The organism is Clostridium sp. UBA5712, assembly GCF_002419845.1.
GTDB classification, from domain to species: domain Bacteria; phylum Bacillota; class Clostridia; order Clostridiales; family Clostridiaceae; genus Clostridium_J; species Clostridium_J sulfidigenes.
Map to the genome: position 1 here is coordinate 115,344 of NZ_DIGW01000011.1, position 57,671 is coordinate 173,014.

Genomic DNA, 57,671 nt, shown 5'->3' on the forward strand with positions numbered 1-57,671 from the left:
CCGTCATCACTTAATCTTTTGAGTTCTTTCCATAATCTAAATTCATCTTTAGATTTTATAAAAAGTTCAGTAATTGTTAGAGAATTCTCAAGTAGATATTTTGAAGTATAAATAATATTGCGTATTGATTGGCCTTCTACTTTTATTTTTCTATCTAATTTTTTCCATTCTCCAATCTCAAATCTGTAGTATATTTCTTCTGATAATTTTGGTATATCCGTTATTTCAGATCGTTTAAGAATCTTTATTTCATTAATTTTCCCATAATAATACACTCCAGCTTCATGTCCAAATTCTTTCTTTGATTGAACTAATGCTACATATTCTATACTATGAATTCCTAAGTTAATGCTTTTCTTAGGAATATGATAGAATTTTTTATTTAGATTTACTTCAAGTTGTTCTTTACTTTTTAGGCTTCCAACCAATACATTTCTATTGTTAAAATATTCTTCTTTTAAGTACTCTTCTCTACCTATAGATTCAATAGCTCTTTCAAAGTTTGAGTAAGCCGATTCATTTATTAATTCATCTAAGAATCTTTCCATTAGTTTTGTTGATGAAGGTAGAAATGGTATTGCTCCTATGTTTACTTCTTCTATGCTTTTATAAAAATCATTTTTTTTAAATTCCTCTTCATTATTGTACGGAAATAATACGAATGCTCCAAATATACAATTTTTATTTGTTACTAGCCTATAGTTTTCTTTACTATTAAACACAATAGCATCCCTATATCTGTGCATTGTATTAATATCTTCTTCTTTCGGTCCAGTTGTACCATGAATTTTTTTATAGATTTCTGTATCATCTACTTTATATTTTGCATCGAAAATAAATTCATAAGCCTTTGATGATCCATCTTTATACATAGATAATATATTGTCTGGCTTTTGAGATACAGTTTTTGAACTTCTAGAAGAATTATAATAGATAGTAAACTGTTCCTTTGTTTTAGCATTTTCATAAGTAATTGAAGATTGAATACCCTTTTTTAAAGAGACAATAATTCCATTTCTATTTATTTTTAGAAGGTCAGAAGTTATTAGTTTGTATTTTTTCTGTAGTATACTTCCTATTTTAATAAAACACCAATACTCATATAAAAGTGAAATTTCTTTAATAGAAATAGAAAATATATTACTTTTTAAACATAACCCCTTTTGAAGCATTAAATAATATTTATATATTTCTTTATATCCACTCCCCATAGTAAATACTAATGAAAGATATGCTTCATTATATTTAGCAGTTATATTTCTAAACAAAGGTGTATTAAGCCTTATAGTAATCTCTTTATTAAATTTATGTAATTGATCTATCAATAATAAATTCTGACTCTTTTCTCCTCTTAAACTACTAACATTGATATTTTTATAAGACTTAATAAATTCTCCCACTTGAAATTTTATTCTTATTAAAATATACTTTAAAAGCCTATTTTCTTTAGTATTTAAAGTGATATGTTTCTCAATTTGAAGAGCTTCTGTAGGTATGTATCTTCCATGAACTTTTCTTATAATATCAGGTCTTTTTTCTAGCCATTTTATAGTTTCATTAGTTACCTTCTTAATTGCATGGTATTTAACTATATTACTTTTTTTCTGTAATTCATGATGTGGATTGCAAAGAACTATATCTACAGCTTTAATTAATTTGTCAAATACATAATTCAAAATACTATAAAACTCAGTACCACAACTATTAGTTCTATTATTTATTTCAGCTCCTAAATAAGTTCGTGCTAAAAACCCATAAGCTAAATTATAGATTTCATCATTAACATCTTTTAATATAGATTCATAATCTTCTTTATAACTTATTTTACTTGGATATACCTCTAGTCTACAACTTATTTTACATTCATTATTAACTTTAACATGTATATCTGTGAATCCTATGTCACCTCTAAAATTTATTATTCCACTTAGATCTTTTGATTTTTTAGTTATAGGAGTTATCTTATTTCTGATATTAATATTTTCATGATAAAACTCCACATTAGCATTATTTTTATTCTTTATAATTACTTCATAGTTAGAATATTCCTTAAGATAAAGTCTTTTATTATAACTAATTTCAGCTGCTTTATCATAAGTATCTATAATTATAGTATCTAAATCTGCTATACCAAAGTTCTGTCCTTTTATTACAAGCAATACATCCTTAGTTTCTACTGTTATAAGCTCATTATCAAATTTTATTTCTTCTATACTCTTAGTGATTTCTTTTATACTATCCCTAACATTATTGCCAGAAGGTTGTAAATCCATCACGATTAAACCTCCTAATCATGTAGATAACCTTTTTATTTGTATTACCATAAATAGATAATCCTTTAGTTTCCATTGATCTTATATCCTCTTCTTCCAAATACTCCTTGTTTGGAAATTTAACTTTATTAAATTCTTCAAACAATTTTATAAGAATTTCTAAGATCTCACTGCTACTACCACTAATCTTAGGTAAAATTTTTTGAAGTATAGCTAAATCAAAAGCTTCATCAAAACTCATTAACTCCTCATTCGTTGAATAAATCATATAGAATATAATCTCATCTCTTACCCTATATCCAAAATGAGCGTTATATTGCTCGAGAACCTTATTTATACTAATTAATTTCTGAATAACTTTTTCTACAATATCTTTATGTTCCTTACACTCTGATATTTTTAAAAAATCTGATTTCAAAAAATCATTATTATATATTGTAATTGAATTTTCTTCACCATTCATATTTAAATTTTCATTATCAAAATTGTAATTTAAATCAATAGTATTAAACTCAATAGTATTAGCTCTATCTAAAACTTTTTTGCTAAATGGAAAGGTTGTCTCATCCATATTAACAGTTCCTATAATATATAAATTCTCTGGTAAATATACATCCCCATAAGAAGTTTCGGCATTTGCATCTCTTCCGATTTGTTCCTTGCTTAATAGACTATTAGTTATAATTTCGCCATCTTCATTTTTTCTCCTAGTTTCCATCAGCGATAATACATCGCTAAAATAATACTCCACTCTAGCCAGATTCATCTCATCTAAACATACAAAATATGATAATGAAGGTTTTTTCATGGCTTCATAAGCAACTCTAGTAATTATTCCTGGGGTAAATTTGCTTTCTATGTTTCTATATCCCAATAGATCAGTAGCATCAGACCAATCTGGCTTTATTGGTACCAATTTAAATCTTTCATTTTCAGTAGTAGCTCCGATAGAATTAGCAAATAGCTCTACGAGCTTACTCTTTCCTGTTCCTGAGATTCCAGATAATATTACAAAAGGTTTGGTTTTTAATGATAAATAAAAATTTTTAATAAGTTTTGCATCATAAGTAAATCCTTGACTTGATATATAAGAATTTATTCTATTAATTGCTTCTGATATATTTTCGCATTTTATTATCTCTTCATCCTTATTTAACTCATCGCTATTTTCTATATCATCATCATTATTTTCATAAGTATCTTCATCTGATTTACTAACTAGTTTAATATTAAAAGTATCTATGGAATCTCCTTTATAAAATTCTATGTATTCACTATATTCCTCTGGAATTTTACTAGGTTTTTTTCCTGTTTCATCAATATACTTCATTATATAATCATAACTTATCTCTAATCTATTTCTTAATAAATCTAATAATAATTTATTACTATATAGCAGTTGTATTGTAACTCCATTTCTAGCCTTTGAATTTGGCCATCTTACCGTAGCTTTGTACTTTTTATCCTCTAATACAAGTTCTATCTTAACTTGCATTCCTTTATTTAATTTCTTCGATAAATTATTTAAAAAGCCTTGATGATATCTTTGAGGTATTGTAGTTCCTTTAGTAAACCCACTGTAATCTGTCCTTTTTCTGCCAATAAAGTTTTTATCATTAGTTTCCTTATTACTCCATGAATCTGACTTAATTTTACTCATAGTTCTCTATACTCCATTTACTAAATATTATTTTAATTCATTTTAGATACTTTATTTTTATGTTAATATTTCTAATTATCTCACTTAATCTTCTTTAAGTTAAATCTTTATAATTATGTTGAGAGTTAGTCTAAGTAATCAATAATAGTTTGTCTACCCTTAGTTAATTCTTTATTGTTATATCTATCTTTATTTTACCACCCTAAACTCCACTGCTCAATAAAGATATACCATTTCCGCAATATTTTACCTCAGTTTTACTTATAACTGCATAAAAAAACAGCAGAATTCTTAAATTCTACTGCTTTTTCTCTGTATTTTCTCTTCTTATATTCATACCTTATTAATATCCTTAATATTACACATATAATTATAATCAAGTTTATTATATTAAGTAAAATATTCCTTTGTATTATCTCTTAATTAATTATCTAAGTTCAATAATTTTCCTGTTTTCTTCTCATAGTTTTTTATAACTTTTTCTGGAATCAATCCTAGAAAGTAATCTTCTATAAGCTCCCAAATCTTTTCGTTCGTGAATCCACCTTCAAATATATAAGTTAACATTTGTACTGAAATTTCATGTCTTTCTCCTACAATTTCTAACAATCTATTTTTATATCTTCTTGGTTTTTCAATTATTTCTTTCAAGGTTTTGGTTTGGTTAATATAAATATATATTCGGCTATTTTTACCTCCAAGTGCTTTAAATACTAATATATCTAGAGTTTCAAGGATACCAAGTATAAGTAAAGTTTCCTTAAATCCTTTATTAGTACCATCATCAATTAGATAGAGATTTCCTTTATTAGTATTTTTAACAACATTATTAAATATACCTTCTATCCATCTAAAGAATCCAATTGACCCTCTATCAAATTTATAGTTATATTCTCCACTCCTTAATTCTTTTCTAATTAATACTTTACCTTGAGTACTTTTACTGAAATCTCTTTGATATACAGTCATTGCTGAAATCGTTGTTTCAACTATGCTCTTTGCCTTATATATTTATTTTCATTTTGATTTAAGCCAATCTATATTCAAATGAATTACTCTGTATTTTAATATTTCCAGTTCTTAAATTTCTATTTAAGAACTCTCTTGCATACGGTTGTAAGTTATATGCAAATGCACAGTAATCATACCTATTAGTATTACTCATGTTTGAAGCTAAATATATTATCCATTTATTTTCTAATGGTGTCTTTCGTCCATCTGAATATTCTATATACCCTGATGATTTAAAAGTATTATTGTTTTTATCATAGAAAACTTCGATAAGCAATTCCATCTCATCTGCACTCATTTCATTCTTCATATATTTAATACCTATTCTTTTTTCATTAATTATTCTTCTAACAATAAATTTACCCACAAATCCTAGAATACTGGACATATAATATGCTGATGTTATTATCAAGCATAAACTAATATACATTTGATACTTATCTCTAATTTCTGACAGTTTTAAGTATGTTAATACATCTTGAGGTAACGCAGTAATAATTAAAGTTGCACAAAATAGAATTCCTACTACTTCTTTTATTTTTAACTTTTCTACTATTGATTTAATTAAATCCATTTCTCCCCCTATGTTTATAATTAAAATAACTCTCCATTAAACGCCCTTTGCATTAATGAATTAAAGTTATTCTCTAATTCTTTTAAACTATTCTCCATTTCAAATTTCAATTTACCGACTTCTTTAACAAAGTCCTCGAATTGATTTTGTATCTGTATTGGTGGTACAACAACCTTTATTTCTGATATTCCTGTTTGATTTACCGTATATTGACCAGCTGATGTTTTTAACTTATCCTTCATTTGTAATTTTCCATATGGACTATTTAACATTGTACTTACAAAACAATTATTTATAATACTATTATCAAATCTAACCCTTATTATATGGTCGTTATGAAAAACCTTTTCTCCAATATCTTTGTAATAGGCACATCTTCCAACATTATAAGGATTACCATTTACTCTAGCAAATAAAAAATCTCCATTTTTTAGCCAATATCGTTTTTCTTCACTTTCTGTTAATTTAATTCTATTTACAGAAGTATAATCTAAATATCCATCTTGTAATTCAACTAATCTTAATACAATATTTCCGTCTAAATCATTTCCTCTACGAGCTAATCCATTATTGGCTAATAAAATTACCTCTTTTAATTCTTTTATTTGCCATCCTTTAGGATTTAAAAATGGGTCCCCAAACATCTCGATAAATTTTGATTTAACTAATTCATCTAATAACTTAATAGCTTTTTTTCTTTTTTCTATGGTATTTTCAACCTTTTCTAAAACTTCAACTATTTTTATTTGTATTTCTAGTGTTGGTAACATCATCTTAAAATCAATAAACTTCTTAGATACACCTCCAACTGTAGCTCCTCTAAAATCGTTCATTATCTTATTTTGTCCTAAAGAACTTCTTAGGTAATAAGAAAGGTACCTGCTATTCAGTTCTGTTTTAGTTCTTAATAAGAATACATGTTCATTTATACAGGCCTCTTTCAATGGGAATTCATCATTTACATATGCTACTTTTCCTGTAGTAGCCCCATCTTTTACAATTAATACATCTCCTAGTTTTATAATCCCATTTTTCATTTTCTCATAAAACTCTCTTGGAACATACTTTAACTTTTCACACTTTATATTAAATCCACCATTACTATCAATATGCTCTCCTCCTAAACTTGGAACACCTTCCGATATTGCTCCTCCTTTAGGGCGTTTACCAGATTCAATTTCGACAATATAATCTTTAAGATTAACTTCAATCCAATAATTATTATAATTCTTTAACTTCATACTACTCCACCATTTCCTTTAACTTAGCTATACCACCTAAAATTGATTTTTCTAAAGCTTCAATCTTGTCTAAAATAACCTTTGGTTTTTCATATACTACTTCTTCATATTCAACTTCTTTATACTTATTTATAGAAAGATCATAACCATTGCTAGCTATCTCTTCTTTTTCAACCCAGAACCACATATCTTCTTTAGTTGGTTCAATTGTACTATCTTCCTTAATAGCTTTCCATTTTTCAATAATATCTGGAATATCTCCATTATCATCTAATTTATTTCTCTTATCATCTAGAGAGAAACCATCACTTTGCATATCATAGAACCATACCTTATTTGTCTCTCCACCTTTAGTGAATATAAGAACAGCTGTGCTTACTCCTGCATATGGCTTAAATACTCCTGATGGCATTGATATTACACCTTCTAGTGCATTTTCTTCTACTAAGTTTTTTCTAATATCCTTATGGGCTTTACTAGAACCAAATAGTACTCCATCTGGAACTATAACTGCACACCTTCCACCTAAATCTAATATTCTATTTATAAGCTTCATAAATAAAAGTTCAGTTTTAGTTGTCTTAGCTCCTTTTGCTAGAGTAGGATTTATATCACCTTCATCTATACTACCTTTAAAAGGTGGATTTGCTAGTACCAATGTATATTTATTTTCTTCTTCATATCTCTTTGACATTGTATCCATTTGTCTAACATCAGGGTTATCAATACTATGAAGCATTAGATTCATTGAAGCTATTCTAACCATTGAAGGATCAAAATCAAATCCATAGAACATCTCATTTCTAAAATGTTCCCAATCCTCATTACTCATCATATCTCCAATTCTGTTATGAAGAATTCCTTCTTCATCTTTAAATATACTTTCTGGTCTTGTATATTTTTCAAGTATATATTCTAAGGAGTTTACAAGAAATCCAGCTGTCCCACATGCAGGATCACATATCTTATCTTCTGATGTTGGATCCATTAACTCTACCATCATTCTTATTATGTGTCTTGGTGTTCTAAACTGACCATTCACACCTGATGTTGCTAATTTTGATAATAAGTATTCATATAAATCGCCCTTAGTATCTGCATCATCCATATTAATTCCATCTATAATTCTAACTGATTCTTGCAATAATGATGGCTTTGGTATCAAAAAAACAGCATCCTTCATTTCAGCTGTAAAGCTTGATTCTTCGCCACCCATTAACTTTATTGCTGGAAATACTTTTTGAGATACTACTTCAAACATCTTCTCTACTTCTAAATGCTTAAATTGACTCCACTTTAATAATTCCCAATTAAAATTAGAATTCTCTTCATTATTTTTTTCGTTTAGCTTATAATTTAATTCTTTAAAAATTGAGTTATGAGATCTACCTATTCTATTTGCTCTTTTTTCATTAGCATTATCTATATCATCTAATCTTTTTATAAATAATAAATATGAAATTTGTTCAATTACAGTCAGAGGATTAGAAATTCCTCCTGACCAAAATCCATTCCACAATTTATCTATTTTACTCTTTATTTCCGAATTTAACATTTTAAGTCCTCCCTAAATTTAAGATATATATGTTGCTTTAAATGGAGCAATTAAATCAAATACTTCATCAGCCATTCTTCCAAAAATTCCATCTACCCCATTAGGATTAAATGATGTATACGGTGGTGCAAATAAGGCTGCAAAAGATATCCCTTTATTTTTAGCAATATCATTTTTAATTAACTCCAAAGTTTTAATTTGTGTAGAATTCATCTTATTATGATGCTTTTGTATAAATTCTTCAAATATTTTATTTAACTCAATCTCATCTATACCAACAAACTTTCTAATAATACCAACAATATCTTCTTTATCTATATCTGTTTTACTTGAAAGCTCATCTATACTATAAACAAAATCTTCTCCAAAAATCGAATAAATTCCATCTATTTCAACTTCTGATAGTTTATCACCTTTTCTAATTTTATGAATTATAATTTGATCCTTTAATTTATCTTCTATGGCAGACTTTACTCTTTTCTCATACGGCTCCATATTAGCACCATACAATACTGACCCTGCACTAACCTCTTTAATCATACTTCCAGTATCTTTTATATCAAATACTACAAAACTACTAGCTGTTGCCCCTTTATGTTTCATAAGATCTCTTAAATCAATCCTAATTTTTTCAAGTTTTTCATAACTTAATTCTTCCCATCCTGATGGATCTAATAATGATTTTACTAGTTCTCTCTTTCCATCAAATTGATTAATATTAAGTTTTAGCATTGCTAATTTCTCCATTGTAGTATTAATCTCTCTTATTAATCCATCCTTATCATTAGATTCAAAATATTGAAGTATTCTATAAATAGAATTATCAAAGGCAATTGCATCAGAGTTATCCCTAGCTTCTATCCATTGAATTAATGGCGCTATTTCTAACTTTAACTTTTTAATAAAATCCTCACTTAAGTGACTCCAATATTCTTCTTTTTTAACTTGCTCTATCTTCTTTCTATTTTTCTTTATTTCTATACTTTCAGTTGGTAGTTCTGAAATATCTTTTTTTATTTTCTCTACAAACTCATCACAAATATCACTTTCTCGCTTCGTCTTATATGTTTCTAACAATTTACACATAAACTCAAATCTTACTTGCATAGATGTTTTTTGAGGTTTTGGTATAAATCCTTTAGGATTCATTTCGAAGAACTCAAAGTTTTTATAACAATCAAAAATCGCAAATTCACTTTTCTCTAATCCATCACCAAATAAGTTATCACATCTTCTTGTTCCTCTACCTATCATTTGCCAGAACTTAACCTTTGAATAAATAGGCTTAGCAAATACCAAGTTAACAATTTCTGGTACATCTATTCCTGTATCTAATAAATCAACAGAAATTGCTATTCTAGGAAACTCTTCATTTTTGAAATCCTCTATAAGTCTTTCCTTATCTTTAACTCCAGAATATATTACTGCTGTAAGCTTCCCCTTGTATTGTGGGTACATTTCATTAAATAAAGAATCTAATAAATTAGCATGTCCTTTAGATTTCGCAAATATTATTGTTTTCCCTATGTGGTCTCCAACTTTTATACCATTATCCATTAAGGTTTTTAAAATGTATCTATTTGTATCTTTATTGGTAACCTTTTTCTCAAGTTCCTCTTTAGTGAACTCTATTTCATCACCATCATAACCTTCTTCATCAACTTGTTGCTTCTGTTCCTCTGTCATTTGACTATATTTAATTCCTTTTCTTAAGAAATCAGTTGTTGCATCAATTACTCTAGGCTCAATAAGATATGGTGGTATATGACTCCATGCTTGATCTACTGAAAAATTAAAAGTAGGATCTTCTGTATCACAATTGAATAAATCGAAAGTATTACGTTCTATAAAATCTACTGGTGTAGCTGTAAGTCCTATTATATTTGAGTCAAAATACTCTAAGATATCTCTATAAGTCTTATATATACTTCTATGAGATTCATCACATATTACCAGGTCAAAGAATCCTACACTAAATTTGCTATAATAGTTGATCATAGTTTGATATGTTGAAAAGTATAATGTAGCTTCTCTATTATCAGCATTTTTACCAGTAAATCTACATGATATTTGCTCAGGCATAAACGTCTTGAAACTATTTTTATCTTCTTTAGCTTGTTTTACAAGTTCATCTCTATCAGCTAAAAATAAAACTCTTTTAACAAAATTAGCTTCCATTAAACCTTTAGTTAATGCTATAACAGTTCTTGTTTTCCCTGTTCCAGTTGCCATTACTAAAAGTGCTTTTCTATATCCATTGGAGTATTTTTCATAAACTCTTTTTATTCCTTCTATTTGATATGGTCTACCAGCAATATTCTTATCTATTTCAATTTTATTTAAATCTTTTTTGTATTTATTTTTGAAATATAATTCCTCTAAATCATCTAATGTATAGAACCCCCAAATTTGTCTTGGTTCACTATGTCTATCATCCCACATATAGATTTCATATCCATTAGTATAAAAAACTACTGGTCTTATACTATAATCTCTTTCTATTGTATTGGCATACTCTACAGCTTGTTGTCTCCCTATAATTGGGTCAACAGAAGATTTCTTTGCCTCTACAACTGCTACAGGCTTTCCTTTCTTATTAAATAATACATAGTCAGCAAAACCTTTTTTACCTTGGTCTTTATGATTTTCTAACGGTAGTTCTAATTTTACTAGCTCTTTATTATTAATATCCCACCCTGCATCCTTTAGCATTATATCAATAAGTTTCTTTCTAGTTTCAGCTTCATTTAGATTTAGCGTTTCTTCTACTTCTCTTTCAATCTTCTTATCTTCTTGAGTTTCAGTAATTCCTTTTCGTTCTTCTTTAACAGAGTTGACTTCTTTTGTATGATTCTCTTTAATTTCTTCTTTTTCACTAGCATAATCCTCAATGTTATATACTGGAGCCTTAGTGCTTTTAGGCTTTGGCACTTTAAAAGTTAATGGCTTTATAGATGTATCTTTCGTAACTTTTATATAAAACCATGCTGCAACCTTATACATTGAAACTAAGCATTCTAGAGCATCCTTTTTATTTTCATATCCTTGATGATTAGCCTTATTTCCATAACGTCTTACTATGTCAAATAAATCTGGAATAGCTCCATTAATTTTTGTATTTCTCAAAAGTTTAATTTTATCATCCTGAGTTGCAAATCTATCTACATCTATCCTTAGAGCTACCAGTATATAATCTATTATTTGTTCCCCAAACATACGAATCTTAAGCATAGACGCATTATTATCTTTATGAATATAACTCTCAGCTTGTACACCTAACTTAGCTAAAGAAGGCCATTTCTTACTTAAAAAATTAAAATTAGACATCGCAATTTCCCCCACCAAATTCTATTACTATAAAACATATATAGTAAATTAATATTTTAACTTACTAGCTAATCTTACATATTAAAACACTTTATAATATGATTTTACAGTATTTATTTATATTTAGCTATATAAATAAACTGTCATCTGATGAATATGATGTTTATTGTTAGATACATTAAAGAGGTTTTATTTCAGAAATAAAAAATCCCTACAGCACTTAAATGTGTTGTAGGGGAATAATGAACATGAATATTATTTTTCATCATTCATTATCCATATTAAAAAAATTGTATTGAATTATTCGTAATCCATTTAAGTTAAATTTTATAATATATCTAGAATTCCTTTATTGTGTAATTTATATATTTAAAATTTATATTACATCCAAATATTTTTGGCAAATAACTAAAATTATGTGAAATAGATGCCTTAACAAAAAATATATATTCTTTATCTTCTGCTTTCAAAATTATTTCTCCTTTATCTATGTCATCAATATTATAATATAAATTAATTAATGATTCTTTATCGGAATATAAATCAAATCTTACAAAAATAAATGGTGATTTGATTTTAATATCATTTTCATTATATTCATTTCGTATACAATAGTCTGAAAAAAACTTATGTAAAATCACATTTTGAGTTGCATTTATGAACAATTCTGCTATTTCGATAGCTTCCCTTGCTTCATTTTCTTTTGATATTATATACTCATGTTCTAGTTTATTTCTAAATCTTCTTATTTTAGATATCAAAAATGCTGGTGCTATCTCTAATGCCTGTATAAATCGTAATTTAAACGAAAGTTCACTATTGTATATCAAGCTTCCTTCAAAGTTATTAATTATCACCTTTACACTTGGATATCTTAATTCATTAAAATTTAAATAATCAAATCCCAAATATGATATAATCCAATCTACCTGACAATCTATAGCGCGCTTTGAATTACTTAATACTCCTACTAGTCCCCTATTATCTAAATTTTCATAATCAGCCTTCGCAAACCTAAAAAAATCTTCTGGCTTTAGATCGAAATCTATACCATCACTATAACAGGTTCCATCTTTTCATATATAAAAATTACTCCAATTAATTTTGATTTTTAATCTATCCAAGCTCATATTCTTCTCCATATTTATATCATTGACTAAATAATTTTCTTTCCTAAAATTTCTACATAATATAATTTAGCCATTTGTTTAGCCCTGTCTTTTATTATTTGTTCATCCCAAACTTTAATATGATTATAATCTTGTCTAAAGTTTGAAACATATTTATAAGATGACTCCCCATATATATTTATTTTTTCAATAATATCCTTGTCTTCAGCTTTATTATTTATATTTTCCTCTAATAATATAAGGTTCCCAATATTTAAAGTACATGTTCTATTAGTATCTTCACCTAATATATGTTCAATTGATCCATTTATATGACATACATCTAAATTTGAATAATGCTTCTCTATATTATTTAAAACATATTTAGATAGCATATTAGATTGATTTTTGTGTTTAGAGTATTCTAACTTGATAAACTCCTGCTCAAACTCTTCATAACTCGGAAATGTAGCATCTAAGTTTTCTTTTAACTCATCTATAATTTTATTAGCAACTTGTTTATCTTTAGCTTTATTTAATTTAATTGCAAATTTTGAATACTTTCCTTCTAATGCATTTGATCTCTTTGTACATAAGGCATTATATGTGAAGTGAAACCCATGTAAATATATTAATATTTCCTTAAACTTTTTATTTGTTAATATATCTCTGTTTATTCTTGCATCAAACAATGCTAATAGCAATACTCTTATCTGCTTTATATTAAAATAATCATTTAAGTATTTTAGATTTTCAATAATATACATATATTGCTTTTTATTTTCATAATCATCAGTTAATGGACAAATTATCTTTACATATAAATCAGCCATTTTTTCTAGTTCTTCTAAAAACTCTTTATACTTTTCTTCTTTTATTGTCTTTATGAATTCCTTATATAGCTGATCATCTTTAACTTTTTTATATTTTGATATCCAGTAATGTCTAAAAAATGTTGAAAACTCAACTCGTTCTTTTCTTGATACTAATTTATTTTTAATATTTTTCCAAATGTTATTTGCATGATCAGTTGGCTCTACTGTATCTAAATAATTAAAAATACTATTCTTTATTAAATCTATAGATTCTAGTTTTTTCCCTTTGGCATTTAATATTTCAAAAATAGAGTTAGCACTTTTTTTATCTTTTGTAGATATACATATAATGTTACTATTTAACAATTGATCTCTAATTACTTTTAATATATTTAAATACTCTATATTATCTAACTTAACATTTTTATTTACTTCTTTTAATTTCTTTATTAATTTATCTTCTTTTAATATATCAATAAAGTATTCATATGCTTCTTTTATTTTTTCTTGTTCTTCATCTATAGGTGCATTATTACATATTTCTTTCATTTGAATTAAATATTCAAAATAGTAATTAGTTGTGTCATTTTTTAATATCTTATAATCCTCTCCATTATCATCCTCTTTCATAATATATGTCCAAACTAAATTTCCTAACTTTTCATTACCTATATTGAAAAAACTCTTAGCTAATGCAGATAAAAATATAGTCATAGTTGTAATTCTTTGTTGTCCATCAATTACTTCAATATTTCTACCACTTTCATTAAAACTTCCAGCTAACAAAATAGTTCCAAAAAAATATTCACTACTAACTAATTCTTTTTCATTATTTGTACTAATTTCAGATAATATATCGTTCACAAACTCTGCTATTTCTTCCTTTCCCCATGAATAATCTCTCTGGTATCTAGGAATATATAATTGTTTGTTATTATATCCTAATACAGTTCTTATTTGCATATTATTATATTCAAAATTCATAAAAATCCCCCTAATTATTTCAACTCAGATGTAATTTACTCTTCATCATCTTCTTCATCATAAATATCAGTAATAGAATTATCATATACCTCATCTGAAGATAGAGATTGCCTATACTCTTCAGCAATCATTGTCTTTGTAACTCTGCTATAGGTTCTATATTTGTAACTAAAGCTTCTAATTCTTCAATTGAAATATAAAAAACTCTTTTCATAAATTAAGAACATTCTAGACATAACATGTTCAGTTTTATGGATAATACTAAGTTCATATTTCAAATATCAATCTATTAAAACATTCTTAATTCTATAGTATTTTGTTAGATTACATCAAATTCTTTCATCAAATCATATTTAAATTTAGATAAAGGTTTATTTAAAAAGCCTTCCTCTTCATAATCAAATAAAATTTTGATTATTTCTTTTTCGTTTAATATATCAGAATATAGATTAGCAAAATCTTTAAGATATCCATTATTATAAATATAAGCTTTTCTAATTGTTTGTTGTGCTAAGGAAATCATATTTTTATACTTATCTTCTAAATGGAATGTTTCTACTGATTCTTTTATACTATCTGCATTAATTTCATCTATATAATCAAATACTTCAATATTAAATTTCTCTGACAATCCATATAAATAATCAATGGTAATCACATCCTCATCTAAGTCAAAGTTTGTCTTGAATCTATATATTCTATGACTATCCATATAAGGATGAAAGTGTATTTTCTCTTGGATGTTTCTTCCCTTTTCTTGATTACAAGTTTTACATGAAGGTATAAGATTATAAATACTTAAGGCTAAATACTCATATCTTGATTTAGCAAAATAATGATCTATATCGCCATTAAATTTATTTGGTTTTAACCCATCTCCTTTATAATACACATCTATAAAGTTTCGATTACAATATGGACATGAATGAACGTCTAATGCATGAATAATTTTGGGCATTTGTGAGTTTCTGAGATTTTCATATCTATCCAGAAAAAATTTTTTTGATTTACTATTAACTTGTAACCCCTTCATTTTTTCACAGTACTCAAAATGCTTTTGAGGTACTGAAAAGAAAAAATCTTTTAACAACTTATAATCAGCTTTTTTATATTTAGAAATATCATTTTTCCAAAACAAGTATTTTTCTTCATCTTCAAATATAAGCTTTTGTAAAATAGCATCATTACTTATTACCTCTAAAAATTCCTTCAAATGATACTTGTAAAACCAATCCCAAAATATTTTTTCAATACTTTCTTTCTTATTTTCAAAATCAATCTTAATCATACTTTATCACCATTTAAAATTTCTTTTATCTTATTTAGTTTGGCTTCATTAGTTTCTGACTTTATTTGCTCTAACAAACTATTCTTCAACTTATAATTATTTTCTCTTTTTTTTCTATACATATCTTCAAGTTTTTTTCTTAATGGTAGCTCACCAATTGAATTTATTAAAAACCTTTCGTACCCTATATCATTTTCATCTTTGTTAAATCCTTTAATTAGCTGAACTATTTTATTATAAGAAAATTCACCTACTGTTTTTTCTAATATAAAGCTATCTTTTAAAATTTCATAAATATTTGCTGCAAAAGTATTATGAATTCTATCATTTTTTTTATTCATAGAATATATATTGATTTTACTCCCTTCTATACTTTTCATATTTTCTAAGCAATATATGTGTTCTGACATAACATCTGTTGCCATAAATGGAGAGTGTGTGGATAATACTATTTGAATATTTTGATTTTTGTATGGAGATATTTCATCACATAAAAATTTTATAAATCGTCTACTCCATTCAGGATGTAAACTTTTATCAGGTTCATCTAATAAAAGTATTAATAATTTATTTTTTTTGGATTTTGTTATTATATCAAATATTTTTGATAACAAATCTAAAAAATTATTTTCTCCTTCAGATAAATTAGAAATCTCAATTTGAAATCTCATACCTATATCACTATATTTTGTATTCAAATAATTATCATATATTCTAAAGACATTCATAACCTCCTCATCTATCTCTGAATTGCAACTAATAGATATATTTCTTTTATGAAAATATTGGTCTTTTAATAAATTTAAAGCGTTTATAAAATCTTCAATAGCTATTTGATATCTACTTTCTGAACCTAGTGCAATTTCACTTTCCATTCTTGAATACAGATATCTACTTGTAAACATTAACTTATCATAGTTTTTTAATGTTATATCTTCCTTATAATAATTTATTACCTTAATTAAATTTTCATATTCCCTCGTCTTATTTAATAAAGCTCCGAAAAGAGATTTAGAATTAGACTGTATATATTCTCTCTTCTTTAAATTATTTAGAAATTCAACGTGTTTATAATTAGAAAGATCAATATTAATTCCTTTACTATTTCTCTTTTTTGTAGGATTACTATCTATCATGTTGCAAATACCATTTACAAATTGATGAATAATATAACTTGATAATGTATCTAAAATGAATGATTCCTTGTATATCTTTTTACTATTTTCAAGTTTGGCTTTGTCATCTATTGAATTATCATTTGATAATTTTATAATATTTCTTCTATCTGCTTTATCCATATATAATGTTTTTTCTAAATATTTAATCCAATTTTCCATGTCTTTATTATTTTTTTCATATAGTAAACTATATTCAAAATTTGTAGTAATTTTTATAGCTGCTGATGCTCCACAAAAATATAAGTCATTACAACTATTTAAATAATTAATAAACTTATATTGCATCTCTTTACTGGCGCTTAAATAATACCTTCTTTTGCATAAGTAATCATCATATTCATAGTTTTCTTCATCTTTTCCGATATAGGAGTTTCTTATATCTAATCTTTTACTATAACTATTTGATATATAATTTACCCCTATTTCTTCGCCTATTCTATATCCAAGCGGCGAATATTGACGAAAAAAGTGTTCTACAACTTGAAAATTACTATTCTCCTTTTTAACTATCAATCCCATAGGAACTTTGTAAAAAGGATTATTAATTTTATCGAAATTGAAATTTGTTAAATTATTCTTAAATAACTTCGTTATTTTATCCTCTGAACCTATATTGTCCATAACTTCAATTCCAAAATAATCTCCTCGTATGTGATAAAGTATAAAATAGCTGTCAACAATTTCACTTCTGGATTTACCTTTTCTTTTTATTGATTCATTACATCTATCATGTCTATTCATTCCTAGTATATCTAATATTGTTGATTTTCCAGAGCCATTCTTACCAAGTAACATAGTGATATTTTTAATATTATTAGGATATAATTCATTCATATAAGATACTTTATTCTCAATAATTAATTTTTTATTCATAATTTTCACATGAAAATTAGGTGAAAAATTAATTTCTTGATTTTTCAATATATTATTATACTTTTCTATATATAAATATATAAGTTCCATTCATTCTCACACCAATCATTAATTTTCCATTATATATATTGTCGACATATTAAAATAAAAATAATTAGTAAATATATAAATTAAATATCATACAATTATAATATACTTTCAAAAGAATACTCTTTATTATGATACATTATTTTTACCTATTAAAACAATTTCTCACAATTTATTTCAATATCTAAGGATATTTTTGTGAATGATATCTTACTATATTCTTCCTACTTCAACTTACGCTTTTTTTATCATAGAAATTAAGGTCAAATACTTCAATGAAACATCATTACTTTTAAGAAACTTATTTATTTTCCATATTTAGATCATAGCTTTTTAAACAGTCACCTTGCCGGTTTATACACCATTGATCTTAATATATTCTACCTTCTTCATCAGCGTAAATATCCATAAGGAATTTCATTAATGTATTTTTATTACTAACTAACATATAATTTTCTCTCGTTAACTATAGTCCACGTTTACCTTCAAGTACCTTCAATCCAAAGTGATTAGGCATAATTTATCCTCCTTCAAATTCTTATTTTTATATTATACTTTAATCCTATTACCTCTCCCAAATCCCATATCCCTGGTTGTAAGCTATCTGATATAGAGGCTCTATATTTGCTTTTAATCTTTTATTGAACTCTTCTTTTTCAATTTTTCTTTCATTGTTTGCAGCTATATTTATGGATAAGTATCCTTCTAAGTGGTTTTTATATCTTTTAGGATTTCTTTGCATTGTATCAAAACTTTTATATTGAATTTCACAGAACTTGTCCATGTATAAGCTAAGGTCAGGTAGTTTATTACTCTTTTGACTATTCACATTTTTAAAGGTAGGTGCTAAATTCCATAGTTCATCATGTAGTACAAAGCTCCATGGAATAAAGTGATCTATGCTTAGATTCCCATAATTAGAGAAGTTCTCTTCTGTTAGTTCCTTTCCTGTATAAATATCACTTACAGTTTTATCCCTATTTATCTCTGTCCAAAACTTAGTTGCCTTACTTAGATCCCTTTTACCTGGTGCTGTGATTTTAAATGGAATTGCTGGTACGTTAGGATTTCTCTTTTGAAGATAACAAACCAGGTTATAATGCATCCATCCACATATAATAGTTTGATTAGCTCTTATGTACTTATACCAAGAATCATTAATCTCTATGACCTTATTGTCAACATCTATTTTATATATAGCTCTCTCATCTAGATTGGTTAGCTCAGCTATAAACTTATTTCTCTTAATACCATTCTTCTTAAAGTCTTCTTTAACTATAGCTAATTCCCTAGTAAAGAAGGGAGTTAAAAGTCTATAAGGTACATAATCATGAAGTGTTTTAATCCTTTTTTCAACTTCAACATCTTCTATATTTTCTATAAGCTCTAATAGCTTATTTTTATTTATTTCACAAGGTATATTATATTTTTCATGGATTAATATTACTAAATCATAGAGCCTATCTTGAATTCCTAAACTAAGTTTGTATTGAGTAACAGGATACCATGCTCCCACTATCATTCTACATACAAGTTTTCTAAAGGATATGTACTTATTTCCCTTAATTATCTCTTCATAGATTCCAAAGAACCAAAATATTTTATAGCTACTGCTTAATTTATCTTCCAATATTCGTGAAAAGCTATTTAAATCTACACCACCATTATAAGGTAAGGTAATAGCACCATAAGGATTAGTAATAATCGAGGATGTAATATCCTTAACATGGAATTGATTTTTCTCTAAGTCGTCTATTAATGAATTATTTTCATTTATAATACCCTTTTTACTCATGCTCTACCCCATTCCTATGGCTACTTTATTTCTTATATCTTAAAGATGCATTAACCCATCCACCAATATATTACACGTTACACATATATTGTACCACCTCCCTGTCCACTGCTCAATAAATTCATACCATATTCAACAAATATTTCCTTTGTTTAACCTGTAACTACATAAAAAAACAGCAGAATTCTTAAATTCTACTGTTTCTAGGTGTTTCTAATTAAATATATTTCTTTAACTTCTCCAAAGATTCTATATCAAACACATCTCCATTAATTTTTCTATCTTTTCTAAAGATAAATTGAGTATAGATTCTATTACATTCTCTGGAATACCTTTAAACTTTTTCCTTGAAAGTTTAGCTATGTTTAATAACAGTGTTGATACTATGTTACTTTTTAAAACTCATTACTCATATGATGGCTGTCACCTTAAGTTGATAATTCATGGCAGCATCACTTTAAAGTTACATATATAATTCTATGATTGGCGATGAATCCGGATTTTTCCAATGTTTTTCTTGATGCTATATTTTTAGGGTTGCAGCAAGCCATGGGCTTTAAATTATTTCTATAGCAATGTTCCTTTAGCTGAGTTATAATATATGCTCCGATACCTTTTTTACGGTATTCCTCTGCGACAACCATTCCTATATCACCATATTGTTCATTTGATTTAAATATTCTAAATTCACCTATTCCTAGTAGAATGTCACCACTGTATAGTACGAATAGTTGATTGTTTTCTATTAAATCTTCATAATAACCTTCAAATGCAGGGTCACATTTTGCTTTTATAGTGACTATATCATTGCTTTTAGCTAATTTGAAGGACACATCTTTAAAATTGGCCAATTCATATTTTATATTTTTGTTATCAGCAAAAAGATAACAATCTATAGATATATTCTTCTGATAATCAAGACACAAAGATAGAAATTCTGTCTCTTTAGTAGAAACAGTAGCATTTTCGGCAATATTATTCGCAATAATATATTCAAAAATCTCTGGTGCATGTATAAAATAATCTGTAAAAGTATAGAATTGTACCAAAGTTTTTTTAGAATCGACGAAAAAATGACCTGCTTTCTTTCCATTATAAATAATTATATAGCACTGGGAATTCCCTATAATTACATTTTCCCAGTAACCATCTATTGGCGATGCTAAAGTCTTAATATACTCTTTATTCAAAATAAATCTTTCTTCTGGTGATGTTACTTTCTCTACTTTTATCATCAAATTCCCCCTTTTAATATCTTTTCTTAATTATATATGCTTAATAAGCTAACTAAATTAATTATTTTTAAGTGCTTTTGTTATCTCATTTTTATATATTCCACCATCTTAAGCTCTATAAAAATGATTTAAGAAAATACAAAGTCAAATCATCGTCATTTTCACATTTTGCATATTGTTCTAATTGATTTCCATTATACCAAACCCCTGTACCATCTGGAATATATCCTCGTTTTACATACATTCTTTGAGCAGAGCCATAACCATAATGTAGTCCTACCGATAGAGAAACAAAATCACTTTTTTCTTTTGCAAGGCTCTCTACTACATCCATGATCTTATTACCTATACCTCTTTTTTGATATTTAATAAGGACATTAAAATCAACAATTTCAGGTATATTTTTATGTGCAAAAGGACCAACTTTGGTACATGGAAGTAATGTAACATATCCAGCAACATCACCCTTTATTTCAGCAATAATCACTAACCTTTCAATATTCTCTTGCTGATTATAATAGTCATTAAATAGTTCATATGGTTTATGCCAATTTTGTTCTGCAAAACCATGAACCAAATTTTCAATATCGCTCTTTATCATAGAGCGTATAAGTAAATTATCATTATTATAATAAATCATTGTAACCCCCCCCTATTTAGTTCATTAATAATTTTTGAATCGCCAGTGCTTCTAATCTCCCCAAGGACACAGATACTAGAATATAATTGGTCATTGTTCCTTTTGTATTTTTCTAATGATTAAATATACTTCCTTAACTCCTCAATGGACTCTATATCAAACAAATCTCCATTAATCTTTTCTATCTTTTCTAAAGATAATTTAAGTATAGACTCTATTATATTCTCTGGAATATCCTTAAATTTTTTCCTTAAAAGTTTTATAGTACTTTTAGCTAAAGCATCTTTTGCTCCTTGCTTTATCCCTTCATCTCTAGCACCTTGAAGTCTACTTTTCTCATCCCTTATAGCTTTATCTCTCATCTCAGCTAGTTGTATTAACTCTTTATCACCACTGATATTGTATAGAACATCCATTGCTTCCTTGATTTCAGTATCTTCTTTTTTCATTATATCTATCTCCTCTCCCTCTGGATTTATTAAAAAGCTTAACCATCTATGCAACTTATTATTATAGTCTTTCTTTGATTTTTCGAACTTCTTAAGCTCTATAAAATGAATTTCAACAATATCACTTAGTAATTTCTTTGTCATATCTTCATATAGATGATAACTACTATGAAACTTCTCATCATTAATATAATCAAAATCTAAGATATTTATAGTTATAGTTTTATTAAGTTGATTATAATTATCTCCTTTAATCAACTGTTTTAATATCATCTTTGATAAGTAAAATATTGTCCTTCTAATCATATTATACTGATTTATCAGCTGTATTTCTACATTGATATGAGTACTATTTTCTGTTGTTACATTAATATCTAAAATACTTAGCTTTTCACTGGCAATCAAAGATAAATTTAGTGCTTTTTCCTCTAAAGAAATATTTTTTGAAATACAACATCATTTTTAGGATTTAATAATTTGTTCATGTCTCAATTCCTCCTTAGTTTATTACTATTTAAATTATCGACACAAACATTTGTTCTTATTCTCATTTGAGAAATATTTTGTATGATTTAACTTAAAATTAGAATATATAAAAAACAGCAGAATTCTGAAATTCTACTGTTTCTAAAAAATACTTCTATCATACTTTATATAATTTATAAAGACTTTTTATATTTCTTAAAGTAGACTAAACTTGAAAAAGTAAAAAAAGCACCAAAAATTATAAAAAATGCTGCAGAAAAATATAGTTTCCCGGTTAAATGCCATATTCCTATTGCCAACCATAGAACCCCTGAAATTGCATCTAATATCCATGAACTTTTATTATCTATTGCTTTACAATTACACGTACCATCTTTTTTTATTTGCTTAATTCTAGAGCTATATGCTAAATAAGGCATAAAATTAAAGACAAATACAAATATATCAATTATCAACAATCCAACAATAATCAAAAATATAGGTTTAATGGCAACTAAAGAAACAACTAACAACCCCATTAGAGCTATAGCTAGTATTAAAGAATATAAAGTCCCTTTTCTTGTTTGATTTCTTATACTTGTATATTTATCTATTTCTGATTCACAATCACTATAAATAGGTTTAGTTCCAGCTTGCGCTGAAAAAATGTGCATATAATTTTCTATAGAAACAATACAATTCCATCCTGCTTCTTTAAATATAGTGAAGTATTCTTCATTTGCCTCTGTTTGGTAATCTAAGTTATATATTATATCTTGAGATTTATCTTTTCTTAGTTTATAGAAAAACCCTCCTACTATATCTTCTAATATCCAACCTTTCCTTGCATATTCTTTTAATTTTTCCATATCACTTTCTTCACTAAATGCAAACCCATTAATCATTACATATTTACTTTTCAAAAATATCCCTCTTTTCTAACCCAAAAAATTTTCAGCGAATTTGATCATCTGCTTTTTACGTTCAATCTCTTTTATAAGCATCTCTCGTCCTTTATTGGTTATTTTATATATTTTTTTATTTTCATCTGTGTCACAATTTAACTCCACTAAATCTGCTGCTAAAAGCTTTTTCAATGTTGTATAAAGTGATGCAGGACCAATAGTAACTTCATTATTAGTAAACTTCTCAATAGTTTTCATAATTAGGTATCCATGCTTTTCATCAACAACACTAGATAAAATATAAAAAGCAGAATCTGTTAATTCCCCTATATCAATAGAATCTTTTCTTGGCATAAAATTCTCCTTCATATTATATTTAATGATATATTATTAAATGATATATCATTAAATATAATATATCCATAAATGATATACTTGTCAAGTTTTTCTTTATTGGTTTCGTTATTTATATATTTTTATTAAAATATATAAATATACTGATAAAAAAGGCTTCTTGCATAAACTAAAGGATATGATTGAATTAATATTTTAGTGTAGATGAATTTTAGATTTCTTCATAATGATTTAGAATTTTTTTGATCTTTTCATAAATAATGGATTTTAACCATTGCGGTTTTACTGATTTAATACAAGTGCCATATCTAAGAAAATAATCAGATATAAAATCTTCTTCACCTACATTACAAAATCCCTTTATAATTGTCTTTGTTCCTGTTTCTATTTTCATAGAAGGATAATGTTCCTTGTAGAAAATATCCGATGCACCATCTAAAATCTCTACTTCAAAATGAATACTTTTATCAGATTGGTAAAATTCTATGGGAGAGTTTATAACATCATCAATTAGAAATTCTTGCTTCTCACTACTAAAATCTAATGAGGTTATTTTATCACATCTAAAAACTTTGTATTTATTACTATTAAGCTCTATTCCACTAGCGTACCACTGTCCAAATTTAGATGTAATTTTTAAAAACTGAATATGGTAATTTATAGTTTTATCATTTTTCAAATACTTAATCGTACAACTAACTTCATTAATAATACTTTCTAAAATCCTATCTAAGAATTTACTGACATTATTATGTTTAGAGGCTTCAAATTGTAAGGACTTTTTCATCTTATTAATTTTTTCTATTTGTTCTTCCGATAGACAGTTTTCAAATTTTTCATTTAGTTTATTTACACTTAAATGAAAGGGTGTAGACTCGTAGGCATTTAGTGTGAGCATTGCAAAATACAGCGCGTATACTTCGTCTATGGTAAATATAATAGGTGACAATAATCTATTTTTCAATATAACATATTTACCGTATCTACCTTGCTCTGTATAAATAGGCATTCCCAATTCTTCTAATGAACTAATATCACGCAAAGCTGTACTTTTTGAAATGTTATATTTATTCATTAAGTCACTTAAATTGAAGCAATCCAGGTCATTTAGGTACATTATCATATGGTTTAATCTTTCTGATTTTTTCATATATCCTCCGTTTTTAAATTATCTTAAGTAAAGGTTTCACATTTTGACACCTTTAAATATTATAATATATTTATATCAATAATATAATCATTGATATATAATTTACTACAAAAAGGAGATTAATATTATGAGTAAAATCTTAGAAACAGCTATTTTCCTTTCAATGAATGGAAAAGCACAAGATGCTATTAATTTTTATAAGAAACACTTTAACGCAGAACAGTTAATGATTGTAACATATGCAGATATGTTAAAGATGGGGGATAAATCACGAGAAATTAATGATGAAAATAAAGATTATATTTCTCACTCTGTTTTAAAAATTGGCAATACTAAGGTTATGGTTGCTGAAGATACAATGGATGCCAATGAAGAGTACAAAGTTGGTAATAATACCTCTCTATGTGTTCAAAGTGCTGATTTGGAGGAAATCCATCAATTCTATGATAGCTTAATCGCAGATAAGAGAGTTAGAATAATTGTACCATTAGCTAGTAATATATTTAGTAAAGCATATGGAATCATTGAAGATCCATTTGGTATTAAAATTCAATTATCTTTCGATGAAAGATTAAAGTGAAAATTACTCTTGTAATAAATAAATTTATGTAATTAGATTAATTCTAAAACATAATCTTTTTATACATTACTTAGGAAACTCGACTCACATTCGCTCACTGAGTAAGTCCTGCTAACTAAATCAAAGATTTAGAGCATCACTTAAAAATTATGATTAAATTTCTTGGTCTTGATATAGAAGTTAAAAGTACTGAAAAAGTGCTACATCCCGTAAAGATTAGCACTTTTTCTAAGAATTCTGTACTTCTCAGCTCGACTGAGTGAGTTTCCTATCTATTTTATATCAAATTTATATGAAAGATAAACATAAATAATATTTTCTATATAAACCTTTTTAACTAATTAAACAAATTGTAGTTTATTTCTTGTTATTTTTCTCCTTTTTATTATTGTTACTAATACTAATAGTAACAATACCGCCTAAATAGCAGTACCTATCGCAATCCAAGGAGCAATGTTCATTTGAAATCTTCCCCACAAATTTCTATCTCTCTATAATCTATATTATTACTTGTAATATATACTATTTTATGTGTATAACATATTAATAATACGAACATTTGATTTTTTACTCTATTATAGCAATATCATTATCTGTAATTATTATGGCTTGACTGTCCATTAATTTAATATTAGGACAATCACTTGTATTTAAATATCCACATTCTGTACCTTCTTCTGCGTGAACATTGAGCGTACAATTGATATAACCTAAATTGTTAGGTAAATTTTGTGATAAAACAACACTCCCTGCACTTACTCCTACATATATCCCTCCGTTATGTAAAAATTTTTTCAATGGAATATTAAAATTAGTTTCGTTCATTTTGTTCAATAAATGTTGTGTAGTTCCACCGCAAACGTATATAACATTAAAATTACAAATTTCATCACAACTCATAATTCTATCTAAATCATATGTAACTATGTTATCTTCTAAAATACCAGCATCTAAAAGGTCGTTTTTACACTCTGGAATCCATACCTTTGCGTCTTCTGTTATTGCAGCAGTTGGAATAAAAATAGCTCTAATTTTATCCTTAGGCATATTTACTAATTCTAAAAACTTTTCTTTAATATTTCTATTAGTAAATCCAGTAGATGTTAATATCAAATTTTGCATAATTAAAAATCTCCTCTACAAAATACTATTTGCCTGTCATTAAAAAATTTCTTACTTATTTAAGTGTAACATATTTTGTAAATATAACATTACTTATAGTAGACATTTTCTGCTTAAAACAGCCTTAGATAAGTTATATAAATGTAATGATTATACTTATTTTTTACATTTTATCAACAAAAACTTCATTGGAGGTTTATCTTTATTATCACTATCTATTTCATCAATTTCAGAAAATTCTACAAGTCCATATTTTTGAAAATCTTTTTTTATTGATTCTGAATCATAAAAAAAGATTTTTACTCCGTCTTTAGTTTCATAATAACTTTCATTAAGTTTTTTTCCTTTTCCAAACATAGGAGCTTTCTTTGAAACAGCTGTAAAAATCATATATCCGTCTTGTTTTAATTGATTATAACAATCACTAATAAATTTTTCCCTCTCACTTTCATTTAATAAATGAATAAGTGCATAGCTAAATATACCTTCATAGAGTTTATTTTCAAAAGGCATATCTCCTACTGAACCATGATAAATATTAATATCAATCCCATGTTGCCTTGCTAAATCAATAGCTGTTTTTGAGATTTCGATTCCTGTAACATTTATATTATTATCAATAAATACCTTTGCATTTCTTCCATAACCAATACCAGGTATTAATATATCTTTTATATTATTTTCAATAAAGCAATCCTTGGCAATAATGGCTGATTCTGATGGTTTAAATCCCCACATTGTTTGTTTTTCTATAAAACTTTTTTCCCAAAACTCCGTCATATTTTCGCTCTCCTTAAAATATATTTTTTGAATCTGTAACAATAATAACCCCTAAAGCAAATGGATAAGTAATGTTAAAGTTTTTATTACTATTCACTTAGATCTCTTATATAATGCATAAATTTAATTTCCCATTGTGAATCTGAACTATATGCTTCATATTTATTATCTAAATAGTGTTTAATAATATAAATCTCTTCCTTTGAAAGTGTTTTAAATAATTCTAAAGCTTCATCTTCCCAAAAACACAGGTTTAGGACTTCCACTAGGTCACTTAAGCTATTAACCTCTTCTTTTACCATTGCAATCTTATCTGAAATAAATCTACAATCATTTATTTCATTGATTAAATTGCGTAACCTTTCATTATCCATAGTATCATTATCTATAAACTCACTTTCTTTTAAATCATCTTCATACTTAAAGGATAAAAATATATTATCAATATTTCCTGTGGATAATCCTACTTCAATTCTAGGATAAATATTCACAGCTGTTTTTTGGATATATTCTTTCTTTTCATTATCAACTATCCCTAAAACATTACAAATGCTCTTTGCTGAGCTCTCTAATTTTACTAAAATTTCAGTTTTGGACAAGTTTCTAAAAATCCCTAACAATGTTTCTCTTTGCAATGCCGAAATCTCTAATGTTAATATATCCACGCCTAAAATATCAAGCCCTATGGCATTTGTTAGTATTGGTTCAAAAATATTAATTAATAGCTCTTTATAATCAGAGCAATAGCTATTTAGAATATAAATAATATTATCCTTATCAAAACATATGCAAAACTCATTTTCTATAAGTAGCGCTTTTAAGTATTCATTTATATATTCAATTCCCTGCAACTTTTCTGATATGGCATTAGAAAGTTGATAATCTATGCTACAGTCTATCTTATGAGCAAAAAATCTATAGTCATATTTATTAAAAAATCTATCTATTTCATTTATTGTATCCTTATATGATATGTTTTCTATATTAGATGAACTTTTTCTAACTTCTTCTAATAATTTCTTTCCGCTCTCCATCAAAGAGGCTATTTTACTCCAAGAAGCTTTTAACAAGTCACTTATATCTTCTTCCATAAATACTTCCTTTGCGTTCATTAATTCTCTTAATTCTAATCCTAATGAAAAACAAATTGAATTAAGTAACTCTTCCGCTATTTCTATTGGAACTGATGTGCTATCACCCATTGTATATCGCTCAGTGTGCTTGCCAAGTAAATTCCATATTTTAAACTCAATAAGCATTTTATCTTCTTCACTTATATTTTTATCTATTTGAATATTATCTGAAAACGCCATTAAACTCTTGTTGCTTTCTTCCATAATACCTCCTAAAATTCATGTCCGTACATATCTATATCATCCACTTCATGTCCGTATCTTGTATTTCTACAAAGCTCTTCTAAAGTAGTTCCTCTTAAATACTCTAAGGAACCTTGACATTTTCCATCAAAATGTCTTTTCATAAACTCAATAAGTTCATCATCAGCTATCTGATCCATGGCTTCATTTTTAAAAAAATAGAACGACTCTTGAATCTCCGTTAATGTCTCTTTATAATTCTGTTGCATTATATAAGGAGAATCACAAAAAACCTCTACTATCTTTTTTAAAATTCCTTCAGAAAACTCAATTCTTCCTGTATCTTTTAATGACCTAAAACGATTCTCCACCAGCTCATTAATTTCTCCATCACATAAAGCTAACCCATATTTTATTGTTATTTCATTACACCCTTTTAACTCAATTGCAGCTTGTTTTTTCTGGAAATCTTGAAATGCTAAAGTCATATTTTTATCCACCATAATCACCTCTAGATACACAGTACTCCTAAGTCTGATCCAATACAAGACTTGAAATTTTAGTAATTTTGTGGTAATATAAACTTAGAAAATACTTCCCAGTTTGAAAATCAATCTGGGAAGTATTTCTTATATTATAATAGATTTTTCTTATATTACTGAGGTATATATTTCGGCTTCTCTTCAAACTGAGCACAATAAAATCAAAACTAATCAAAAAACTTTCCTTTATAAAAATTCTCATTGTCAAGTTTCTTTGCCGTAAGCCTGAACATGACACAGCCATCTGGGCATACAATATCCTTGCTATATTTGCTACTGCCACCAATGTTCTCTAAATCTCCGCCACTTCTCACCGACTCCATGATTGGGAACATAATCATCATAACCTTGGAACAGATACCCTGTCCATCCGAATTTATGGGACAGCCATAGGTGCAGGTATACTTATCACCCACCTCTTCGCCGTTTCTGCAGTACCGCTCTGTATGGTCACTGCGAAGAAACCCAGTTACCTCAATTTCAAATTCGTACTCCTCATCATACCATTTTTTCATAATCAACCTCCAAATTCTTGTTTATCTATATATAATTTTCCAATAGCTTAATAACATAATTATAACACAAGCCAATGACACTTTTAATATCATTGGCTTAATTTAAATACTTTACAAATTCCTTTTAAGTTTGGTTATACACAGATACCCTTCACCGCACCACAAGTAAAAAGTTTAAACTTCTCCACCTACAGATTAACTTATTGCTAAACTCCCTCATATTATAATAATAAAAAAATATAGGAGTAGATAAACATGTCTATTTTTGCTTATGTTGCAAATGACAATAATAAAATTTCAGTTATAGATACAAGTGCAAATACGGTAATAAATACCATTCCAATTTTATCTCCAAGTGATATAACAAAATTTATTGCACTAACACCAGATGGTAGCTTTGCCTATGTTACAAACCTTTCAAACCTGGTAGCAGTTATAAATACTTGCACCAATACGTTAGTAGATACAATAACAGTTGGCACTTCCCCAACAGGCATTGCGGTAACCCCAAATGGTAAATATGTCTATGTAGTAAACTCTGGCCTTGCAACCTCTCCCTCAGGAACAGTATCAATCATAGATACCAATACTAATACAATTGTGAATACTATAACTGTTGGTAGAAATCCCATTGCTGTGGCAATATCACCAAATGGCAACTTTGCTTATGTTACAAACTCAAAATCAGATAATGTATCAGTTATAGATACCACTACAAATACCATAGTAAACACCATAACTGTAGGAGATTTTCCTCAAGGCATAGCAATAACTCCAAATGGTACCCTTGCCTATGTTGCAAATCAAGGACAAAGTGCCTTCTCAAACACTATATCTGTAATAAATCTAACCAATAATACATTGGTAGATACCATAACTGTTGGTACTGGCCCTAGTTATGTTGCAATAACACCAGATGGAAATTATGCTTATGTCACAAATGTCTTTACTAATAATGTCTCTGTAATTAATACCAATACAAATACAGTAGTAAATACTATCCCTGTTGGAAATTGCCCTTTTGATATAGCAATTACACCAGATGGTAGCTTTGCCTATGTTACAAACTCCTGTACTAATGATATTTCTATAATTGATATAAATACAAATACAGTGGTAAATACCATCCCTAATATTCCTTTACCACTTGGTATAGCAATAGCAAATGTTGATTTTCCATGCCCAACCCCTTTAAATAGAATGTGCATTGAAACAACAAGAATATTTGATTCAAATAAGTTTGAAGAAGAACTTAAAGAGACCTTTAAACTTCCACCATTATATAATACTGAACACATCCAATGTGATGTTGGAGAAACTAGATGTAATATATTAAATATAACTACAATAAACAAACAAACTAATTTAGTAAATGTAAAGTTGCAAATAAAAGTAATTATTAATTTTACAAGTAACTATCCAGATTGTTATTTATTTAAAAAAGTAGTATGCTTTTATAAAAATGTTAATCTTATAAAACCTGAAGGTGCTGATGTATATTGCTCTATTAATAATGTAACTTGTTCATGCATGCAACCAAGTAACTACTCAATTGGGTGCCATAATAAAAATTTATGCTGTACTATAAAGGTAACTGCTACTGTTAAATCTCAAAAGCTTGTTCAAATTGAAGTACCAGTTTTAAGATCTTGTGAATCAAATTAATGTTATTCTAATAACTGCATAACTAAAAATATATAAAATTCAACCATCTATATTTTTATGCAAAGTAGCTAGTAAAACTTATCATATTTTTACTAGCTACAATTCCATCACTTATTTGTTTTAATTGCTTAGACTATCACTATTTCTTTATCAGTTTCAAACTATTCCCACCTAAAAAACTTAATAGATACCCAAATGCATATCACAGAAAGTATACTTATAACTAAAATTGGTATCATTACATTATCTATGCTTAAGTTAAGTGATGCGCTTTTTAAAAGCTTTATTCCCTGAGTTAATGGTAAGATATCTGCCACTTTTTGAAGGGATGTTGGCATAACCTCATAGGGTAATGTTGCTCCTGAAAATATAAGCATAGGAAAGTATAAAATACTTGCAATAACACTTGCCATTTTATTATTTTTCGCTATTCCACCCACCATAAATCCAATGCTGAACATTGATGCCATTACTAATGTATAAGCTCCTAAAAAGTTTATCCATGAGCCTCTAAATTGAAACTTGAAAAATATTTTTGCTGTTAAATAAATAATTATTAATGAAACAATGGCATATAAAGTATAAATCATTCCTTGAACTACTAAAATCATAGCTGGGCTAACTGGTGTTACTCTAAATCTTTTTAATATCTTTCTATGACGATACTCAGATAATACTAATGGTAATCCCATGAAACCACCTGCACATATTGCAATAGTTGATACAGCTGCAAAGGATTGTTCCATGAATGTAAAGTCTGCTTCAGGAAACGCGGGTTTATTTCCATAAATAATACCTAAAATAATAGTTATAACCACTGGCATACAGATTGCAAAGATGAACATATCCATGCCTCTTAGTGATAATTTTAATTCAGTTTTTAACATTGCTTTAAATGCTCTCATCATCCAAATCCTCCTCATCTACAAACCATAAATAGGCATCCTCAAATTTTTCATATGGACTCAGTTCCACTGCTTCTTCAACTGTTCCATAAAAATCTATTGCTCCATTTTTCAAAATACATATTTTATCGCACAGAACCTCAACCTCATCCATGAAATGAGATGTTAAAAAGATTGTGAGTCCTTGCTTCTTTAATTTTAATAAGCACTTCCACACATCTCTTCTAGCCTTTACATCTAATCCTGTTGTAAGCTCGTCAAGGAATACTACCTCTGGGTTAGGAATTAAGGCTAGGATAATAAATAATCGTTGTCTTTCACCTCCTGATAATTCACTTACTAAATTTTTCCCCTTATCTTGAAGGTCAAATTCTTCTAATAATTTATTGCAATCTAATGGATTTTTATAAAGAACCTCAGTTATTTCACACAACTCTTTCACTGTTATTTTATCTTGATAATTAGATTCTTGAAACTGAACCCCAACCCTTTGAAATAGCTGTTTTCTTTCTTTTTGAGGATTCATGCCTAGGATAGATACCTGACCATGATCAAAATTCTTTGTACCTAAAATACACTCTATGGTAGTACTTTTCCCTGCCCCATTGGCACCTATCAATCCAAATACCTCACCTTTCTTTACTGTTAAACTAACACTCTTCACCACTTGAGCATCCCCATAGGATTTATAGAGATTATGAACTTTTATTACTTCCATGTGTTATTCCCTCCTTTTGATAAAAGAATAACACCAGCACAAAGTCTGGTGTTAAAGTGTAGAGTTTGTATTAAATTTGTTTTTCATAAATTGTAATTGCCTTAATATAATTTTTGCATTTTTTTCTGCATCACTTAAGGAAGTAAGAAGCTTATCACATGCTGTAACAATGTCCTCATCTTCTTTTGGTTTATCAATTACCTCTCTAATATCAATTTCTATACTTTCTGACATTGAATTAATCATTCTTAAAATTGCTGAAAGAGAATAATTAGCACAACGTAAAGTACGTATTATTTTAAGTCTATTAATATCACTTTCAGTATAAACTCGATATCCATTATGCCTTCTCTTAACAGTAAGTAAACCATTCATCTCCCAATTTCTTAATGTGTCCATTGTGACCTTAAGATAGTCTGATGTTTGCTTTCTCGTAAAAAATATATAATTATCTTGAGCATCCCTATCTAATAAAAGCTTCTTTGAAAGGTCTATAGCTTCCTCTGCATTTTTTTGTTCTTGCTTTATCTGACTTATATAATCATTTGTACAGTTAATTGCTTCTTGAAACTCCCCCTTGGCAGATAACTTAACAACATTGATTATCTTTTTTCTTAGCCCATTTTGTAGAACCTCTACTTTAAAGGCAGTTCTAGCAAGATTAAATTGCTCTATGTGATAGTCAGTAAATACTCTATAACCATTTTGTAATCTATTCACCTTTGGTATTAATTCAAGCTTTTCGTACAAACGTACAGTGTTGGAATGTACACCAACTCTTTTAGCTACTTCTGATGTTTTATATACCTTATCCATACTATGTGCACCTCCATGTTATTATAATAACACTTATGGAAAGTCTGGTGATATAGTGTAGAGTTCTATTTAATTCTTATTTAGTTTTTGCTATCTCATTTTCATCTTCTAATATTACAGGATAAATTCAATATGTTAGTATTTAAATAGCTCCTTTTGAGGAAATATTCCAAAAGCCCCACCAGTATGGATAAATAAAATATTTTCATTGTTTTTAAAGTTTCCTTTTTTTATTTCTTCACTTAATCCATACATAGCTTTACCTGTATAAACAGGATCTAAAATTATTCCTTCTAATTTTGCAAATTCCTTAATGAAATTTATTTCTTCTTCTCTACTTAAAGCATATCCATTTCCTACATATCCATCTATAATTCTTATTTCATCTTTAGACAATTCCAAATCTACATTAATATACTTCATGGTATCTTGTACTATTTCGTAGATTCGATTTTTAAAATATTCACTGTCATCACAAACATTAACACCTAAAATATCACACTTGTTTTCTGATATTTTATTTGCTAAAAAAGTTCCTGCGTAAGTACCTCCAGATCCCACGGCGAGTATAACTTTGTCAAAATGAACACCTAACTGCTGTTCCTGCTCAATAATTTCTTTCATTGCATTATAATATCCAAATGTGCCTATTACATTTGAAGCACCTTCTGGAATAATATAGGACATATAACCTTTTTTATCATATTCCGTCTTAATCTGTTCCATAATTTCTAATCTTGAATTTTTATATTCTTCTGCGGTAATAAAACGAATATCTGCACCTAAAAGCTTATCTATAAATAAATTTCCATCAGATTCAATACTGCTGCTTCCTCTTAAAACAAGTACTGATTTTATCCCAAGCCTCGCTGCTACTGCTGCCGTTGCTCTACAATGGTTTGATTGGATTCCACCGCAAGTTATAAGCACATTAGCCCCTTTATTAATAGCATCTTTTACTGTAAATTCTAATTTTCTAATTTTGTTTCCTGATACTTCAAGTCCAGTTTGATCATCTCTCTTTATATAAATATTGGGTCCACCTAACATTTTAGAAAACCTCTCAAGTTTTTCAATTTTAGTTGGCATATTTGAAAGTTCTATTCTTTCTGGAATTTGAATTTTGTTTAAAATATTATTCATATTTTGTTCATCTCCTTTAGTAATTATAAGATTGGAACGTAATTATACATAAACCCAGGGTATAATATTTCATTCCATATATTTTCTCAGATATTTTCCTGTATAGGATTTATCACACATTATAATATCTTCAGGACTTCCCTCTGCTACAATGTGACCACCATTTTCTCCTGCATCAGGGCCCATATCTATTATATAGTCTGCGGTTTTTATCAAATCCAAATTATGTTCAATTACCAGCACAGTATTTCCTAAATCAACAAGTTCATTAAGAGATAGCAACAATTTCTCAATATCTTTAATATGGAGACCTGTAGTTGGCTCATCTAAGATATATAGATTATCCTTCTCTTTTTTAATTTTCCCCAGTTCTCTTCCTAGCTTCAACCTTTGAGCTTCTCCCCCAGACAATGTAGATGAGGATTGTCCTAATTTTAGGTATCCTAATCCTAGCTTGTTTAATACATTCAATTTAGAGTGTATTAGGTTTACATCCTTGAAAAATTCCACTCCTTCTTCAATTGTTAGTTCAAGAATATCAGCTATGTTTTTTTCTTTATATTTGATCTCTAATATCTCGCTTCTATACCTTTTACCCTTGCATACTGGGCATATGGTTATGATATCTTGCATAAATTGCAACTCAGTTACAATATTTCCTTCTCCCATACAAGTCTCACATCTACCGCCCTTATTATTGAAACTGAAACTTGAAATGTCATACCCTCTAGCTTTTGCTTCTTCTGTTCCTGCAAATATATCTCTTATTTTATCATAAATATTAATATAGGTTGCTGGATTTGAACGTGAACTTCTTCCAATTGGTGATTGATCAATATATCTAACATCACTAATATTCTCAATACCCTCAACTCCATCATTGAGTCCTGGCTTAATTCTAGAATCATGCAACTTTGAGTATATGCTCTTGTATAATATCTCATTTACCAAACTGCTTTTTCCAGACCCTGATACACCTGTAATGCAAATAAAGGTTCCTAATGGTATGCTTAGGTTAAGATTCTTAAGATTATTTTCTCTTGCACCATGTATTCTTATATGTTTTCCTATGCCTAAGCGTCTTCCTTTAGGAATAACAATTTTCTTCTTTCCAGCCAAATATTGTCCTGTTATAGATCTTTCTGTATTAATAATCTCTTTAATATTTCCACTTGCAATTATCTCGCCGCCATTTGCTCCTGCACCTGGTCCTAATTCTACTATATAATCTGCGTTCCCAATAGTCTCCATATCGTGTTCAACTACAACTACAGTATTACCCATATCTCTTAGCTTTTTTAATGTATTAATTATTTTAAATGTATCCTTCTCATGAAGCCCTATACTTGGTTCATCTAATATATACATCATCCCCATTAGATTTGATCCGATTTGTGAAGATAAACGTATTCTTTGAGTTTCTCCTCCAGAGAGAGTATCCGAACTTCTCCCCAAGCTCAAATATTCAAGTCCTATTTCTTCCAGAAGCTCTAGTTTTATTATCATTTCATTAATAATCTGCTGTGCAACTTCCCTTTTAGACTCAACTACTTCTAGGGATGATATAAATTTCTTTAATTTCTGTATCTGCATTTTCCCAAACTCATTTATGTCTATTCCGTTTATCTTTACTAATAATCTTTCTTTTTTTAGCTTTTTACCCTTACATTCTGGACAAATGTGACTGACAAAGAGTTTTTCGTTATCTCTGTTCTTTGTTCCTTTATCTAAATTATCTTTATAAAGACGTGTTATATAGTTCACTAGCCCTTCATAACTTACGTACCTTCGTCTTCCTTCTGTTTCTCGCTCTCCTGTTGGCTTCAGCAGCTCATAACGTTCACCTTTAGTTCCATAGAAAAAAATATCTTTTATTTTCTCTGGGAGCTCATTAAAAGGAGTATCAATACTAAAATTATAATGTGCTGCAAGGCTATGCAATCTTGCTGCACCATTTTTATCACTCAAACTGAATTGAGATACATAAAGAGGGTCCATTCTCATGCTCTTCTTTTCATCCTTAATCAAAAGATATGGTTCTGTCATTTTATAGGTTCCAAGTCCCTGACATGTAGGACATGCTCCACTGACATCATTTGGTGAAAAATATTTAGGGAGGAATTTCCCTGTAATAATATTATGTTCACAGTTAATAAACCCCTTAGTAAACTTTCTTACTTCCTCTTCTGAAAGCTCCTTGTTTAGGATCTGTAATCTTATAAAATTCTGCCCTACTTCCAATCCTCTTTCTATTGCGCTAACTATTTGTTCATAATTCTTTTTATATACTGAAACCTCATCTACTATTACTTCAATTTTATAAGTTCCAGTCTCATCTAAGTTTATATTATTTTTAATATCAAATACTTTATTGTTGATCACAAATCTTCTATAGCCTCTACTTCTAAGTTCAGTTAATAAATAATCATAGCTTTTATCAAATATTTTATTAACAGGGGCTTGTACTTCAATTCTAGTACCTTCTGGGAGACTCAATATATGTTCAGCTATTTGACTGGTTGACAAACACTGAATTTCCTTATGGCATATAGGACAATGTGGAGTTCCTAAAACTGTATATAATAGTCTAATATGGTTTGACAAGTCAGCCATAGTTGCAACTGATGAACGGGGATTGTTAATACCTCTCTTCTGTGGAATTGATATTACTGGGGATAACCCTGTGACCATATCTACATCAGGTTTTTCCATATTCATTATATTAGATCTAGAAGATGATGATAGAGACTGTAAAAATCTTCTTTGTCCTTCTGCATATAATACGTTATAAGCAATAGACGATTTTCCTGAACCGCTTACCCCAGTAATTACAGTGAGAGCATCTCTAGGTATCTCTAAATCAATATTTTTTAGGTTGTTCTCTCTTGCTCCTTTTACACTTATACTTTTTCTAACCAATTGTATTCTCCTTTACTTTCTAAATAGCTTCTAAGTTATATATCACTGTCAAAATTATAATAATATGCCGCTTCTTCAAAGGTAACCTTGCTTTTATCCATAAGTTTTATTGATTCACTAACCTTAATTAGTACATCTCTTTCTGCAAGCCAATTATAAGTATCTGTAAGTTCATTGCCATCATTACTAATATTATATTTCTTTTTCAAGTATTCATTAATCATTGATACGCCTCTTATTTCACCTTCTTCTTTCATCCATCTGACAATAGGATGAAAAAGAACATCTTTTCTCTCTTCTATATACTCTTTACACAATTCTAATATTTTAACTAAACTTAAAATAGTTACTTCATTTTTAATCAAAGTCATATAGGTGCAATTAAAAAAATCAGGATTGAGATTTAATCCTTGACTTATTACTTCTCTGCCCCTAAACTCATTATTTAATGCTATTTCTATACATGCTATATGGCATACTAGTTTTTGAATTAAACTGAATCCATCAACAAGCTCTTCTTCAACCAGTAATAGCTTTTCTGCTTTTTTTACACATATAATTCCATAGATGGCCGACTTTAATAAATTCTCCTCTTTGTCTCTATCACCTAAGAATTTATCTCCATTAAAAAGCTTTTCTATTGTTTCATCAGTTGAAAATAATAAATTACTTTCATTTAAAACTGTTCTAAAAAAGTTTTGATTTTGGGGACTATCTACCAATTCAATAAAATAATTTCTGCTATATAGTTCCACTTGGAAGTCTATATCATCCTCTACAAGTGAATACTGCTTATATACCTTCTTGCTGTTTTCCTTTAATATTAACCATATATCTATATCAGACTTTCCCCATAAATTATCACTTGTAATACTTCCATAGGAAAATGCAGCAATAATGTTACTGTCCCTTCTTACCTTTTCAATAAATTTCTCTAAGGCACTGTTATATCTTTTTTTAATATATGACATATTTGTATTCATAATTGCTAAATCTCTTCCTCTCTTAGAATATTAACCTCTAAACTCATACTTTAAATTATATACTTTATTTCCAAACTGAACAATAATATTAAATATTTTACATTTTACTCATAATATTGTTTACACATTCAATAATAACTACAAAAAACAGTAGAATCCTGAAATTCTACTGCTTCTATGTGTTTTAAATTTGCTAATTTTATAGAAGATATTGCCTTAATTAAATATACTGCTTAACTTTTCTAATACTCTAAGCTACTATAGAATAATACTTGGGTTATTAAAGTTTGCCCATGCTATATTATTGTCAATATTTCTAATCATTCTGTAAGCTATTGGCTTAAATCCACACTTAGGCCAAAAATCTGAACCACCAAGGTTTGTTATTTTCCAATCTGTTATTATGCTACTATATCCCTTTTTCTTCATAATCCTATAGCCTTCATTCATTAACTTTTTACCAACACCTCTTCCCCTTTGGGAATGGTGAGTGCCAGCAATATGCAGCTCTACCCCATTATCAGGTGCCATCAAATCTGGAGTAATAGGCTCATATACTTGAAATCCTAATTCCTTCATATCCTTTTCTGCAATAAGAATCGTTGAATCATTATCCTCTACTAAACTTTTATACCCAGCATTTATATTCATTACAAGTTCAGGTTTTATAGGTAAAAAAGTAGGTGCTGAATTGAGGCATGATAAGATTATACTGGACATATTACCCATTATTTCACTATCATTTTTGTTAGCAAATCTAATCTCTGCATCAGATGAATTTTTAAAAGCCTTGTAATCCTCCATATTCATTATTCCATATACATGATCAATAAAAAAACTTAATCTTTGGAAGGCTTCATAGTACACCTGATTTCCTAGAGGTACAAATGTATGGTGGCTAAAGTAGCCATGTTCAAGCCATAAAACAGAAACCTTTGTATAAAGCTCCCTTATAAGCTCTGAGGATTGATCCATTCTAATTGCTATTCCCTCATAGGGCACCCATATATGTCTGCCTCTATCATCAATTTTCATCTCACCAAATATATAACCTACTAGTTCATCACTAGCAAAGGCTCCTATTCCAATTGCTTTTCTATTAACAAATAAATTCTCAAGTAAACCCGTGATATATTTTGTATTAAGACAACTATTCTTCAAGGACGGAAATGACTTACTCTCAAGGTTTTGCCTAAATATTAACAAATCAGACATTGCAGGTATATCACCAATAGTAATTTTTCTAAATTCACATCTCTTCATTTCTGTACCTCCTAGTATAATAATGATATGGCCACTAAGGGCTATCCTTTTCTCAATAAATTTATATTACATATTCTAACATAGTAAATTATCATTAAATATGTAAAAAACAATTCTGTATTATTCATTACATAGATTCTCAGCGCCTATTAATAAGCAACCTATCCTAAAGTGGCTATCATTCTAATTACCCTCTATAAGTTCCCCTATTATCTTATTCATAATATCCATTTTCCCTTCAATATCACTAACCAGCTTAAACTGTGTTCTTGCTCTATGAAGATTGTGTTTCTCCTTGTGAATTTTAAAATAGGTATCTCCATTTAAATAATCCGTTAAAAATCTTATACCACATTCAAAGGTCATAAGTTTCACAGAAAACGCCATAAGTTCAATCTCTTTTGGCACAAGTATAGGTAATACTTCATGAAAATATCCCTTTGTAAAATACTTAAACAGATTCATATCAAACCATATTTTTGATAAATCTGTTTCATCTTCCCTTCCGCTAGAAGCTCCATATCTCAGTGCATCGCCGTAGTCATAGAGAAGTGACCCTGGCATTACTGTATCTAAATCAATTACACATACCCCTTCACCTGTATCTATATCTATCATGACATTATTCAGCTTAGTGTCATTATGTGTTACCCTTAGAGGAATGCTTCCATCTTTCATTGCATCTAATATAATGCTCACATCTCTTCTGCGTTTTTTTACAAATTCAATTTCTTTTCCCACTTCTTCTAATCTGCCACATTTATTATCTTCAATTGCTTTTAACAGATCCTCAAACCTTGTGGCTGTATTATGAAAATTAGGTATTGTGTCATATAATTTACCTGCTGGAAAATCAGACAACATATTTTGAAACTTACCAAAGGCCTTGGCGCCATAATAAAATTGCATAGGATCTTCAACCTGATCGTAGGTCACTGCATTACCTATAAATTTATATACCCTGAAATAATCATTTTCATTGGTTTTATAGTACTTTTCACCATTCTTAGTTTTTATTATTGTTAGTGTTTCCCTGTCAGGATTTCCTCCACTAAGAAGGATTTTCTTTCTCAGATGCTCTGTTATAGCTGCAATATTCTCCATTAAACCCTCAGGATTTTTAAACACATTACTATTGATTCTTTGCAATATATATGGTTTTGCAATATATGTGTCATTTATATATCCGTTACCATAAGAGCTCATTTCAGTGTTAATATTAAACTGTTTTAAAACCTGATGCAATTTATATTCCATGGTATAATCCCTCTCTAATCATTCGGTTTATAGCATTTTTAACTATAGACAAGTCTTCTTTGTATGTAACTCCATACCACTTATCTAATGTCTCAAGTACTTTCACCTTTGCACTTTGTGTTTTAATCATATTATCAACTACTGACGGAAGATAAAATTCATCCTTTAATGGATTTTTTAAATCATTTAAAAACAGAGTGAAGTCCTGTTCAAGGACATTAAATATATCAATGTCAAACCCCCACATGTTCATAGATACTATAGTATCAAGAGGTATTCCACTATTTTTATCAATAGATGTATGCTCCACCACACTTTTTAAATACCCTTTTTCTATTTCGCATAATCCTCTGCTTACCATGCCATTTTCAGTTAGTGTATTTTTTAGTCTAAACCCAGCCATGCACATACCTTTATTTTGAGATAAATAATCCCCAACTATTTTGTAGGAATGGCTACCATAGTAATCATCTGCGTTTATTACCATAAAGGGAGTGGTAACTTCACTTTTAGCACAAATCACAGCATGCCCTGTTCCCCATGGCTTATATCTATTATTAGGGATAGAACACCCCTTAGGAATTTTGTCTAGTGTTTGAAAAGCATAATCTACATCTATTATCTTTTCAATTCTCTTGCCGATAACATGTCTAAAATCCTTTTCCATTTCTTTTTTTATAATAAAAACTACCTTTGAAAAGCCTGCTTTTACTGCATCATATATTGAAAAATCAAGTATTATTTCCCCATTTGGACCCACAGGCTCTAGCTGTTTAAAACTCCCAAAACGACTTCCCATACCAGCTGCCATTACTACTAATGTTGTTTCATTCATATTACCACCTATATTTCAATACTTTCTTTATATTAATCTATGTTAAATTCATTACTTAATTACTACATGCCATTTTATTTTCTTAGAGTATCCAAATCAACCACAACGCCATCTGCCAGCCTAGATTGTTCCGCTGCCATTGCGCAATAATGACTTTCTACGGATTTATCTACTGATGTAATGGCATTAGTCGGTTCTCCATCCTCTGCAATCATATCAATGAATTCCTCCACCATACGATTGTCTCCCCCTGCATGACCAGAAAAATCCGTTGATAGCTTAGATATATCCATTACTTCAGTTTCTTTTCCAAAAGGTGTTACTTTAATAGTTTTTTCAGACAAATCTGCAACAATTTCTCCTTTTGTCCCCATAATCTTCTGATAACGTGAACCTGTAGCAGTGAATGCACTCATTGTCAATGAAATGGTGGCACCATCTGTCATATTTAGGTTTACAACCTGATGATCTACTACGTTATTATCACAGTAATATACACATCTTCCATAAGGTCCACTTTGAATTGCTTCTGTAATACTTTCTACAGTAGGATGAAGGGTCAATACATCAACAGGCCACTTTGTATTCCCCTTTGCCACACCAGTTTTTTCATTTGTTATATAAATCTTTTCTGCATCAAAGGGACAATTTGCTTTTGCTTTGCATCCATCCATACAACGCTTCGTTGCTCCTTCCGGTGCATTTTCTTTTTTGAATAAATAGGTGCTTCCAAAGGAAGATACAGACTTACAAGTTTTACCTGTGAGCCATAATAACAAGTCCATATCATGACAACATTTCTGTAATATCATAGGACTAGTAGTATTTGAGTTTCTCCAGTTTCCACGTACAAAACTGTGTGCTTGATGCCAATATCCCACATTTTCAATTGCCATAACAGAAACTACTTCTCCAATTATACCGCTGTCAATTACTTCTTTTAATTTTGTATAGAATGGTGTATAACGCAACACATGACATACAACCACTTTTCTTTCACATTCATTTGCTACTTTTACAATTTCCCTACACTCATCAAGGTCTGGTGAAATTGGCTTTTCCAATAACAGATGATAGCCTTTTCTAAGGGCCGGGATTGCTTGTCTTACATGTTCCTTGTCCTGAGTAGTAATAAACATAACATCTGCTAGCTTATCCTGAGCAATTAGTTCTTCTGCACTGTAAAAGCATGCCCTTTTCGGAATGTTATACTCCCTTGCCACATCTTCTACCTTTGCAGGATCAATGTCTGCAATTGCTACAATTTCAATTTTCTCTGGGAATAATTTAGCAGTTAATGCATAGGTGTCTTTTCCTCTACTACCAAGTCCAGCTAATGCTACCTTTAATTTTTTACTCATTTTATTTCCTCCTATTTATTTCTATTTTCTCCATTCATATTTTAAAAGGTATTTCTATGTGCATAGAGAAGACCTTTTCTATAACTTCCATACTGTTACATATATTGTATAGTTTTTTTTAAAATTTAGCTTATACAATCATCCAGTATAATTGTTATATCATCCAAAATATCTATTTGTTAAATTGTATTCTTTTGTTATATTTGCTAAAATAAATTGATAATAATTCATAAGCAAGGAGTTGGTTGTATGGCTTATATCAGTACTAGATTAAAAAAAGAATTTGAAATCACTGAAATCATCACCATTCACTATTTTGAATACTTGAAAGATTTTGTTTTCCATGGTGAGTCTCATGATTTTTGGGAATTCCTATATGTAGACAAAGGAACAGTTATGGTACAAGCAGCCTCTGAGCATTATCAGCTCTATGCTGGAGATATGATTTTTCATAGACCAAATGAATTTCACGCTGTGAAGGCAATAGGAAGGAAATCGCCTAATTTAGTGGCAATTTCATTTTTGTGCAATTCCCCATCAATGGATTTTTTTACTGGTAAAGTTACCACTCTGTCTTCTATAGAAAAAACTTTAATTGCAAAAATTATTTCAGAAGCGCGCGCTGCATTTTCAACTCCACTCCATATCCCTTCCATTGAACAAGTAAAACTCTCTACTAGTGCACCTTTTGGCTCACAACAATTGATTTTGTTATATCTGGAACAATTTCTAATTCATATAAAGAGGCATCATTGTGATGATGAAAAAGTTAAAAACCTATCTTCTGTTACAAAACAGTCTTGGGATAGCTCTAATAAATCCTATGTATTTGAACAAATTTTGCATTATTTGCAGCTACACATTTGTGAGCAAATTAAAATTTCAGATATTTGCAATGAATTTTCTATCAGCCGTTCTACCTTACATTCACTCTTCCACAAAAATAAAAACTGTGGAGTAATTGATTATTTCATATATATGAAGATTGAGCGCGCAAAGGAAATTATTCGTGATGGGAATATGAATATCACTGAAATCGCATATTTTCTTTCTTATAATTCTTTGCAGCATTTTTCCAAACAATTTAAAAAGTTAACTGGAATGTCACCAACGGAATACATCTCATCTGTAAAGGGGATTTCTCAAACTTATAAGTGGTAGCCATAATGTGGCTGCCATTCCTTATTTGACAGTATATAAATATGACATAGTGATGTCATATTCATGTGTTATAATATGATAGAGGTGAAGATATGCAAATCAACCGAATGTTTGAAATAATATACATACTTCTTGATAAAAAAAACGTTACAGCAAGAGAACTTGCAGAGAAGTTTGAAGTTTCTAGTAGAACCATTTATCGTGATATTGAAACATTATCATCAGCAGGTATTCCTGTTTATATGACCAAAGGCAAAGGTGGCGGAATATCTATTTTAGATGAATTTGTGCTGAACAAAGCTGTATTAACCGAAGAAGAAAAGTCTGATATTTTATCCTCACTACAAGCAGTTGGTGCAATCAATTTTAATGAAACAGATTCTGCATTACAAAAATTAGGCAGCCTATTTGGAGAGAATAACTCCGATTGGATTGAAGTGGATTTTTCATCCTGGTACAATTCAGAGAACGAATCTAAATCCTTTAATGATATTAAATCAGCAATCCTATCTAAGAAAATAATGAGTTTTACTTATTCAAGCGGAAAAGGCGAAAGAACTACACGAGATGTAGAACCTTTAAAGCTTTGTTTTAAAGGTATGGCACGTTATTTATATGCCTATTGTACTTTAATGCAGGATTTTCGATTTTTCAAACTAAGTCGTATAAAGGATATTGTGGTTACAGATAAACATTTTCATCGAAAAGTTATGGAACCTATATTTAAGAAGGACAACATGTTTAATGAGCAATATATCACTTTGAAATTAAAACTGTCTCCCCAAATGGCTTTTCGAGTATATGACGAGTTTGATAATTATACTAAAGAAGTTGACGGCAGTTTTATAACTGAAACAATTTATCCTATGGGTGAATGGCTATTTCCTTATATAGCTTCTTTTGGTAGCCATTGCGAGGTATTAGAACCATTGGACATAAGAAACTCCATAAAAGAAGAAATACAAAAAATGATGAACAATTATTTATAATATGACATACTGTTGACATATTATTTGATTTATTATAAATATATCAAATATATGGAGGTAGTTAAAATGAACTATGAAATTGTAAATCTTGAAGAAAAAATTATTGTTGGTGTAAGTGTGACAACGAGCAACGAAGACCCTAAAATGGGTGAGAAAATCGGCAAGCTTTGGGTTGATTTATATCAAAGTGGCATCAATGCAAACATCAAGAATAAGGTAAATGAATATGCAATTGGACTTTATTCCGATTATACAGAAAACAGTTATCTTGTTACCGCAGGCAACGAAGTATCAAAATCAGAAAACAGTGAGTTTACAACAAAAATCATTCCTGCGGGGAAATATGCAAAATTCTCTGTACATGGACACATGGAAACAGCAGTAGCAAAAGCTTGGGACGAAATTTGGAAAATGGACTTAGACAGAAGCTTTACAGGTGACTTTGAGGAATACCTAAATAGTGACTTTGAAAATGCAGATATTGATATTTATATAGCATTAAAATAACAGTGATAAGATTCATCATATTTAGCTAATTAAGTTAATTCTACTGAGTTGCAACATTCCAGTGATCTAAATAAACTAAGTATCGTAACTTTAACATATTCTAAACATATATTATAATATTATAAAAATTATAAAGTTGTAAATACTATAGTATAGATATATAAAAAAGAAGGTGTAGATATGTGTACAGCGTTTACTTTAAAATCTTTACAGATGGAAAATTTGTTTTGTAGGACTATGGATTTTTCTTACGATATAGAACCTGGATTTTTTATTATACCTAGAAATAACCCATGGTATAATCCTATTACCATGAAAAAGCATAATGATTGCTATAACTTTATAGGTATCGGGCAAGAAGCTGATAATGTGCTAGGCTTTTTTGATGGGGTAAATGAAAGAGGCTTTGCTGCCGCAGCTCTATACTTTGCGGGTTATGCCGATTATGATATACCAGTAGAGGATAAGAATAAAGAGCCTATTGCATCATTGGATTTTCTACATTATATTTTAGGACTCTGTGCTTCAGTAGATGAACTAGATATGATACTGAAAAATATATGTGTCATAGGTCTTCCCGATCCTGTTACTAAAACGGCTGCTCCTCTTCATTGGATTGCAACTGATAAAAGTGGTAAATGTGTAGTTATTGAGCAAACAAGAAATGGGCTTGAGATATTTGATAATCCTATAGGAGTTATGACTAATAGTCCAGATTTTATGTGGCATATGACTAATCTAAGAAATTATATGGAATTATCTACAATCCAAGAAAAGAAAACCTGTTGGGAAAATGTTGAGTTAACACCCTTTGGTCAGGCTGGTGGAACAATGTTATTACCTGGTGGATACACCTCTCCAGAACGATTTGTTAGAACAGCCTTTCTAAAAACCCATAGTCAAGTACCTAAAGATAGAGTCGATGCAATAATGACTTGTTTCCACATTGTGGAGAGTGTTTCAATTCCAATGGGAATTGTTCTTACAGATAAAGGTACTTTTGATTACACTAAATATACTGCATTTATAAACACAAACACCTGTGAGTATTACTTTAAAACCTATGATAACAGTCAAATAGCGACTACAAGACTAATTAGTGATTATAAGAATTGTACACATCCTATCTACCTTGGTAATTTAAAACGTCCTGTTACCTTTGAAAAGCTCTAGAATTTACTTTTTTGCCCTACCTAATACCTTTGTTAGATTAGGTTCTTCCTAAACTTGAAAGGTCTAAACCTATCCCATTAAGGGAGTAAGTTTAGACCTCTTTCCTTTTCTAATTAATAGCGCTCTTACTATTCCCTTTCATCTGCACCACCATACAATTCCAAATTGTGTAAACTACTATGAACTTTCCTTTTATAACAGTTAGTTTTTATTAAAGTTTCAGATAAATAACAGCTTAAACTAACTAACAATATATCAATACCAAGTCTTAGAAGTGTATCAATAAACGTCCCCGAAAATATAATTGGGATAAAAATAAGAAAGGCAAACCAATTAATTCCAAATATTGTAATTCCAAATTTTATTGCACTTAAAGCCTTTGATTGTGATTTAGTAGTATTACCTAATAATAGATATACGATACCTATACATGTACCCATTAATAAAGTCCAAATAAAAGTAAAATAAGGTCTTTTCTCATAACCTGAATCTATAATTTTTGTAAAATAGAAAAAGTAACGTCCAAATAAAAAGATTATAGAAAAAATGAAAATAGATAAAAATATGTTACTACTATTAAAAGGTCTCTTCTTTTGTTTAATATGACTGGAGTCACTTGTAAATTTACCTAATAATAATCCCATCAATACTATCGGTCCAGCATCACAAATTCCCATTACAATTTCATGTGTTAAAGTATTACCCGATAAAGAAACACCTTCCATCATACCCCATAACCACAATAAACCTATTGCACTACCATATCGCAGTCCTTTTCCAATCTTTATTCCTAGAATTTTATCTTCATATCTATAAAACACATAGGCTACACTGGAAAAAGCAACCAGAATCCATACCGTAGCTGCTCCAACAGCTCCAATAGTTTTAACAAGAAAACTGAAGTTTGCAATTTTAGGAAAAGGACTAATCTCCGAAGTTATTCCATGAAGTGTCATATCAAGTATAGAACAAATAATAACTATAGCTATATATTTTATTAATTTAACAATTTTCATTTAAGCTCCTCCTTTATTATAATTGATATTTATAATATTACTCCTTCATCTTTTTCAATTTTATTATTCTATTTATAACAATGTACCTTTTGTCTTGATATTGCTTTACCTTATCCTTATTATTTAAATTTAATCAATAACATCTTTATTGTATCACCTCACTCTCCACTGCTCAATAAATCTATACCATATTAACAAAATATTCCCTTTATTTAGCATGTACCTACAATAAAAAAACAGCAGAATTCTAAAATTCTACTGCTTCTACATATTCCTTATTATCCGCTTGGATATCCCTCCTTGATTTTAGATGTGGTTGGCAAACCTACTTCTATTTATCAAAGAGGGTTCTTTTTTTCTACTTATAGCTAAAAGCTTTTTGAACCACCAGTATAACCAGTGGTATTCATTAAACAATCACTTGCCATTCTTCTATTAACTTATCAAGACTATATCTTGCATTTGCAGGACTAGTTGATGGAAGTTTAATAGCTTCTATTCCTGTTTTTTTTAATGAATATTTATTATAAAGTTGATATGCCTTGCCACCATTAACATATATCTTTTTAATATTGCTATTATCTAAAATACTAGTTAAATCTGATGGGACTACATTTTTAATACTAGAATCACTTGAACCTATGATATCACAAGAAGCTATTGTATCCCATATTGCAATATTATTTTCTAATAACATTTTCTTTTTTTCCTCAATAGTTCTATATTCAGAGCATCGAGTTATTGCTCCAATAACTTTCCAAAATCTATTTTGTGGATGACCATAATAAAAATCCGCCTCTCTTGATTTAACAGATGGCAATGTTCCTAAAATAAGAATTTTTGAATTTTTATCAAATACAGCTTCAAAGGTATGCTCTACATGCTTCATAACTCTCTCCTTTATAATTAACTTTTAAAATTATTATTATCAATTTTACTTAAAAGCTATTTATCATTATTTAATCTTATTAATTGTTCTTTTCCCCACTTAAATAACATTTCCATTATAGGTATTAATGATTTTCCATATTCAGTTAAAGTATATTCTACCTTTGGCGGAATCTCTTCATAAACTTCCTTATGTATTATGTTATCACTAACTAACTCTTTCAACTGATTACTTAACATTTTATCTGTAATTCCACTTACAGCTCTTTTTAATTCACCATATCTCATAACTTCACTATCATAAATATGCCATAAAATAACTAGTTTCCATTTCCCTGATATCTGAGTCATTGCAAATTCCATAGGGCACAGTTCACTACAATTTTTTATTTCTATTTCTTTATTATTCATACAACTCTCCTTTTTGATATCACTATCCTTTTAGATAGTACTTACTTTTAAGTGCATACTTGTTCATATAACAGTATGTTGATATTATTATAGCATACAAGGGCGGCAAACAAGTAAGCCTTTGAAAATTTATAAAATTAATATAAACTATTTTTGAATTAAAAGGAGATATATAATATGAACTTAATAGAAATAATGGAAAGACGTTACTCAACTAAAAAATTTGATAATACAAGAAAAATTTCAGCAGAAGATATGAAACAAATTAAAGAACTTTTAAGACTTAGTGCTTCAAGCGTTAATACTCAACCATGGCATTTTATAATAGCTTCAAGTGAAGAAGGGAAAAAACAAATAAGCAAAAGTACTCAAGGATTCTACGCTTTTAATGATGAAAAAGTACTTACTGCATCAGATATAGTTGTACTTTGTGCAAGAACTTCAATGGATGAAGATTACTTACAACATATCTTAGAAAAAGAAGATCAAGATGGACGTTTTGCTAACGAAGAAATCAAAAATGGTATGCATGGAGGACGTAGTACATTTGTTAACTTCCATAAAAATGACTACAATGACTTACAATATTGGATGGATAAACAAGTTTACTTAAATATGGGTAGCTTATTACTTGGTTCTGCTGCTCTTGGAATAGATGCAGTACCTATGGAAGGATTTGATGTTAAAGTTTTAAATGAAGAATTAGGATTAACTGAAAAAGGATTCACCGCTGTAGCATTAGTTCCTTTAGGATACAAAGCTAATGATGATTTCAATGCACAATTACCTAAATCAAGACTTTCTGAAGAAGAAGTATTTACTACAATTTAATTAATTATCCCCTCATTAATATAACTTACTCTAGATTTAAAGAAAGCTAATACAAAAGATTCCCCATTATTTTATTAGCTTTCTTTTATAATAGATTTCATTTTACGTTTCTTTTCCTACAGGCTTTTATCACATGATCTATCTAGCAATTATTTCTATTCCATCTTCAGTTACAAGAATTGTGTGCTCCCATTGTGCTGAAAGAGAATCGTCATCGGTAAGAACAGTCCACCCGTCATCTTCATCTATAAATATTTCATTACTTCCAGCATTTATCATTGGTTCAATGGTAAATACCATACCAGGTACTAAAACCATACCTGTTCCTCTTTTTCCCAAATGAGAAACAAATGGTTCTTCATGAATATCTAAGCCTACTCCATGTCCACCGAATTCTCTAACTACTGAATAACCATTACTTTCTGCATATTCTTGAATTGCAGCTCCAATATCTCCTAAGAACCCCCAAGGTTTAACTGCTTCTAAGCCTTTATTCAAACATTTTTTAGTTACTTCAACCAATTTCTTAGCTTCTTCATCTACTTCACCAATCATAAACATCCTTGATGCATCTGAGTAATATCCATTAAGTATAGTTGTTGCATCAACATTTACAATATCACCATTCTTTAGAATTACATCTTTACTAGGTATTCCATGGCATACAACATTATTTATTGATACACAAATACTTTTAGGAAATCCATCATAATTAAGAGTAGCTGGAATTCCTCCATTGGATACTGTATATTCATGTGCCAATTTATTTATTTCTTCTGTTGTCATGCCTTCCTTAATGTTTTCACTAATTAAGTCTAGAAGACCATTATTAATCTCAGCACTCTTTCTTATTCCTTCAATTTGCTCTTTTGTTTTTATGAGGTTTCTAGTTGGTACTATATGACCTTTTCTTTTTAAATCACTTAACTTTTCATCAGATTCTAAATGACAGTTTTTATATTTTAATCCACTTTTGCACCAACATAAATTATTTCTGTTTAATTTCATAATCTTTTCCTCTCTCATATATTCATTTTAATTATTTAACTGATCCTCCATGGAAATGACATTCATAAACCTTAATATGGTCAAAATATATTTCCTCATGTCCTTGAAACCACTTAAATTCTCCATTTATTATACAATGATATTTATACTGCCCATTTTGATAAATAATAGGACCTCTATATGGATTCTCCTTAGTTACTAAACTCAAGGCTTCCTTTAAAAAGCTCCCTAAAAATCTTTCATCTAAAACTCTCCCAATATAATTCATTGACCAAAATGGAATATCATCTTGCCATAGTGCTTCCTCTCCTGCGAACCTCTCTCCACCTAAATATGTATCAATATATTTCAAGTTTCCTTCTACATATTTTAAATCATGAGAATTTGGTCTTGAAGATTCACTCTCTGTCCCCTCTCCAGCATATGTAGCTTTTTTAGCCCTACATAAGAAATCAATTATATTTTCATTTATATGATTATCGCTATGCTCTTCTATACATAAGCGGCAATTTTCTTCATAATCATTAACTAGTTTATCAATGCTTACTTTAAAATAATCACTTAGTGCAATCAGTCTAGCTATATCGGGATAAGATTGACCCACTTCCCATTTTGCAACTGCTTGCCTTGATATCCCTAAAACTTCAGCTAACTTTTCTTGTGATAGACCCTTTGCTTTTCTAAGTGTTTGCAATTGTTCTTGAAAACTCATTGTTTAATCACCTCTTATATAAGTATACTGATAATATTATCATGTTTCTACCAATTAAGTATAACAAATTTGACAACCTAAAGTTGCTTTAAATAAAAAGGTAATTTTAATACTGTTAAATCATATCTTTCCTATTACTTTTATAATATATATTTAGTTTCTATAATATATATTTATTTTCTATAATTTACCAATTATTTTAACTATATTGTAAAAAAATTAAATTAGTGTTAGTATAGTTATTACTAAAACAAATATAGTAAATATAGTAAATTATAAAAACGGATTCATAATATAGTCGCAATTTTTTCGTATTAATCAATTTAAATCCAACTACTAGGTTATAGAAATATACAGCTATATATTCATAACTTAAATATATTTAAGATTATAGGAGGAAAATAATATGATTTTTTATAGTAAAGAGAGCGAAAAAGAGGAAATTTCAAAAGACACACCCAATATAGTCATGGAAAAATTATTGAAATCAAGAACTATAGTTATTTCTGGTGAGATTAATCAATCTTTAGCAGAAAAAGTAGTTACTCAACTTTTAATCCTTGAAGAAATGGGAAATGACCCTATTAAAATATTTATAAATAGTCAAGGAGGGCATGTTGAAGCTGGAGATACAATACATGATATGATAAAGTTCATTACACCAAAAGTTATAATGATAGGTACAGGTTGGGTAGCAAGTGCTGGTATAACAATTTATCTTGCAGCTGATAAAGAAAATAGATATTCTCTTCCTAATACAAGATATATGATTCATCAACCATTAGGAGGATTTAATGGTCCAGCTACAGACATCGGTATTGAAGCTGAAGAAATATTAAGAGTTCGTAAAAGAATTAATAAAATTATAAGTGAAGCTACTGGTCAACCACTAGAAAGAGTTGAAAAAGACACTGATAGAAACTATTGGTTAAGTTCTGATGATGCTATAACATATGGTATAGTCAATAAAATAATATCAAATCATTCTGATTTGAAGTAATTTACAGAGTTTTTTTCACAGGCTCCACAGATCCTTTAGAAGTTTAATTTAGGAATTATAAAAACCTCAGTTATATCTGAGGTTTTTGCTTTATATTCCATTATTCTTCTCAACATATTGAACTAACTTAACTCCTTTATTCATTTCTGCCAATCTACCTTTTGTATTAATATTATTTTGCCTTATCCTTTAATATTTAATCAATCCCATTGACCTGGAAATCTTAATTTTTGTAGCTTTGGGAATTTTTTATTATATTCTTCAACTTCTACCTTAGGTAGATTTTCAAAAACTTCCGATTCGTAGAATTTACCTTTTATATCTTTCATACTATCTTCTGCTAATTCAATTCCCATAAATGCATCAAAGTTTTTACCATCAGCAGTGGTAATATTAAAATTATCACAGGTTTTAAATCCTATTCGAGGATAATAATCCGGTTCTCCAAAAATTACAATACCTTTATACCCTTTATTTGTAGCTAGCTTCATTGTTTCCCTTAATAACAGCTCACCAACTCCACTTCCTTGCCATTTAGGCTCTACACAAAGAGGACCAAAGGTTATAATTTCATGGGTATCTACACCATCAACAATCTTTGCCTTTGAATACATTATACATCCTATTACTTTACCATCCTTTACTGCTATTCTGCTGAGCTCTGGAAGATAGTCTTTATGCTTACGTAATTTATGCACTAGGTAATGTTCGTCACAGCCAAGATGATGTTTGTTCCAAAAAGCATGCTGTGTCATCAGCTCCACATTGTACCAATCATCCTCTGTTTCCATTCTAATTTCTACCTCTTCACCATTTAACTTTTTCTTTTCTTCTGGAAACCATCCAAATTCTAATCTAACTTCTTTTCTTTGTAAATCATTATTCCTATAGCAGCAAGCATCCATACCAATCAAAGTAAATCCTTCATGCTGATAAAAATCCACTGCATTAACATTGCAAGACTGTGTTTCTAGTATAATAGCTCTACGACGTTCTCTTCTTGCTTGTTCCTTTACAACCTGAATTAATGCATGACCTATTCCATTCTTTTGATATTCTTCTGCTACCCAAAGTTCTGTAATTCTTAGACGATTAGACCATAGTTCTTGATCTGTTTCAATTGCAGCAATTAATTTATCTTTAACTAACACTCCCCAAGCATAAGCATTCTCCCAGTGGTCTTCATATAACTTATCTGGAAAATCATACTCTTCTGGTGTATGGGTTACTGGCTCGCTAAAGTCTTTCTTTTCTATATCAATAGTAAAGCCTTTATCCGTTTCATTTACTACAACATCATAATATTTATCTGTAGTATAACCTATCGGGATTATAGTTTCCTTCCATTTATCCTTTGCTAAATGTATAATTTCATATTCCATAGTATTTACCCCCAACTTTTCATACTTTCAATTATATTTATTTTCTATGTTTTTTTAAGTCCTATTCTTCTAATTAATTCAACAATCGCTGTATAACATATTATTAACATGTACATTAATCGTACTGCTAAGTGTAGGTTTGGGAGAAAAATTACTATAAATCCTAGAACACATACGACATACATAGAAATTATAATATTATTCATAATCCACATAAAATATATCAATGCTATTATGCTAATTAAACTTAATATATAAAATAAAATTCTCAATTTCGTATATTCTTTCTTGGTTAAAGTATTTAGTAAAATATTAATAAACCTTGATGTTTCCACATCAGGATTATTTTTTTCTTTATAGTGTACCTGTAACAATAAATCCATTAACCCTACCCCTTATAATGTATTATATGTAAACTATATACATATACAATTATGTTGTCAAGAAAATTTTTAAGGTAGCAAAACATATTGTGTTCCTAATTACCTAGTTTTATAGTACTTTTAGCTAGAGCAATTTTTCATTCTAGCTAAAAAACAGATTTACCTATAGTACACGCTTCTCCCTAACAGTTATAAGACATACTATTTAAAATATAATACCTATGCATAGAGTGCATAGGTATTATATTTATTTATTTAGATATAAATTATTTCTACTCCTGAAAAATCTATACATCCACATATAGTTAGAATATTATCTGCTGTTCCTTCATTTCTATTTTTTTCAGTTATTGCACTAAAAGATGTAGTAGATATATTTTCAACAGTCCAATTTCTAGGTATATATAACTCTACACCAGAAAAAAAAGCTTCTATATTAACATATCCTTTTCCTTCATAAAGAACAGCATTATCAAAATACACTTTCATTGCTCCAAAGCTACACTTTAAATCTGCTTGTTCAAATTTATCTGTATTTATATACTTAATACTTCCAGCAAATGAGGTCTTTAACTTTATATGACTTTCATCTTCCGTATCAATAGTATTAAATTTAGAAGAATCCCAATTACTTTTTCTGCGAGACCACTTAGGATGTTTATTAAAAACCATAGAAAGACCGACACTTCCAAGTAATGCTGCTATTAATACTGTCCATGGAGTGATAGCTGTTATACCAAGCTGTTCATCATAATCAATACAAATGAGTGCTATTGGGAATAAAATGCCCGCGAAATTAGCTTTTAATACACTCTTTATAATGATACCAACTAAGAAAATTGTAAATAAAATTGTAAAAATATTTGTATCTGAAAAATATCCAAGTTTATAGATAATTAAAGCAATTCCACATAGTATAAGAGAAAGTCCTCCCGAAAGTCTACTGTTATCCATTTTATCTCCTCTTTTCTAATAATTTATTTTTTAGTGGTTTATAATAATATCTTGAAACATACACCTGTTTGTGAGTATTTTGAAATTCGACCTTACTTGATGATGATAGACTATGTGTTATGGAGTAAATATGATTTGTATTTAGAATTGTTGATTTTGAAACTCGCATAAAATATCCTGGCAAAAACTCTTCAAGTTCGTAAAGCTTGTATTTCACGTTATATATATTGTCTATAGTATGTGCACAAACCCTATTTCCTTCAGTTTCAAAAAATATTATTTCTTCCAAAGAAAGATAATATTCGGTATCACCTCTATAAAAAGTTATACATTTCTTGCATGATAGCATATCGTGAAACATAATTTGAATATTTTTAATGTCTTCATTAAGTTCACTACATCTAATAATAACTTCATTTTCGCTTATTTTATTATCTACCTCAATTCGTATTTTCATATTTTCACTCCCCATATTTTTATTATATTAACTATTTTTTCCCTTGTAAATATAACAACAGTAAGTGGTTAGTTATTGTCTATAAGTGGTATGTTTTTATACATATGTTATATTAAAATATATAAAATAAGAAGTTTATCTGTATTGATATAGAAGTTACCCTATTGCTAAAATACTTGTTCCAGGTAAATAGAAAACATTTTAAATTTAAAAAAGCAGCCTTTTTCAGACTGCTTTTTTGAATTCTAAACAAGCAATTTATATTTTTATATGAAATAATTCTCTTTAAGCTTTGAAGTGTATCAATTATTGTTTTTTAGCTCCCCAAAAGTACATTTCTCCATTCTTGTTTTTATAAAAGGCATAACTCTCATCAATCCAAGTATGATGAAATTCAGTTTCTGATATTGGATACATGGGTATAATATATTCATCATCTAGAACAAAAAACATTTTTTCTTTGGCCCTTCCAACAGTGAGTTTCTCGCCGTCCCCTTTATATATCCCTATATATTCTTCATATATTTTGGAATCTAAAGCATATTCGAGTGGTCTACTTGGAAATTGATATTCCTCTTGAAACATTATAGCAGCAAGAATATCTGTAATACGCCAAACTGCTGTAAATCCATAATTACTTAATACAATAATACTTACTTGTTCATTGATGTATCTGTCAAATCCAGTTGTGAACCCCAATCCACCGCCGTCGTGACTTATCCTCTTGCGTCCGTACATTTCATCTATAAACCATCCATATCCATAATCATTATCCTCAGTTCCTCTTTCTCCGGAATTTGCATATGGTGAAAATATAGTATTCAGTGTTTCCTCTGAAACAAGGCCTCCATTATATAAAGCTTGATCCCATATTAGCATGTCCTCAACTGTAGAATAGATTTCCCCTGATCCAAATGTTACATCCATGTTTACATAATCAGTATGGATTAAATCATTATCATTTAGATAATACCCATTAGCTAGCCCTGGTATAATTGCTTTATTTTTTTCAATACCAGTATTCTTCATATTTAAAGGCTGAAAAATGTTCTTACTTAAAAACTCATCATAGGTCACACTTGAAACATTTTCAATAATACATGCAAGCAAA

Annotated in this window: 50 protein-coding genes (2 of these 50 cut by a window edge); 8 read left to right on the plus strand and 42 right to left on the minus strand. The window is 28.8% G+C overall.

Translation table 11 applies throughout. The features are described 5' to 3' along the window. From B3B03_RS06855 to B3B03_RS06940, 18 genes are all read right to left on the minus strand, one after another. Positions 1-2,273, minus strand: the 5' portion of a protein-coding gene (locus B3B03_RS06855; protein WP_346877181.1) for a DUF2357 domain-containing protein. It extends 25 nt beyond the left edge of the window; only the first 2,273 of its 2,298 coding nucleotides appear in the window; it begins with the start codon at positions 2,271-2,273; its stop codon lies beyond the left edge, outside the window. Further along, positions 2,248-3,933, minus strand: a complete 1,686-nt coding sequence (locus B3B03_RS06860) for an McrB family protein (RefSeq protein WP_346876822.1) — start codon at positions 3,931-3,933, stop codon at positions 2,248-2,250. Before B3B03_RS06860 ends, B3B03_RS06855 begins: the two co-directional genes overlap by 26 nt. A gap of 423 nt (positions 3,934-4,356) precedes the next feature. Beyond that, the gene (locus B3B03_RS06865) at positions 4,357-4,902 is read right to left on the minus strand and encodes a hypothetical protein (RefSeq protein WP_346876823.1); all 546 of its coding nucleotides are present in this window, start codon (positions 4,900-4,902) and stop codon (positions 4,357-4,359) included. Positions 4,903-4,960: 58 nt separating this feature from the next. Next, positions 4,961-5,518, minus strand: a complete 558-nt coding sequence (locus B3B03_RS06870) for a super-infection exclusion protein B (RefSeq protein WP_346876824.1) — start codon at positions 5,516-5,518, stop codon at positions 4,961-4,963. 20 nt (positions 5,519-5,538) lie between these two features. Beyond that, entirely contained in the window at positions 5,539-6,759 is a 1,221-nt protein-coding gene (locus B3B03_RS06875) for a restriction endonuclease subunit S (RefSeq protein ID WP_346876825.1), read from the minus strand. 1 nt (position 6,760) lies between these two features. After that, positions 6,761-8,314: an N-6 DNA methylase gene (locus B3B03_RS06880; protein ID WP_346876826.1), complete on the minus strand. Its 1,554-nt coding sequence runs from the start codon at positions 8,312-8,314 to the stop codon at positions 6,761-6,763. An 18-nt stretch (positions 8,315-8,332) separates the two neighbouring features. Next, positions 8,333-11,641: a DEAD/DEAH box helicase family protein gene (locus tag B3B03_RS06885; protein ID WP_346876827.1), complete on the minus strand. Its 3,309-nt coding sequence runs from the start codon at positions 11,639-11,641 to the stop codon at positions 8,333-8,335. Between the two features lie 338 nt (positions 11,642-11,979). Beyond that, positions 11,980-12,549 carry a hypothetical protein gene (locus tag B3B03_RS06890; protein ID WP_346876828.1) on the minus strand — a complete coding sequence of 190 codons (570 nt, stop codon included), beginning with the start codon at positions 12,547-12,549 and terminating at the stop codon, positions 11,980-11,982. Between the two features lie 248 nt (positions 12,550-12,797). Continuing rightward, on the minus strand, positions 12,798-14,549 hold the full coding sequence (locus B3B03_RS06895; RefSeq protein WP_346876829.1) for a DUF262 domain-containing protein: 1,752 nt from the start codon (positions 14,547-14,549) through the stop codon (positions 12,798-12,800). A 319-nt stretch (positions 14,550-14,868) separates the two neighbouring features. Continuing rightward, complete coding sequence (locus B3B03_RS06900) at positions 14,869-15,837, minus strand: HNH endonuclease (protein WP_346876830.1); 969 nt, start codon at positions 15,835-15,837, stop codon at positions 14,869-14,871. Beyond that, positions 15,834-17,978 (minus strand): AAA family ATPase, encoded by a 2,145-nt coding sequence (locus tag B3B03_RS06905; RefSeq protein WP_346876831.1) that lies wholly within the window; start codon positions 17,976-17,978, stop codon positions 15,834-15,836. Before B3B03_RS06905 ends, B3B03_RS06900 begins: the two co-directional genes overlap by 4 nt. A gap of 562 nt (positions 17,979-18,540) precedes the next feature. After that, on the minus strand, positions 18,541-19,770 hold the full coding sequence (locus tag B3B03_RS06910; protein ID WP_346876832.1) for an HNH endonuclease domain-containing protein: 1,230 nt from the start codon (positions 19,768-19,770) through the stop codon (positions 18,541-18,543). Positions 19,771-20,222: 452 nt separating this feature from the next. Beyond that, positions 20,223-21,005, minus strand: coding sequence for a GNAT family N-acetyltransferase (locus tag B3B03_RS06915; protein ID WP_346876833.1), 783 nt, complete (start codon positions 21,003-21,005; stop codon positions 20,223-20,225). Positions 21,006-21,120: 115 nt separating this feature from the next. Next, positions 21,121-21,645 carry a GNAT family N-acetyltransferase gene (locus B3B03_RS06920; RefSeq protein WP_346876834.1) on the minus strand — a complete coding sequence of 175 codons (525 nt, stop codon included), beginning with the start codon at positions 21,643-21,645 and terminating at the stop codon, positions 21,121-21,123. A 119-nt stretch (positions 21,646-21,764) separates the two neighbouring features. Further along, positions 21,765-22,499, minus strand: coding sequence for an Rpn family recombination-promoting nuclease/putative transposase (locus B3B03_RS06925; protein WP_346876835.1), 735 nt, complete (start codon positions 22,497-22,499; stop codon positions 21,765-21,767). 254 nt (positions 22,500-22,753) lie between these two features. Then, positions 22,754-23,482, minus strand: coding sequence for a DUF2812 domain-containing protein (locus B3B03_RS06930; protein WP_346876836.1), 729 nt, complete (start codon positions 23,480-23,482; stop codon positions 22,754-22,756). A gap of 15 nt (positions 23,483-23,497) precedes the next feature. Then, positions 23,498-23,818 carry a PadR family transcriptional regulator gene (locus tag B3B03_RS06935; RefSeq protein ID WP_156964363.1) on the minus strand — a complete coding sequence of 107 codons (321 nt, stop codon included), beginning with the start codon at positions 23,816-23,818 and terminating at the stop codon, positions 23,498-23,500. Between the two features lie 211 nt (positions 23,819-24,029). Further along, positions 24,030-24,968, minus strand: a complete 939-nt coding sequence (locus B3B03_RS06940; RefSeq protein ID WP_346876837.1) for a YafY family protein — start codon at positions 24,966-24,968, stop codon at positions 24,030-24,032. Between the two features lie 127 nt (positions 24,969-25,095). Here B3B03_RS06940 and B3B03_RS06945 point away from each other — a divergent pair, with 127 nt between their 5' ends. After that, positions 25,096-25,548, plus strand: a complete 453-nt coding sequence (locus tag B3B03_RS06945; RefSeq protein WP_346876838.1) for a VOC family protein — start codon at positions 25,096-25,098, stop codon at positions 25,546-25,548. Between the two features lie 567 nt (positions 25,549-26,115). Here B3B03_RS06945 and B3B03_RS06950 read toward each other — a convergent pair. The 5 genes from B3B03_RS06950 to B3B03_RS06970 form a co-directional block, all read right to left on the minus strand. Continuing rightward, positions 26,116-26,670 (minus strand): Type 1 glutamine amidotransferase-like domain-containing protein, encoded by a 555-nt coding sequence (locus B3B03_RS06950; RefSeq protein WP_346876839.1) that lies wholly within the window; start codon positions 26,668-26,670, stop codon positions 26,116-26,118. 156 nt (positions 26,671-26,826) lie between these two features. Next, complete coding sequence (locus B3B03_RS06955) at positions 26,827-27,450, minus strand: class I SAM-dependent methyltransferase (protein ID WP_346846742.1); 624 nt, start codon at positions 27,448-27,450, stop codon at positions 26,827-26,829. An 89-nt stretch (positions 27,451-27,539) separates the two neighbouring features. Continuing rightward, positions 27,540-28,787, minus strand: coding sequence for a DUF6179 domain-containing protein (locus B3B03_RS06960; protein ID WP_346876840.1), 1,248 nt, complete (start codon positions 28,785-28,787; stop codon positions 27,540-27,542). Between the two features lie 8 nt (positions 28,788-28,795). Next, positions 28,796-29,269: a DUF6323 family protein gene (locus B3B03_RS06965; RefSeq protein WP_414632273.1), complete on the minus strand. Its 474-nt coding sequence runs from the start codon at positions 29,267-29,269 to the stop codon at positions 28,796-28,798. Between the two features lie 206 nt (positions 29,270-29,475). Further along, complete coding sequence (locus tag B3B03_RS06970; protein ID WP_346846740.1) at positions 29,476-29,823, minus strand: TIGR04076 family protein; 348 nt, start codon at positions 29,821-29,823, stop codon at positions 29,476-29,478. 255 nt (positions 29,824-30,078) lie between these two features. Here B3B03_RS06970 and B3B03_RS06975 point away from each other — a divergent pair, with 255 nt between their 5' ends. Further along, on the plus strand, positions 30,079-31,488 hold the full coding sequence (locus B3B03_RS06975) for a YncE family protein (protein ID WP_346876841.1): 1,410 nt from the start codon (positions 30,079-30,081) through the stop codon (positions 31,486-31,488). A gap of 161 nt (positions 31,489-31,649) precedes the next feature. Here the strand turns inward: B3B03_RS06975 and B3B03_RS06980 are convergent, their stop codons facing one another. The 10 genes from B3B03_RS06980 to B3B03_RS07025 form a co-directional block, all read right to left on the minus strand. Next, positions 31,650-32,393: an ABC transporter permease gene (locus B3B03_RS06980; RefSeq protein ID WP_346877182.1), complete on the minus strand. Its 744-nt coding sequence runs from the start codon at positions 32,391-32,393 to the stop codon at positions 31,650-31,652. Continuing rightward, positions 32,380-33,111: an ABC transporter ATP-binding protein gene (locus tag B3B03_RS06985; protein WP_346846738.1), complete on the minus strand. Its 732-nt coding sequence runs from the start codon at positions 33,109-33,111 to the stop codon at positions 32,380-32,382. The genes B3B03_RS06980 and B3B03_RS06985 overlap by 14 nt, the downstream gene beginning before the upstream one ends. A 51-nt stretch (positions 33,112-33,162) precedes the next feature. After that, entirely contained in the window at positions 33,163-33,927 is a 765-nt protein-coding gene (locus B3B03_RS06990; RefSeq protein WP_346876842.1) for a MerR family transcriptional regulator, read from the minus strand. 135 nt (positions 33,928-34,062) lie between these two features. Next, positions 34,063-35,070, minus strand: coding sequence for a D-cysteine desulfhydrase family protein (locus B3B03_RS06995; protein ID WP_346846736.1), 1,008 nt, complete (start codon positions 35,068-35,070; stop codon positions 34,063-34,065). Positions 35,071-35,139: 69 nt separating this feature from the next. Beyond that, complete coding sequence (gene uvrA / locus B3B03_RS07000) at positions 35,140-37,989, minus strand: excinuclease ABC subunit UvrA (RefSeq protein WP_346876843.1); 2,850 nt, start codon at positions 37,987-37,989, stop codon at positions 35,140-35,142. 35 nt (positions 37,990-38,024) lie between these two features. Continuing rightward, a complete protein-coding gene (locus tag B3B03_RS07005; RefSeq protein WP_346876844.1) occupies positions 38,025-38,960 on the minus strand; it encodes a nucleotidyltransferase domain-containing protein in 936 nt (311 codons plus the stop codon). A 270-nt stretch (positions 38,961-39,230) separates the two neighbouring features. Continuing rightward, positions 39,231-40,235 carry a GNAT family N-acetyltransferase gene (locus B3B03_RS07010; RefSeq protein ID WP_346876845.1) on the minus strand — a complete coding sequence of 335 codons (1,005 nt, stop codon included), beginning with the start codon at positions 40,233-40,235 and terminating at the stop codon, positions 39,231-39,233. 183 nt (positions 40,236-40,418) lie between these two features. Further along, complete coding sequence (locus tag B3B03_RS07015; protein ID WP_346876846.1) at positions 40,419-41,492, minus strand: aminoglycoside phosphotransferase family protein; 1,074 nt, start codon at positions 41,490-41,492, stop codon at positions 40,419-40,421. After that, positions 41,482-42,327 carry a sugar phosphate nucleotidyltransferase gene (locus B3B03_RS07020; RefSeq protein ID WP_346876847.1) on the minus strand — a complete coding sequence of 282 codons (846 nt, stop codon included), beginning with the start codon at positions 42,325-42,327 and terminating at the stop codon, positions 41,482-41,484. Before B3B03_RS07020 ends, B3B03_RS07015 begins: the two co-directional genes overlap by 11 nt. A 74-nt stretch (positions 42,328-42,401) precedes the next feature. Continuing rightward, positions 42,402-43,688, minus strand: a complete 1,287-nt coding sequence (locus B3B03_RS07025; RefSeq protein ID WP_346876848.1) for a Gfo/Idh/MocA family oxidoreductase — start codon at positions 43,686-43,688, stop codon at positions 42,402-42,404. Between the two features lie 249 nt (positions 43,689-43,937). Here B3B03_RS07025 and B3B03_RS07030 point away from each other — a divergent pair, with 249 nt between their 5' ends. The 4 genes from B3B03_RS07030 (at position 43,938) to B3B03_RS07045 (ending at position 47,518) form a co-directional block, all read left to right on the plus strand. Continuing rightward, positions 43,938-44,849, plus strand: coding sequence for an AraC family transcriptional regulator (locus B3B03_RS07030; RefSeq protein WP_346876849.1), 912 nt, complete (start codon positions 43,938-43,940; stop codon positions 44,847-44,849). 92 nt (positions 44,850-44,941) lie between these two features. Further along, a complete protein-coding gene (locus B3B03_RS07035) occupies positions 44,942-45,838 on the plus strand; it encodes a YafY family protein (protein WP_346876850.1) in 897 nt (298 codons plus the stop codon). Positions 45,839-45,904: 66 nt separating this feature from the next. Beyond that, positions 45,905-46,345, plus strand: a complete 441-nt coding sequence (locus B3B03_RS07040; RefSeq protein WP_346876851.1) for a GyrI-like domain-containing protein — start codon at positions 45,905-45,907, stop codon at positions 46,343-46,345. A gap of 180 nt (positions 46,346-46,525) precedes the next feature. Further along, positions 46,526-47,518 (plus strand): choloylglycine hydrolase family protein, encoded by a 993-nt coding sequence (locus B3B03_RS07045; RefSeq protein WP_346876852.1) that lies wholly within the window; start codon positions 46,526-46,528, stop codon positions 47,516-47,518. A 128-nt stretch (positions 47,519-47,646) separates the two neighbouring features. Here B3B03_RS07045 and B3B03_RS07050 read toward each other — a convergent pair whose 3' ends face one another. The 3 genes from B3B03_RS07050 to B3B03_RS07060 form a co-directional block, all read right to left on the minus strand. Next, complete coding sequence (locus B3B03_RS07050) at positions 47,647-48,534, minus strand: hypothetical protein (RefSeq protein WP_346876853.1); 888 nt, start codon at positions 48,532-48,534, stop codon at positions 47,647-47,649. A 409-nt stretch (positions 48,535-48,943) separates the two neighbouring features. Next, a complete protein-coding gene (locus B3B03_RS07055; RefSeq protein ID WP_346846722.1) occupies positions 48,944-49,423 on the minus strand; it encodes a DNA-deoxyinosine glycosylase in 480 nt (159 codons plus the stop codon). Between the two features lie 56 nt (positions 49,424-49,479). Next, the gene (locus B3B03_RS07060; protein ID WP_035134068.1) at positions 49,480-49,833 is read right to left on the minus strand and encodes a winged helix-turn-helix transcriptional regulator; all 354 of its coding nucleotides are present in this window, start codon (positions 49,831-49,833) and stop codon (positions 49,480-49,482) included. 177 nt (positions 49,834-50,010) lie between these two features. On the opposite strand from B3B03_RS07060, the gene B3B03_RS07065 reads away from it, so the two are divergent. Further along, positions 50,011-50,664 (plus strand): oxygen-insensitive NAD(P)H-dependent nitroreductase NfsB, encoded by a 654-nt coding sequence (locus tag B3B03_RS07065; protein ID WP_035134070.1) that lies wholly within the window; start codon positions 50,011-50,013, stop codon positions 50,662-50,664. A gap of 138 nt (positions 50,665-50,802) precedes the next feature. Here the strand turns inward: B3B03_RS07065 and B3B03_RS07070 are convergent, their stop codons facing one another. Both B3B03_RS07070 and B3B03_RS07075 read right to left on the minus strand, forming a co-directional pair. After that, complete coding sequence (locus B3B03_RS07070) at positions 50,803-51,672, minus strand: methionyl aminopeptidase (RefSeq protein WP_346876854.1); 870 nt, start codon at positions 51,670-51,672, stop codon at positions 50,803-50,805. A 31-nt stretch (positions 51,673-51,703) separates the two neighbouring features. After that, positions 51,704-52,384, minus strand: a complete 681-nt coding sequence (locus tag B3B03_RS07075; RefSeq protein ID WP_346876855.1) for a DUF5680 domain-containing protein — start codon at positions 52,382-52,384, stop codon at positions 51,704-51,706. A gap of 406 nt (positions 52,385-52,790) precedes the next feature. Between B3B03_RS07075 and B3B03_RS07080 the strand changes: the two genes are divergently transcribed. Further along, positions 52,791-53,384 carry an ATP-dependent Clp protease proteolytic subunit gene (locus B3B03_RS07080; RefSeq protein WP_346846719.1) on the plus strand — a complete coding sequence of 198 codons (594 nt, stop codon included), beginning with the start codon at positions 52,791-52,793 and terminating at the stop codon, positions 53,382-53,384. A 200-nt stretch (positions 53,385-53,584) separates the two neighbouring features. On the opposite strand, the gene B3B03_RS07085 is transcribed toward B3B03_RS07080, so the two are convergent. From B3B03_RS07085 to B3B03_RS07100, 4 genes are all read right to left on the minus strand, one after another. Beyond that, complete coding sequence (locus B3B03_RS07085; RefSeq protein WP_346846718.1) at positions 53,585-54,766, minus strand: GNAT family N-acetyltransferase; 1,182 nt, start codon at positions 54,764-54,766, stop codon at positions 53,585-53,587. Positions 54,767-55,404: 638 nt separating this feature from the next. Then, positions 55,405-56,103: a LiaF transmembrane domain-containing protein gene (locus B3B03_RS07090; protein ID WP_346846717.1), complete on the minus strand. Its 699-nt coding sequence runs from the start codon at positions 56,101-56,103 to the stop codon at positions 55,405-55,407. 1 nt (position 56,104) lies between these two features. Further along, positions 56,105-56,560 carry a LytTR family DNA-binding domain-containing protein gene (locus tag B3B03_RS07095; protein WP_346846716.1) on the minus strand — a complete coding sequence of 152 codons (456 nt, stop codon included), beginning with the start codon at positions 56,558-56,560 and terminating at the stop codon, positions 56,105-56,107. 306 nt (positions 56,561-56,866) lie between these two features. Further along, on the minus strand, positions 56,867-57,671 hold the 3' portion of the coding sequence (locus B3B03_RS07100; protein ID WP_346846715.1) for a serine hydrolase domain-containing protein. It continues 476 nt past the right edge of the window; the window shows 805 of its 1,281 coding nt (coding positions 477-1,281); its start codon lies beyond the right edge, outside the window; the stop codon is at positions 56,867-56,869.

What these genes read in the sequence shown, in the direction of transcription:
- B3B03_RS06860 (WP_346876822.1), bottom strand. Translation starts at nt 3,933, where the DNA reads ATGAGTAAAATTAAGTCAGATTCATGGAGTAATAAGGAAACTAATGAT.
- B3B03_RS06865 (WP_346876823.1), bottom strand. Translation starts at nt 4,902, where the DNA reads ATGACTGTATATCAAAGAGATTTCAGTAAAAGTACTCAAGGTAAAGTA.
- B3B03_RS06870 (WP_346876824.1), bottom strand. Translation starts at nt 5,518, where the DNA reads ATGGATTTAATTAAATCAATAGTAGAAAAGTTAAAAATAAAAGAAGTA.
- B3B03_RS06875 (WP_346876825.1), bottom strand. Translation starts at nt 6,759, where the DNA reads ATGAAGTTAAAGAATTATAATAATTATTGGATTGAAGTTAATCTTAAA.
- B3B03_RS06880 (WP_346876826.1), bottom strand. Translation starts at nt 8,314, where the DNA reads ATGTTAAATTCGGAAATAAAGAGTAAAATAGATAAATTGTGGAATGGA.
- B3B03_RS06885 (WP_346876827.1), bottom strand. Translation starts at nt 11,641, where the DNA reads ATGTCTAATTTTAATTTTTTAAGTAAGAAATGGCCTTCTTTAGCTAAG.
- B3B03_RS06895 (WP_346876829.1), bottom strand. Translation starts at nt 14,549, where the DNA reads ATGAATTTTGAATATAATAATATGCAAATAAGAACTGTATTAGGATAT.
- B3B03_RS06900 (WP_346876830.1), bottom strand. Translation starts at nt 15,837, where the DNA reads ATGATTAAGATTGATTTTGAAAATAAGAAAGAAAGTATTGAAAAAATA.
- B3B03_RS06905 (WP_346876831.1), bottom strand. Translation starts at nt 17,978, where the DNA reads ATGGAACTTATATATTTATATATAGAAAAGTATAATAATATATTGAAA.
- B3B03_RS06910 (WP_346876832.1), bottom strand. Translation starts at nt 19,770, where the DNA reads ATGAGTAAAAAGGGTATTATAAATGAAAATAATTCATTAATAGACGAC.
- B3B03_RS06915 (WP_346876833.1), bottom strand. Translation starts at nt 21,005, where the DNA reads ATGATAAAAGTAGAGAAAGTAACATCACCAGAAGAAAGATTTATTTTG.
- B3B03_RS06920 (WP_346876834.1), bottom strand. Translation starts at nt 21,645, where the DNA reads ATGATTTATTATAATAATGATAATTTACTTATACGCTCTATGATAAAG.
- B3B03_RS06935 (WP_156964363.1), bottom strand. Translation starts at nt 23,818, where the DNA reads ATGCCAAGAAAAGATTCTATTGATATAGGGGAATTAACAGATTCTGCT.
- B3B03_RS06940 (WP_346876837.1), bottom strand. Translation starts at nt 24,968, where the DNA reads ATGAAAAAATCAGAAAGATTAAACCATATGATAATGTACCTAAATGAC.
- B3B03_RS06945 (WP_346876838.1), top strand. Translation starts at nt 25,096, where the DNA reads ATGAGTAAAATCTTAGAAACAGCTATTTTCCTTTCAATGAATGGAAAA.
- B3B03_RS06950 (WP_346876839.1), bottom strand. Translation starts at nt 26,670, where the DNA reads ATGCAAAATTTGATATTAACATCTACTGGATTTACTAATAGAAATATT.
- B3B03_RS06955 (WP_346846742.1), bottom strand. Translation starts at nt 27,450, where the DNA reads ATGACGGAGTTTTGGGAAAAAAGTTTTATAGAAAAACAAACAATGTGG.
- B3B03_RS06960 (WP_346876840.1), bottom strand. Translation starts at nt 28,787, where the DNA reads ATGGAAGAAAGCAACAAGAGTTTAATGGCGTTTTCAGATAATATTCAA.
- B3B03_RS06965 (WP_414632273.1), bottom strand. Translation starts at nt 29,269, where the DNA reads ATGGTGGATAAAAATATGACTTTAGCATTTCAAGATTTCCAGAAAAAA.
- B3B03_RS06970 (WP_346846740.1), bottom strand. Translation starts at nt 29,823, where the DNA reads ATGAAAAAATGGTATGATGAGGAGTACGAATTTGAAATTGAGGTAACT.
- B3B03_RS06975 (WP_346876841.1), top strand. Translation starts at nt 30,079, where the DNA reads ATGTCTATTTTTGCTTATGTTGCAAATGACAATAATAAAATTTCAGTT.
- B3B03_RS06980 (WP_346877182.1), bottom strand. Translation starts at nt 32,393, where the DNA reads ATGAGAGCATTTAAAGCAATGTTAAAAACTGAATTAAAATTATCACTA.
- B3B03_RS06985 (WP_346846738.1), bottom strand. Translation starts at nt 33,111, where the DNA reads ATGGAAGTAATAAAAGTTCATAATCTCTATAAATCCTATGGGGATGCT.
- B3B03_RS06990 (WP_346876842.1), bottom strand. Translation starts at nt 33,927, where the DNA reads ATGGATAAGGTATATAAAACATCAGAAGTAGCTAAAAGAGTTGGTGTA.
- B3B03_RS06995 (WP_346846736.1), bottom strand. Translation starts at nt 35,070, where the DNA reads ATGAATAATATTTTAAACAAAATTCAAATTCCAGAAAGAATAGAACTT.
- B3B03_RS07005 (WP_346876844.1), bottom strand. Translation starts at nt 38,960, where the DNA reads ATGTCATATATTAAAAAAAGATATAACAGTGCCTTAGAGAAATTTATT.
- B3B03_RS07010 (WP_346876845.1), bottom strand. Translation starts at nt 40,235, where the DNA reads ATGAAGAGATGTGAATTTAGAAAAATTACTATTGGTGATATACCTGCA.
- B3B03_RS07015 (WP_346876846.1), bottom strand. Translation starts at nt 41,492, where the DNA reads ATGGAATATAAATTGCATCAGGTTTTAAAACAGTTTAATATTAACACT.
- B3B03_RS07020 (WP_346876847.1), bottom strand. Translation starts at nt 42,327, where the DNA reads ATGAATGAAACAACATTAGTAGTAATGGCAGCTGGTATGGGAAGTCGT.
- B3B03_RS07025 (WP_346876848.1), bottom strand. Translation starts at nt 43,688, where the DNA reads ATGAGTAAAAAATTAAAGGTAGCATTAGCTGGACTTGGTAGTAGAGGA.
- B3B03_RS07030 (WP_346876849.1), top strand. Translation starts at nt 43,938, where the DNA reads ATGGCTTATATCAGTACTAGATTAAAAAAAGAATTTGAAATCACTGAA.
- B3B03_RS07035 (WP_346876850.1), top strand. Translation starts at nt 44,942, where the DNA reads ATGCAAATCAACCGAATGTTTGAAATAATATACATACTTCTTGATAAA.
- B3B03_RS07040 (WP_346876851.1), top strand. Translation starts at nt 45,905, where the DNA reads ATGAACTATGAAATTGTAAATCTTGAAGAAAAAATTATTGTTGGTGTA.
- B3B03_RS07045 (WP_346876852.1), top strand. Translation starts at nt 46,526, where the DNA reads ATGTGTACAGCGTTTACTTTAAAATCTTTACAGATGGAAAATTTGTTT.
- B3B03_RS07050 (WP_346876853.1), bottom strand. Translation starts at nt 48,534, where the DNA reads ATGAAAATTGTTAAATTAATAAAATATATAGCTATAGTTATTATTTGT.
- B3B03_RS07055 (WP_346846722.1), bottom strand. Translation starts at nt 49,423, where the DNA reads ATGAAGCATGTAGAGCATACCTTTGAAGCTGTATTTGATAAAAATTCA.
- B3B03_RS07060 (WP_035134068.1), bottom strand. Translation starts at nt 49,833, where the DNA reads ATGAATAATAAAGAAATAGAAATAAAAAATTGTAGTGAACTGTGCCCT.
- B3B03_RS07065 (WP_035134070.1), top strand. Translation starts at nt 50,011, where the DNA reads ATGAACTTAATAGAAATAATGGAAAGACGTTACTCAACTAAAAAATTT.
- B3B03_RS07070 (WP_346876854.1), bottom strand. Translation starts at nt 51,672, where the DNA reads ATGAAATTAAACAGAAATAATTTATGTTGGTGCAAAAGTGGATTAAAA.
- B3B03_RS07075 (WP_346876855.1), bottom strand. Translation starts at nt 52,384, where the DNA reads ATGAGTTTTCAAGAACAATTGCAAACACTTAGAAAAGCAAAGGGTCTA.
- B3B03_RS07080 (WP_346846719.1), top strand. Translation starts at nt 52,791, where the DNA reads ATGATTTTTTATAGTAAAGAGAGCGAAAAAGAGGAAATTTCAAAAGAC.
- B3B03_RS07085 (WP_346846718.1), bottom strand. Translation starts at nt 54,766, where the DNA reads ATGGAATATGAAATTATACATTTAGCAAAGGATAAATGGAAGGAAACT.
- B3B03_RS07090 (WP_346846717.1), bottom strand. Translation starts at nt 56,103, where the DNA reads ATGGATAACAGTAGACTTTCGGGAGGACTTTCTCTTATACTATGTGGA.
- B3B03_RS07095 (WP_346846716.1), bottom strand. Translation starts at nt 56,560, where the DNA reads ATGAAAATACGAATTGAGGTAGATAATAAAATAAGCGAAAATGAAGTT.